The organism is Streptomyces sp. NPDC044003, from assembly GCF_056435185.1.
In genome coordinates this window covers 280790-337110 of the sequence record NZ_JBWKFA010000006.1, presented here as the reverse complement: position 1 = coordinate 337110, position 56321 = coordinate 280790, and the positions used below count along the sequence as shown (strand labels likewise).

Below are 56321 nucleotides of genomic sequence, written 5' to 3'. Positions count from 1 at the left end.
CGGCTGCGCCCGTGGCACCCTCACCGTCACCGGCTCGACGGCCTTCGCGCCCGCCCTGCGGGAGGCGGCGAAGCGGTACGAGGAGGACTGCGAGGGCTCCACGGTCACCGTCGACGTGCACGGCTCCACCGCCGGCATCCGGGAGCTGGCCGCGGCCGGACCGAAGAAGGCCGCCGTCATCGCCCTCTCCGACGGGCGCAAGCCCGGCGGCTTCCCCGAGCTGCGGGAGAACAGGGTCGCCGTCTCCCTCTTCACTCTCGTCGTGAACGACGGGACACCCGTCGACGACCTCACCCTCGACCAGATCCGGCGCGTCTACCGGGGCGAGATCCGCAACTGGGGCGAGCTCGTCCCCGGCCTCGACCGGCCCGTCCTCCTCGTCAGCCGCGACGCCAACTCCGGGACCCGGCAGGTCTTCCAGCGCCGGGTCCTCGAACGCAACGAGCCCGCCAACTCCTCCCAGGACTGCCAGACCTCCGACGACCCCGAGTCGAAGGTCATCCGCTGCGAACTCGACTCCACCGAGCAGGTCCTCACCACGGTCGCCAGACTCCCCGGCGCCCTCGGCTACGCCGAACTCCGCGCGACCGACGGGCAGAAGGGCCTGCACCGGGTGGCCGTCGACGGGCGACGGCCCGTCGTGGACGAGATCGGCGCGTCCCCCTACCCCTACCGGGAGATCGAGTACGCCTACACCTGGGGCGTTCCCGCGGCCGACTCCCTGACATCCAGCTTCCTCACCTACCTCCGGTCGGGGCGCGGCCAGGACGTCATCAGCGCGCACGGGCACCTGCCCTGCGCGACCCCGAAGGGGCTTCCGGTGTGCGGAGAGGGCTGATCGCCGATCTCCTCGTCTGGCATGCTCTGGCGACGTGGAGTCATTGAACGCGGAAGATCCGGTCAGCGTCGGCCCGTTCCGTCTGATCGGCCGCCTCGGGGTCGGCGGGATGGGCCGGGTGTTCCTGGCGCGCTCGGCCGGCGGGCGGACCGTCGCGGTCAAGGTGGTGCACGCGGAACTGGCCGCCCAGGACGAGTTCCGGCGCCGGTTCGCCCGCGAGGTCGCCGCCCTCGAACGGGTCGGCGGCACCGGCACCGCGCCCGTCCTCGGCTCCGACACCACCGCCGACTCCCCGTGGGTCGCCATCGGCTACGTACCGGGTCCCTCGCTGCGGACCGTCGTCGGCGACGAGTTCGGGCCGCTGCCGCCCGCGACCGTACGGGCCCTCGCCTCCGGGCTCGCCCGCGCCCTCGACCACATCCACGGCGCCGGGCTCGTCCACCGCGACCTCAAGCCGTCCAACGTGCTGCTGACCGTCGACGGGCCGCGGATCATCGACTTCGGCATCGCCCGCGCCGTCGACCACGTCTCCGACGGCGGCAACCTGACCACCACCGGGGCCGTCGTCGGCTCCCCCGGCTTCATGTCGCCCGAACAGGTCCGCGGCGACCAGGTCTCCCCCGCGTCGGACGTCTTCTGCCTCGGGTCCGTGCTCGCGTACGCGGCGACCGGCCGCGCCCCCTTCGGCACGGCGGACAGCGGCGTCCACGCCACGATGTTCCGCATCGCGCACGACGAGCCCGACCTGACGGACCTCCCGCCCGAGCTCTCCGGACTCATCCGCGCCTGCCTCGCCAAGGACCCGGCGGCCCGGCCCACGGCGACCGAGATCGTCGAGACGCTCCCGGTCGCCGACCCCTGGCTCCCGGCGGACGTCCTGGCCCGCCTCGGCCGGCACGCGGCGCAGCTCCTGGAGGCGGAGGGTGCGGCTCTCGCCGAGCACACTCCCCCGCCGCCCACCGGCGCGGCCCGGACCGCCGACACCGAGCCCGCCACACCCGCCGCGCCCAGGCGCCGGGGCCGTACCGCTCTGCTCGCCGCCGTCACGGCCCTCGTCGTCGCGGCGGCCGGCACCGTCGCGTACACCTACTGGCCCGGCGGCAGCAGTGCCACCGCGGGCGGCAACGGAAAGGGCACTAGCACCCGCCCCGCCGGGATCGTCCCCGCCGCCTTCCTCGGCGCCTGGGAGGGCGTCCTCCAGGGCTCGGCCGAGTCCCCCCGGGAGACCGCACGGATCGAGATCACCCAGGGCGCCGCGGGCTCCAAGAGCGGCATCTACGTCCAGGTCGCCGAGAACCGGCTGTGCATGGGCCGCTCCCGGCTGGTCTCGGCCGACGAGGACAAGGTCGTCTACGGCGACTCCGTCGTGACCACGAGCGTCCCCGCCCAGGGCTGCGCCCCCGCCGCCCGGCAGACCCTCACCCTGCGCTCCCCCGAGGTCCTGGAATGGACCTCGGGCACCCTGAAGGCCACCTTCCGCAAGGCCCGGAGCGGACCGGCGGTCGTCCCCGCCCGCTTCCTCGGCCACTGGTCGCGCATCCCCGCGCCGGAGATGTACGGCGCCGACGACAGCCGCTACACCTCGGAAGTGACGATCACCCAGGGCCCGGTCGGCGCACCCGTGATCAGCGTCATCGACGGCTACCCCCGCACCATCGACGGCGTGAACACCTCCGAGGACTGGTCCTGCGGCACCACGGCCGTCCTCGGCGGCGCCGGGGACCTGCTCGTCCTCGGCCCCAGCATGCGGGACACGACCGCCTGGGACCGCGAATGCCAGGAGGGCCTCTCCCGCTTCCTGGTCGTCGACAAGCTGAACGGCAAGGACCGGCTCCTCGCCTACCCGATGCTCGACGGCGAACCGAACGAGTACTACCGGTCCTGAGGCTCCTTGTGCCGCTCAGCCGCCGAGGAGCCCCAGGATCTGGTGGACCAGGGCGAGCGCGGCCGCGCCGGCCGGACCCACGGACTCCAGGATCCCGCCGACCCGCTCCAGGGCGCCCCGCCGCGCCTCCGGGCCCGCGGAGCCCTCGATCTCCGGCTCCGCGGCCTCCACGGTCCGCGCCGCGAGCGGACGCAGGCTGCCCCGCAGCTCCTGGAGCAGCGGCAGCAACTCCTGGACGGCCCGCTCCACTTCGGCGCCGGTGCCGCCGGTGACCGTCGTCCGCTTGTCGATGCCGACGCTGTTGTGGGTCTGGTGCATGTTCACGATGTCGCCGTAGTAGTTGTCCCCGGCCATCACTTCGCCACCCCCGTGTTGCCGCTGCCGCCGTACATGTTCACGGCGTCCCCGAAGAAGTAGTTGCCGTAGTTCGTGATCGCCAGCGACGCCACCGAGGCCTGGAACTCGGCGTCCGGCTTGTCGATCGCCTCGGCGATTTGGCGGACGAGCTGTTTCAGGTACGTGCGCTTCCCCGTCACCAGGGCCGTGGAACGTCCGTTCGTCTCGATGGCGAGGACGTCGTGGGACCCGGCGAAGACCACGGAGGCCATCTCGACGAAGAAGTAGATCAGCGTGCCCACGAGGAGGACCTGGACGATCCCGAAGAAGCCGTCGGCGTCGCTGCTGCTCGAACCGTACGAACCGTACGAACTCGACGACGAGTCCGAGATGAAGGACAGCAGCATGAGGAGGGCCAGCGTCGCCCCGCCCCGCTTGAGGAACCGCAGGAACGCCTCCCCGCGCCGGGGCCGGAGCACGAAGGTGTGGACGCGGACGATGTTCTCCAGTGGATAGGCGCCTCCGTGCACCCAGAGCAGCCGCTTGCTGATGACCAGACCCTGCTTGGGCGGCAGGGCGGCCGCGGCCGCCTCGGCGGCGAGCGCCCGCTCCGGCTCCTTCCACGGCCTCGGCGGCGACGCCGGATTCGGCGGCCGTGTCGGCTTCGGCGGCGGCGTTTCGTGAGTTCCCATGCGTTCCCCCGAGATGGATCCGCTGTGACGTGCCCCTCATTACGCAGCCGAACCACGCGCCCCACAAGGCGAGTTCAGGCCTCGCGCGGAACGATCTCGGAGGCCGCGCGGGCGTAGTCGTGGACCAGGGGGCGGTCGTCGGCCGCCCGCCAGGCGAGGGCGAAGCGGCTGGGGGTGACACCCCGGACCGGGCGGGTGACGACGCCGCCGCGGGTGAGGAGCGGTGCGTTCCCGGCGGCGACCAGGCAGATGCCGAGTCCGTCGACCAGCGCCTCGTACGTCTCGTCCGCGCTGGCGATCTCGGCGCCGACGACCGGCGGGCGGCCGTCCCGCGCCTCCACGGCCAGCCAGTGGTCGCGGAGTTCGGGCCCGGTGCCGGGGAGGGCGAGGAACGGCTCGTCGAGGAGTTCGGAGAAGTCGAGGCTCTCGCGGGCGGCCAGCGGATGGGCCTCGGGGAGGGCGACGAGCCGGGGCTCGGCGGCGACGACGACCCAGCGGAAACGCTCCGCGCCGGCCAGCGGCAGCCACACGAAGGCCACGTCGCTGGTGCCGTCCGCGAGCCCCGCCGTCGGGTCCTCCCAGCCCACCTGGCGCAGCCTGAGCCGGGCCTCCGGATGCGCCTCGGTGAACCGCGACCGGATCGCGGGCAGCAGCCCGCCACGGCCTGGGCTGGTGCTCATGCCGACGACCAGCGTGCCGTCGGCGGCCGCCCTGGCCCGCCGTACCGCCTCCCGGCCCTCCTCCCACGCGGCGAGCACGTCCCGCGCGTGCGGCAGCAGGGCCGTACCGACCGGTGTGAGGGCCACGCCCTGCCGGTCCCGGTCGAAGAGGGGCGCGCCGAGCTGCCGCTCCAGGGCGCGGATCTGCTTGCTGAGTGCGGGCTGCGAGACGTACAGCCGCTCGGCGGCCCGTGTGAAGTGGAGCTCCTCGGCGACCGCGAGGAAGTACCGAAGATCCCGCCCGTGCACATCCATGCCCTGTGGCTATCACGGCGGATCTTGGACGGACAACGTCCCGCTGTCCCAAGCTTGTTGGGACAGCGCGAGACAGAGACAGCAAACGCAGGGGGAACACGCACATGAGCAAGGTCTGGCTGATCACGGGAGCCAACAGCGGATTCGGGCGCGCCTTCGCCGAGGCCGCGATCGCCGCCGGCGACGTCGTCGTCGCCGCGGCCCGCCGCACCGAGACCCTGGACGACCTGGTCGCCGCCCACCCCGACCAGGTCGACCCGGTCGCCCTGGACGTCACCGACGGCGCGGCGATCGACCGGGTCGTCACCGCACTGGTCGAGCGCCACGGCCGCATCGACGTCCTCGTCAACAACGCGGGCCGCACCCATGTCGGCTCGGTCGAGGAGACCTCCGACGAAGAGCTCCGCTCCCTCTTCGACGTGCACGTCTTCGGCCCCGCCGCCCTCACCCGCGCCGTCCTGCCGCACATGCGGGCCCGCCGCTCCGGCGCGATCGTGCAGCTCAGCAGCGTCGGCGGCCAGATGTCGATGGCCGGCTTCGGGGCGTACAGCGCGACCAAGTTCGCCCTGGAGGGCCTGTCGGAGGCGCTCGCCGCCGAGGTCGGGCCACTCGGCATCAAGGTCCTCGTCGTCGAGCCCGGCGCCTTCCGCACCAGTCTCTTCGGCAACGGCAGCCTCAGCACGGACGGCATCGCCGACTACGCCGACACCGTCGGCGCCACGCGCGCGTACGTGGAGGGCGGCGACGGCGGGCAGGCCGGCGACCCGGCGAAGGCGGCGGCGGCCGTTCTCGCCGCGCTCAACGCCGACGAGACCCCGCTCCGCCTCGCCCTCGGCGACGACTCGATCGACACGATCCTGGCCCACCTGGACCAGGTCCGGGCGGACCTGAACGCCTGGGACAAGGTGGGCCGGGACACCAGGTACGACGCCTGAGCGGACACACGGAAGGGCCCGCACCCCGGTCGCAACCGGGGTGCGGGCCCTTTCGGCACGCCTGGAGGCCTACAGGCCCACACGCCTACACGCCTACACGCCTACAGGAAGGAGTTGATCTCGATCGTCTCCGTGCGGCCGGGGCCGACGCCGATCGCGGAGATCGGGGCGCCCGACATCTCCTCAAGCGCCTTCACGTACGCCTGCGCGTTCTTCGGCAGGTCCGCGAAGGTCTTCGCCTTCGTGATGTCCTCGGACCAGCCCGGCAGCATCTCGTAGATCGGCTTCGCGTGGTGGAAGTCGGTCTGCGAGTACGGCAGCTCCTCGACGCGCTTGCCGTCGATCTCGTACGCGACACAGACCGGGATCTGCTCCCAGCCCGTCAGCACGTCGAGCTTGGTGAGGAAGAAGTCCGTCAGGCCGTTGACCCGGGTCGCGTACCGCGCGATGACCGCGTCGAACCAGCCGCAGCGGCGGTCACGGCCGGTGGTGACACCGCGCTCGCCACCGATGCGGCGCAGCGCCTCGCCGTCCGCGTCGAACAGCTCCGTCGGGAACGGGCCGGCGCCGACGCGGGTCGTGTACGCCTTGAGGATGCCGATGACACGGGAGATCTTCGTCGGGCCCACGCCCGCACCCGTGCAGGCGCCGCCCGCGGTCGGGTTCGAGGAGGTGACGAAGGGGTACGTGCCGTGGTCGACGTCGAGCAGGGTTCCCTGGCCGCCCTCGAAGAGCACGACCTTGTCCTCGTCCAGCGCGTTGTTGAGGATCAGGGTGGTGTCCGCGACGAACGGCTTGATCTGCTCCGCGTACTGGAGCATCTCCTCGACGATCTGCGCGGCGTCGATCGCGCGGCGGTTGTACAGCTTGGCGAGGAGCTGGTTCTTGCCCTCCAGCGCCGCCTCGACCTTCTGCTCCAGGATCGACTCGTCGTACAGGTCCTGGACCCGGATGCCGACGCGGTTGATCTTGTCGGCGTAGGTCGGGCCGATGCCGCGGCCCGTGGTGCCGATCTTGCGCTTGCCGAGGAACCGTTCCGTCACCTTGTCGAGGGTGACGTTGTACGGGGTGATCAGGTGGGCGTTGCCGCTGATCAGGAGCTTCGACGTGTCGACGCCGCGCTCGTTCAGCCCGCTCAGCTCGGAGAGCAGGACCGCCGGGTCGACGACGACACCGTTTCCGATCACCGGGGTGCACCCCGGGGAGAGGATTCCGGAAGGGAGGAGGTGCAGCGCGTACTTCTGGTCGCCGACGACGACCGTGTGGCCGGCATTGTTGCCGCCCTGGTAACGCACCACGTAGTCCACGGATCCACCGAGCAGGTCGGTGGCCTTTCCCTTGCCCTCGTCACCCCACTGAGCACCGAGCAGCACAAGTGCGGGCACAGGCGTACACCCCTTCCGGGTGGGGCATGTCCAAGGTCAGGGGGCGTACGCCGCCTCACCGGTGTGCCCCGGAATAGACGAAGCCCCTGGCGCAATAGCGCAAGGGGCTCTTGCACAAAGATGCTACCCGAGGAAGGACCGAGGTGTCGGATCACGACCAGCTGCTGGTCATCGTCGACCCGGTCGCCCGCCGAAGTGACGGCGAGTCCGTACGGATCGCGAAAGATGTCCTGTCCGCGGGCGCAGAGGCGAAGATCTGCCTGCCGGACAGTCCCGAGGAATTCTCCCGGGCCCTGGCCCGGCGCGGCTCCCGGCGCCCCGTCGTGCTCGGCGACGACCGCGCGCTGCTCCGCACGGTCGCCCTGCTGCACCGCGAGCGGGAGCTCGCCGAGGGGGCCCTCTCGCTCGTCCCGATCGGCCCCCCGGACGCCCTGGAAGTGGCCCACGCGCTCGGCGTGCCGCGCTCCACGCCCGCGGCGGCCCGGGTGGCCCTGCACGGGGCCGTACGCCGCCTCGACCTGCTCGTCGACGACAGCGACGGCGTCGTCCTCGGCGACCTGATGGTCCCGGGCGTGCCCGTCGCCGTCGCCGCGGCGCCGTCCGTCTGGGGCACCTGCCGCTCCCTCGTCCGCACGCTGGTCCGGCCGGCGCCCGCGCCCGTGGCCCGGCTGCGGGTGGAGGCGGACGGGGTGCTGCTCGCCGACGTCGACGCGCCGCTGGAGGGCCTGACGGTCCGGCCCGTCGGCGGCACGGCCGAAGTGACCGTCCACCCGGCCTCGGCGCCCACGCGGCGCGCGACCGCCGGTACGGTCACGGTCTCGGGCCCGGACTTCCGCTACCGCGCGGACGGGCGGCTGACGGGGCCGGTGCGGCGTCGGACGTGGACGGTCCGGGCGGGGGCGTGGGGGCTGACATTGCCGGTGGAGGCCGCATAACGTCTCGGGCGGGGACAAGTACTCATGGGTGGGGACGTGCGATGACGTGTGCGCTTGATGTCGAGGAGACGGCGCGGGCGATGGAGCGGTACCGGCGAAGAGCCGGCCGGCTGGTCGTCATGGGGGTGGTGACGCTCGTCCTCGCCGGCGGCGTCGGGGTGGCGGTCGCGGACACGTGGGCCTCCGACGCGGCCTCCTGGCTGCTCGCGCCCGGGATCCTGATGCTGGGCTTCGGGATCGGCTCGAATGTCAACGCGCGGCGGATGCGGCGGACCCTCGGCGCGGGTGTCTGGTCGGCGCACCCCGCCGTTTCGGCCGCCCGGAGCCTGCACGCGACGACCCTCGTGCTGCGCGCCGCGGACGGCGGCGAGGCGTGGCCGATGACCGTGATCGCGACCCGGCAGCGGTACGAGCTGGTGCGGCCGGGCCGGGACGGCGTGCTGTGGTGGTGCGGCGACCCGCGCGTGGGCGGGGTCGTCGCGCCGCCCGGAGGCGGGGAACTGGTCTGGGTGAAGCCGCTGCGGGGCAGCCGGGTACGCCGACAGATCGTCGCCGGCGCCGAGGCGGAGGGCCTGCTGCGCCGGACGGCCCCGAGCCAGCCGCAGGAGCCGGTGCCCGTTCCGGTCACGGTGGACGGCGATCCCGTACGGCTCGACAAGGCGCTGCCGGCGTCCGGGCCGACGTACGCGGTGCTCGCCGAGCACGCCCAGCGGCAGGCCACGCCCCTGGGGCTGCGGGGCCGGACGCCCCGCCCGGAGGCGGACGTGCGCGAGGTGGCCTGGTGGCGGGTGCGGAGCCTGCGGCGGGCCGCCGGGGTGCACCGGGTGCTGGTCGCGCTCGCGTTCTGCGCGGCCGTCGGTGCGGTCGCGCTGACCGGGCCGCCGAAGGAGGACGCGGTGAAGCTGTACGCCGTGGGCGCGCTGGTCCTGGGCGCCCTCGTGTACTCCGGCTACCGGCTGCTGACCTCCGGCAGGCCCTACGCGCGGCTACTGGCCCGGGCCGCGACCGGCCCCATACACATCAAGCGGCGGTACGTGCTGCTGTACGACCCCCAGGGCGGCACGCCCGTCCTGGTGCTCTTCCCGATGTACGGCAGCGGGGACGCCGTGCCCGAAGGGGTCCTCCCGCTGATTCCGCCCGGTCCGCCGAAGGAACCGCGCCGCGGGCTGCCGACCCTGCCCGTCGGCACCACCGGGCTGCACGGCTGGCGGGAAGTCGCCGCGGACGGGCGCATGCCGTTCGTCGTGCCCTGGATCGGGGACCGCCCGGTGTGGCCGGCGGGGCCGTACTGGGAGGCGGACGAGCGGCCGGAGTTCAGCGCGCTCCTGGGCCGGCTCGCTCCGCCGCTGGAGACTCAGGCCCCCTGAGGGGCCTCGGCCGCCTGCGCGTCCTTGTGGGCGCGCCAGCGGTCCATGATCCCGGCCATCTCGCCGTGCAGGAAGGCGAAGAACTCGGCCGTCTCCGCGATGCGGCGGCCCGCCACGGTGTCCGTCCCGAGGGTCGCGGCGCCCTCGTCGAGGACCTTCTCCCAGCGGGTGAGGGTCTGGTCGCGGCGGGTGAAGGTCTCGTACCAGAGCTCGTTGTGGAGGACGTACCGCTCACGGCGGGTGCCGGGGTCGCGCTCGCGGCTGACCATGCTGACCTGGGAGAGGTAGCGGATCGCGCCGGAGACGGCGGCCGGGCTGATCCGCAGCTGTTCGGCCAGCTCGGCCGAGGTCATGGAGGCCGTCTCGGAGGCGAGGAGCGCGGCGAAGACGCGGCTCGCCATGCGCTGCATGCCCGCGGCGGTCATCTCGGCGGCGAAGCGCTCGACGAAGCGGGAGACCGCCTCTTCCCCGGTCGTGTCCTTGGGCGTCGTCATGTTCCCCACTCTAAGCGCGGATTCATGCTCTTCCTTAACTTCACAAGTTTGTGAAATGAGCGTACGTTCTGAAGCATGACGAAGGCAATCAGCGTCGTCGGACTCCACAAGTCCTTCGGGCGCACCCACGCGCTCGACGGCCTCGACCTCACGGTCGAGTCCGGCGAGGTCCACGGATTCCTCGGCCCCAACGGCGCCGGGAAGTCCACCACCATCCGGGTCCTCCTGGGCCTCCTCCGCGCCGACTCCGGCGCCACGCAGCTCCTCGGCCGCGACCCCTGGCGGGACGCCGTCGAGCTGCACCGCCGCATCGCGTACGTCCCCGGCGACGTGACCCTCTGGCGCAACCTCTCGGGCGGCGAGGTCATCGACCTGTACGGACGACTGCGCGGCGGCGGCCTCGACAAGGCCCGGCGCGCCGAGCTCATCGACCGCTTCGAGCTCGACCCCACCAAGAAGGGCCGCACCTACTCCAAGGGCAACCGGCAGAAGGTCGCCCTGGTCGCCGCCTTCGCCGCCGACGTCGACCTGCTCGTCCTCGACGAACCGACCAGCGGCCTCGACCCGCTGATGGAGGAGGTGTTCCAGGACTGTGTGGAGGAGGCCCGCCGGCAGGGCCGGACGGTGCTCCTCTCCTCGCACATCCTCAGCGAGGTCGAGGCGCTCTGCGACCGGATCAGCATCGTCCGCAAGGGCCGGACCGTCGAGTCGGGTTCGCTCGCGGAGCTGCGGCACCTGACCCGTACCAGCGTCACCGCCGAACTCGCCGGACCGCCCAACGGCCTCGCCCACCTCCCCGGCGTCCACGGCTTCGACCTGCGGGGCGACCGCGTGTCGTTCCAGGTCGACACCGACAAGATCGACGCCGTCCTCCGCTCCCTGACCGCCTCGGGCGTACGGAGCCTGACCTCCACCCCGCCCACCCTGGAGGAGCTCTTCCTCCGGCACTACACGGACGAGGTGCCCTCATGAGCCTCGTCGGCACGGGACCACTCCCCCGGACCGGCGGCTTCACCGGCACCCGCGCCCTCACCCGGCTCGCACTGCGCCACGACCGGCTGATGCTCCCCGTCTGGGCGCTCGTCACCGGCGGCATGGTCGCGAGCGGCGCCGGCTCCCTGGAGGGCCTGTACGGCACGGCCGCCGAGCGCGCCGAGGTGGCCGCCTCGATGACCGCCAACTCGTCGATGCGCGCGATGTACGGGCCGGTCTTCGGCGACTCCCTCGGCGGACTCGTCGCCTGGCGCTTCGGAACCTTCGGCGCGGTCCTCGCCGCCGTCGCCAGCCTGATCGTGGTCGTCCGGCACACCCGCGAGGAGGAGGAGACGGGCCGTCAGGAGATGCTGTCCGCCGGGGCGGTGGGGCGCCGGGCCCCGCTGACGGCGGCGCTCCTCGCCGCGCTCGTGATGAATGCCGCCATCGCCCTCGTCATCACCGCCGGCCTCGCAGGACAGGGCGCGGCCGGGGCGCTCGCGCTCGGCCTGGCGGTCGGCGGCACCGGCATGCTCTTCGCGACGACGGCCGCGCTCGCCGCCCAGTTCACGGAGAGCGCCCGGCTCGCGAAGGGCCTGTCGGCCGCCGTCCTGGGTCTTGCGTTCGTCCTGCGGGCCGCGGGGGACGCCGGGAGCGCCGACGGCGGCTCCGTCCTCACCTGGATCTCGCCGATCGGCTGGGCCGAACACGTCCGCGCCTTCGCCGGTGAGCGCTGGTGGGTGCTGCTCCTGATCGCGGGCGCGGTCGTCGTGCAGACGTTGCTCGCCTACGGCCTCACCGCCCGCCGGGACGTCGGCGCGAGCTTCCTCGCGACCCGCCCGGGCCCGGCGGAGGGGCGGCTCGCGTCGGCGGGGGCGCTCGCGTGGCGGCTCCAGCGCGGCACGCTCCTCGGCTGGTCGCTCGGCTTCCTGCTCGGCGGGCTCGTCTTCGGCGGGATGGTCGAGGGCGCGGCCGGCATCGTCGGCGACAACGAACGGGCCCGGGAGATCTTCGAGCGGATGGGCGGCCAGAGCGCGCTGACCGACGCGTTCCTCGCCACCATGGTCTCCCTCTTCGGGATGCTCGCGGCGCTGTACGCGGTCGGGTCCGTGCTGCGACCGGGCGGCGAAGAGACCTCGGGCCGGGCCGAACCGCTCCTCGCCGGAGCCCTCGGACGCCTCCGCTGGGCCGCCGGACACCTGATGATCGCCTTCGCCGGCTCCGCCCTGATCCTGGCCCTCGCCGGACTCGGCCTCGCCCTCTCGTACGGGCACGACCTCGGCCCGATCCTGGGCGCCGCGCTCGTCCAGCTCCCGGCCGTCTGGACGCTCGCCGGGCTCGCGGTCCTGCTCTGGGGCGCCGCCCCGAAGGCCGCGACCGCCGCGTGGGGCGTGGCCGGACTCTGCCTGGCCCTCGGCTGGATCGGCCCGGCACTCGGCCTGCCGCAGGCCGTCCTCGACCTCTCCCCCTTCGGCCACCTGCCGAAGCTGCCGGGACCGGAGATGGCCTGGGCCCCGGCCCTGACCCTCACAGCCCTGGCCGCGGCCCTGACGGCGGCGGGGCTCGCGGGGCTGCGGCGGCGGGACGTGGCGACGGGCTGAGGCTCCTTTACGCCGACCGCCTCACGCCCGTCGGCTCGTCAGGAGCGGGCCGGTGAGGCCGGCATGAGCGTGCGAGCCAGTACCTCCAGCGCCTGGGTGACCTCACTCAGGCGCTGCGGGTCGTCGGACCCCAGCGCCGCGGCGAGCGCGCCTTCGATCCGGGTGGCCCGCACCTCCGCCACGCGCTCGGACGCCTCGGCGGCCGGGCGCACGAGCACACGGCGCCGGTCGGCGGGGTCCGGCACGGCGCGCACCGATCCGGCCTCCTTCAGCCGGGCCACGGCGGTGGACACCTGGCTCTGCGGCAGACCGGTCCGGGCGGCGATCTCACCGACGGCGCTGTCGGGGTGGGCGGCGATGTCGCCGGCGACGATCAGCACCAGCCGGGCGCTGCCGGCGTACCGGCCCTCGCCACCGGGAGGTTCGGGCAGCGCGTCCTCGCCGATCTTCATCAGGAGGCGGCCCAGGAGGAACAGTTCGGCTCCATTCACCCCGTCAACATACATCGAACTGGATTCATCCCCCCTGATGCATCGTGATTGATACATCGGGGTTGATGTATCGAGTTGGATGGAATAACGTTGGTGAGGAGGACGGAGGGCGAGAGGCCCGCCGCACACGAGGGGGAGAATCATGACCGCGATCACGACCGAGGCCACGATCACGACCGTCGGCACGCTGGACGTCCCGGGGGCGGTCCTGCACTACCAGGTCCGGGGCACCGGCCCGACGCTGCTGATCTCGCAGAGCGGGGAGGGCGACGCCGACCGCAGCACCGACCTCGTCGCCCGGCTCACCGACTCCTACCGTGTGATCACCTACGACCGCCGCGGCCTCTCCCGCAGCCGGCTCGACGCCCCGGAGCGGGGGGCCACGCTGACGGACCACGCCGACGACGTCCACCACCTCCTCGCCGCCCTCGCCGACGGGCCCGCCGCCATGCTCGGCTGCAGCCTGGGCGCGGTCATCGGACTGCACGCGGCCGTGCGCCACCCCGGGCTCATCCACACACTCGTCGCCCACGAGCCCGTCGCCCCGCGCCTGCTGCCCGACGGGGAGCGCACCCACCACGAGCGGGAGCTCACCGCCCTCCAGGAGCTGTACGGCCAGGGAGGTCTCGGCGCCGTGCTGCCGGAGATCGCCCGGACCCTGGGCATCGACCCCGCCAACGCCGATGCCGAGCCGGACCTGACGCCCCAGCCGATGAACGCTCAGCGCATCGCCAACTTCGACCACTTCATCCGCCACGACTTCAGCGCGATCGTCCACGACACGCTCGACACCACCGCGCTGACGGACACCGGCACCCGCATAGTCCCCGCCGCCGGCCGCACCACCCCGCGCACCGTCTTCGACTACCAGTGCGCGACCTCCCTGGCCGAGCTCGTCGGCCATGAACTCGTCGAGTTCCCCGGCGGCCACAACGGCAACACCAGCCACCCGGAGGCCTACGCGGCCCGCCTCCGCCAGGTCCTGGCGGAGGCATGCTGAGCCGAAGGGCCGGGTCACAGCTCCACGAGCAGCTCCTCGAAGCCCCGGATGACGTAACCGGGTTTCCACACGGGCTCCGCGGCGAGCCTCATGCCCGGCGCCTGTCGCAGCAACTCTCCGAAGACGGCGGTCAGTTCGAGGCGGGCGAGCGGGGCGCCGAGGCAGTAGTGGATGCCGGCGCCGAAGGTGATGTGCGGGTTGTCGGCCCGTTCGAGGTCGAGGACGTCGGCGGCGGGGCCGAAGCGGGCGGGGTCGCGGTTGGCGGAGCCGAAGAGGAGGGCGACCTCGGAGCCGCGCGGGATGGTGACGCCACCGAGTTCGATGTCGTCGAGGACCCACCGCTCGAACATCTGGAGCGGGGTGTCGTAGCGCAGAAGTTCTTCCACAGCTGTGGACAACTTTTCGGGATCGAGACGTACGCCCTGCCTGAGGAGCGTCCACCAGCCGTTGACCGTGGTGTTCACGGTGGCCTCGTGGCCCGCGTTGAGGAGAAGGACGCAGGTGGAGATCATCTCCTGTTCCGTCAGCTCCTCCACCGCGATCAGGGACGAGATCAGGTCCTCCCCCGGACTCTTCCGCCGCCGCGCGATCAGCTCCCGCAGGTAGTCCGAGAACTCGACGGAGGCCTGGACCGCGCGCCGGGCCGTCTCCTCCGAGGGGTTCAGCTCGAACATCCCGCAGATCGCCGCCGACCAGGGCCGCAGCCGCGCCCGTTCCTCGTCCTCCGCCGGGACGCCGAGCATCTCGGCGATCACCGCGACGGGCAGCGGCTCGGCGACCGTCGACAGCAGATCGCCGCCGCCGTTCGCCACCAGGTCCCCCACAAGACCGGCGGCGAGGCTCCGCACGGTCGGCGCCAGGTTCTCCACCGTCCTCGGCGTGAACGCCTTGGAGACCAGCCGCCGGATCCGGGAGTGGTCGGCCGCCTCCAGATCGAGCAGCCCGTGGTCGTTGAGCGTGTGGAACGGCTCGTACGCGGCGTCCGGCGCCGCCCGCCCGAACTCCTCGTGCGTGAAGCGATGGGTGTACGTCCGGCCGAGCCGCCGGTCCCGCAGCAGCGCGGACACGTCCTCGTAGTGCGGGATGAGCCACTGGCGGGTGGGACCGTGCCAGTGGGCACGGCCGGCGGCGCGGAGTTGGGCGTAGGCGGGATAGGGGTCGGCGACGAACTCGGCCGACCAGGGGTCGTACACAGCGTCAACAGCGTCCATGCCCGGACGCTACCCCCCGCGCCCGACCGCGGCCCGGCTCAGCCGCCGACGCGTACGGGCCCCGCTGCGGAAGGGGCTCAGCCGCCGACGCGGACCGGCCCCGCCACGAACGGGGCTCAGCCGCCGCCACGAACCCGCCCCGCCACGAACGAGGCCCAGCCTCCGCCTCGGACCGGCCCCGCCACGAACGGGGCTCAACCGCCGCCTCGGACCGGCCCCGCCACGAACGGGGCTCAGCCGCCGACGCGGACCAGGCCGGCCTCGTACGCGAAGACCGCCGCCTGGGTGCGGTCGCGGAGGCCCAGTTTCACCAGGATGCGGCTGACGTGGGTCTTGATCGTCGACTCGGCGACGACGAGGTGGTCGGCGATCTCGGCGTTCGACAGGCCCTGGGCGATGAGGACCAGGACCTCCGTCTCCCGCTCGGTCAGCTCCCCGATCCGCGCCATCGCCGGCGGGCGCGGAGAGCTCCCCGGGGCCTTCGCGAACTCGGTGATCAGCCGCTTCGTGACCGTCGGCGCGAGCAGCGCCTCGCCGGCCGCGACGACCCGCACGCCCTCCGCCAGCTGCCGGGCCGAGGCGTCCTTGAGGAGGAAGCCCGAGGCCCCGGCGCGCAGTGCCTGGTACACGTACTCGTCGAGGTCGAAGGTCGTCAGGACCAGCACCTTCGCGTCCGCGTCGGCGGCGACGATCTCCCGGGTGGCCTCGATGCCGTTCAGCTCGGGCATCCGGATGTCCATGAGGACCACGTCGGGGTGGAGGGCGGCGACCTGCGCGATCGCCTCCCGGCCGTTCACCGCCTCGCCGACGACCTCGATGTCCGGCATCGCCCCGAGCAGCACCGAGAAACCCTCGCGGACCATCATCTGGTCGTCGACGATCAGTACGCGGATCACGCCTGCTGCTCCTCACGGCTCACGGGGACGAAGGCGGTCACCTCGTAGCCACCGTCCTCGGTCGCCTCCGCCGTCATCTCCCCGCCCAGCATCGTCACACGCTCCCGCATGCCGGTGATGCCGTGGCCGGCGCCCGGCGAGGGCTTGACGAGGCCGCGGGCCGGGCCGTTGGCGACGCGCAGGCCGAGGCCGCCGAGGACGTAGCTGACCTCGACCTTCGCGGCGGCGCCCGGGGCGTGCCGCAGGACGTTCGACAGGGCTTCCTGGACGATGCGGTACGCGGAGAGCTCGACGCCCTGCGGCAGCTCGCGCACCGCGCCGGTCACGGTCTTCTCGACGTCGAGCCCGGCCTCGCGGACGTTGGCGACGAGCGCGTCGAGGTCGTCGAGGGTCGGCTGCGGGGCGTCGGGGGCCTCGTAGTCCTCGGCCCGGACGACCCCGAGGATGCGGCGCAGTTCGGTCAGCGCGGCGACGGCGTTCTCCCGGATGGTGCGGAAGGCCTGCTCCAGCTCCGGCGGCGGGTTCTCCACCCGGTACGGCGCGGCCTCCGCCTGGATGGCGACCACCGACATGTGGTGGGCGACGACGTCGTGCAGCTCCCGGGCGATGGTCGTCCGCTCCTCCAGGACCGTCCGCTTGGAGATCTCCTGGAGGGTGACGGTCTCCTGCGCGGTGACATCGCGGCGCGCCTGGCGGCGGACCTGGACGACGGTGACGGCGAGCAGGGCGAGGGCCGCGACGAACAGCATCGGCACCGAGTCGGAACCGCGCCCCACGCCGAGGAACATCTCGGCGAAGAAGGCGTAGCCCGCCGTCCCGACCCACATCCACCCGGCGGTACGGGGCCCGGTGCGGGCGGCGACGACGACGAGGACCACCAGGTGGGCCGCGAAGGCGTTCTCCGTCCAGGGCCAGCCGCCCCAGTAGCCGCCGAGGAACGCCAGGAAGGGCGTCGAGGCGAGGGAGGCCCAGAAGGCGAAGACCGGCCGGATCAGCGTGGCCAGCACGATCGCGGGCGACACCCAGGCGAACACGAACGCCGCAGGTCCGAAGCTGTCGTTGACGCGGTCGTACCCGATCATGAAGACGACGAAGGCGCAGAAGGCGACGATCGCGTGCGGAAGGAGGCCCGCGTAGACGCGTATCCGCTTCGGCAGGCGGCGCGCGGGCCCGCTGTTCACGTCCATGCGCGGCAGCGGCCGGTAGGCGAAGGCGTTGTGGAAGAGTTCCTGGCGCAGGCCGCCGAGCGCCACCTGCACCAGGCGGAACTCGGGGCTGCGGCTCGTCTCGGGGATCTGCGTCTCGGTCACGCGAACCACCGTACGGGCGGCGGGGGACCCGGTCGTCCCGCTGGATGCGGATCCTTCCGGGTCCCCCTTGAGGACTAGCGCTCCCCTACAGGACGCTGTTGAACTTCGAGCCCTCGCCCGCGTACAGCGACGTCGTCTGGCGGCTGAAGGGGGCGGTGACGGAGCCCGTCGAGCGGTAGACGTAGGTGCCGCCCGCCCCGTACGCGATCAGGTCCGGGCGACCGTCGTTGTCGAGGTCACCCGCGCCGACGAGCTGGGAGAACGCACCCCAGCCGGCGCCGATCTTCACGCGGGGAGCGAAGCCGCCCGCGCCGTTGCCCTGGTACAGCCACAGGACACCGGAGGTGTCGCGGGCGACCATGTCCCCCGCCGCCGAACCGGCGATGTTGCCGACGGCGGTGAGGTGGTTGTAGACCTGCCAGCCGCCGCCGACCTTCACCCGGGCCGCGAACGGCTTCGTGTAGCTGCCCGTGCCCTTGTAGAACCACAGGACGCCGGCGCTGTCCGTGGCCACCAGGTCGGCACGGCCGTCGCCGTCGAGGTCCGAACCGCCGGTGATCTTGTTGTAGATCTGCCAGCCCGTGCCGACCTTCACCCGGGTGGCGAACGTGCCGTCGCCCTTGCCGAGGTAGAGCCACTGGTCGCCCGCGGCGTCGACCGCGACGAGGTCGCCGACGGCGCCGCCGCCGACGTTGCCGACGGCCTCGATCTGCTTGTAGATCCCCCAGCCGGCGCCGATCTTCGTCCGCATCGCCGTGGTCACCTGGCCGTTCACCGGCCGGTCCACCAGGTCGTCGCGCCACAGCACGCCGGAGGCGTCCCGGGCGAGGACGTCGGTGGAGCCGTTGTTGGTGTAGTCGTGCGGGTTGGCGGCGCGGACGACGTTCATGAGCCAGCCCTGGTAGACGGACCAGCCAGAACCCTCGGGCAGCGTCGCCTCGGCCTCGATGGCGTACGTGCCGTTCGGCGCGTCCACCCCGTCGATGGTGCCGTCCCAGTCGAAGGAGAACAGGGTGCCGCTCGTGGGCGCGCTCAGGTGCGTCTTGAACTCCTTGCCAGTGGCCGTGTTCGAGACCGTGACGTCCATATAGGCGTCGGCCCGCGACAGCGTCCAGCCGAGGGTCACCTTGCCGCCGGACTTGTCGAGGTCCACCGTGTCGGGGACGTGGACCTCCTGGATCGCCAGCGCCGGCTCGGTCACCGGGGGCTCGGTCACCGGCGTGCCCGTCTCCGCCACCTTGGTGACCGTGAGGGTGCCGTCGGCCGCGGGCGCGACACGGAACAGCCCGTCACCGTCGGCGGCCCGGCTGCCGCGCAGGATGGCGCTGCCGTCGGCCGAGGACGCGTCGGACGCCGTGACGCCGAGGGCGAGGGTCTCGCCGCCGGTCAGGGAGACGGCCTGGGCGGGCTTCGAGGGGTTGCCGTACACCAACCGGTCGCCGACGAGCTCGTAGTACCACTCACCGTCGCGGACGCCCAGGACGGTCTTCTTCCTGTCGCCCGTCTTGCGGTCGACGGAGGTGATGTACAGCCCGCTGGTGCTGTCGTAGTCGAGCCAGGCCACGTGGGAACCGGAGAACATCAGGCTCGCGAAGTCGTACCCGGACTCGGCGGAGGCGTAGGTCTCGGTCACCGTCCCGGCCGCGATGTCGACCAGGGCCCGGCCGCCGGTCCGCGCGTTCTCCGGACCCGTCGAGTACCCCACGAGGACGGAACCGTCGTGAGCCGTCGACCCGACGAACTCGGCGGCGTCCGCCGGCAGACCCGCGATCTTGCGGGTGGTCGTCGTGGTGCCGTCCTTGGTCACGACGTGCAGTTCCGTCGTGCCGTCCGCCTTCGTGATCTGCGCGAGCACGCTCGTCGGGCTCAGCGTGGTCACGTAGGTGCCGTCCAGCGCACCGAGGTCGATGGACACGGCCGGGGCGGACGGGTCGGCCATGTTCCGCAGGGTGAGGGAACGCATCTCGAGGTTCCAGCTCGCGTCGCCGATGACCACGACGTCGCTGCCGGCCATGAAGACGCCGCCGCCCTCGGGCTCCTGGATCTTGGTCGGGGCCCCACCGTCGTACGGCGTCCAGAGCAGGATCCTCGTGTAGGACGCGTCGTAGGAGGAGCTGAGGAAACCTGTGGTGCCGACGCCCGCGAAGTCGGAGCCCTCGGGGAAGACAGGAAGGGCCTCGGCGGCCTGCTCGGCCGAGGCCGTAGTGGCCGGGGTCGCCGCGAAGGCGGTCGGCGCCGTGGCCAGGGTGCCCGCGCCCAGCGCCGTGACGGCGAGGACGGCCGTGACGGCCGAGGCGAGGCGGGTGCCGGTGGTGCGGAACTGCAAGGTGAACCCCCACGAAGAAGATCGGACACGGGAGTGCCGTGCCCGATGAGACTCGTGATCGGCTCGAAGGGTTGTACGGGTGACCCGGGAATTCCGGTTCACCAGGCCAGCTGGGCGATCTCCTCCGCCACCACCGCGCAGGCGTCCGCCGCCGGGTCGATCAGCGGGAAGTGGCCGATGCCCTCCAGGAGCGTCAGGCCGACCTCCTCGCCCGCCTTCGCCGCCGCCTCCGCGTACGCCTCGGCCACGGCGTACGGGACGACGATGTCCTCGCGGCCCTGGACGAGGGTCGTGGCGATGCCGGTCGGGAGGAGGACGGACGGGTCCGTGGCCGCCGCGCGCTCCTCGTACCGCGCCTCGCTGCCGAGCAGTTCCGTGACCGCGCCGCCGCACACCCCGAGCTCCACCGCCCGCCCGAAGTGGGCGATCGGGGCCAGGGCGACGACCCCGCGCAGCTCCGGCGGAGACGGCAGGCGCCAGGGCGCGTCCGCGGGCAGGACGTGCCGGGCGGCGGCCCACAGGGCGAGGTGGCCGCCCGCCGAGTGGCCGGTGAGGACGGTCCGCCGCGGGTCGGCCTGCGGCAGGTGCGCCGCGGCCAGCTCCGGCAGGGCGTCGAGCGCCGCCGCCACGTCGTCGAAGGTCTCCGGCCAGCGCCCCGCCACCGGGGCCGTGCCGCCCTGGTGGGGGAGGCCGGGGCCGCGCCGGTACTCGACGCTCGCCACGGCGAAGCCCCGGCGGGCCAGGAAGTCCACGAACGGGGTCAGATGCTGCCGGTCGTACGGTGCCCGCCAGGCGCCGCCGTGCAGGGCGACGACGAGCGGGGCCCGGGTGCGCCCGTCACGCGGGGCGTAGAAGTCGACCACCTGGTCCGGGTGGTCGCCGTACGCGGCGGTGGCGTCCGGGGCGACGGCCGGGTGCGAGAAGGCCGACGCCTCTTCGGCGGCATCGCGTGCGGCGGGGTCCGGCATGCTGTTCCAACCTCTCGGGTACGCGGCCGAATTGGCCTGACCTGCGGGGACGGTACCAGCACCGGAACCCCCGCAGATCAGGCGATCATCCGACGATGATCAGGCCTACCGAAGGACCTCCCCGAGGATCCGGGCCGCCCGCTCCGCGTCCGCGAAGCCCACGTACAGCGGCGTGAAGCCGAACCGCAGGATGTCCGGACGGCGCAGATCCCCGACGACCCCGCGCTTGATCAGCTCGGTCATGACGGCCGGCGCGTCCGCGCAGCGCAGCGCCACCTGGCTGCCGCGCTCGGCGCCCGCCCCGGGGGTCACGGAGGTGACGCGGCCCTCGGGGACGTACGCCTCGACGCACTCCAGGAAGAAGTCCGTCAGGGCGAGGGACTTGGCCCGGACGTCCTCGATCGCGACCTCGTCCCAGACGTCGAGCGCCGCTTCGAGGGCCAGCATGGAGAGGATGTCGGGCGTGCCGACCCGGCCCCGGAGCGCGCCGTCCGCCGCCTCGTAGCCGGGGGTCATGCCGAACGGGTCCGCGTGCGAGTTCCAGCCGGGCAGCGGCGAGTCGAAGCCGGCCTGGTGGCGCTCGGCGACGTACAGGTACGCGGGCGAACCGGGGCCGCCGTTCAGGTACTTGTAGGTGCAGCCGACGGCCAGGTCGACGCCGTGCGCGTCCAGGCCGACGGGCAGCGCGCCCGCGCTGTGGCACAGGTCCCAGACGGCGAGCGCGCCCGCCGCGTGCAGCGCGGCGGTGATGCCGGGCAGGTCCTGGAGCCGGCCCGTGCGGTAGTCGACGTGGTTGACGAGCGCGAGGGCCGTGCGGTCGCCCGCCGCGGCCGCCATGTCGGCCGGGTCGCAGGGCACGATCGCGTGACCCGTCATCCGCGCCGCGGACTGCGCGATGTACCCGTCCGTGGGAAAGGTCGTCGCGTCGACGAGGATCTCGTTCCGGTCGTCACCGTTCATCCGGGCCGCGGCGACGACCGCCTTGAAGACGTTCACGCTCGTCGAGTCGCCGACGACGATCTGCCCCGGGGCGGCGCCGACGATCGGGGCGATCCGGTCGCCGATCCGCTCGGGCGCGGTCCACCAGCCGGACTCGTCCCAGGAGCGGATGCGCAGCTCGCCCCACTCGCGGGTGATGACGTCGGCCATGCGGGCCGGGACGTGCGCGGGCAGCGCGCCCAGCGAGTTGCCGTCGAGGTAGACGGTCCCCTCGTCGAGGGCGAACTTCGCGCGGTGCCCGGCCAGTGCGTCGGCCGCGTCGAGCTCCAGGGCCCGCTTGCGGAGGCCGTCGGCCGCGTCGGGTCGCGCGGCCCTCTCCTCGTACGTCTCAGACATGGCTGCGGGCCGTCCAGAGCTCGGGGAACACGTTCTTCTGGGCCCGCTTCTCCAGCCAGGCCACGCCCGCGGAGCCACCGGTGCCGGTCTTCGCGCCCATCGCGCGCCGGGTCGCCACCAGGTGGTCGTTGCGCCAGCGCCAGACCAGTTCGGCGACGTCGCTCAGGGCCTCGCCGAGCCGGACGAGCTCGGTGTTCTGGTCGGCGTCCGCGTAGATCCCGGCCCAGATCGCCTCGACCTCGGGCGAGGGCTCGTACCGCTGCGCCAGGTCGCGGCCGAGGACCGACGCCGGCACGGGCAGGCCGCGGCGGGCGAGGAGCCCGAGGACCTCGTCGTACAGGCTCGGCTCCTGGAGCGCCTTCTCCAGCTCGGCGTGGACGCGGGGCGCGCCCCGGTGCGGGACGAGCATGGACGCGGACTTCTCGCCGAGCAGGAACTCCATCCGCCGGTACATCGCCGACTGGAAGCCGGAGCCCTCGCCGAGCGCCGCCCGGTAGGCGTTGAACTGGCCGGGGGTGAGCTGGGCGAGCGGACGCCAGGAGTGGTTGAGGGCCTCCAGCTCGCGCACGGAGCGCTTGAGCGCGTCCATCGCGACGGGGACGCGGTCCTCGCGCAGGGCGCGGCTCGCGGTCTCCCACTCGTGGACGATCACCGTGAACCACAGCTCCATGACCTGGGTGGTGACCAGGAAGACCATCTCGCCGGGGTCGTCCGAGCGGAGGTGCTGGAGGTGAGTGAGGACGTCCGCCTGGACGTAGTCCTCGTACGGCGTCGTGCCCGCGAAGTCGAGGTTCGGGTCGTCGACGACCGAGCCGGCTCCGGAGGCATCGGGGAAGGTGGACATTTCTGTCTCCTCGATACGGGCTACCGGGTAGCGGTCCGCTCCACCGTGGTCGATCCGCGCGCCACGGGAGCTCCGGTCCCCTCGGGAGGCGCGCTCCTTCGCGCACGTCCCAAGCGCATCATGACACGATCGGGCCCGTGATGTAGCTCCCGTCTTCGTCATACGGAAAAGCGTTCGATCGGCAGCCGTCGAGGCCTTTGATCTGCTGCATCATCGCGGGTGCGAGCCTGCCCGGACCCGGGCAGCCCATGTGGGTGCGGATGCCGATCTCGTGCCCGACCTCGTGGTTGATGATCAGGTGCCGGTACTCCGTGGCCGGGCCGGTGAAGGTCGGCGAGCCGAGCATCCACCGCTTGAGGTTCACGACGACGCCGTCGGCGGTCTCGCAGTTCAGCTCGCCGTGGGTGCGGAGCCCCTGCCGCAGGCAGAGCGCGTCGGCGGTGTCCGGGGTGGCGATCCGGATGACGAAGTCGGCGTTCTCCGAGACCAGCTGGAAGCGGCCCCGGCCGTGCGCGGCCCAGCTGCGCGGATGCCCCAGGATCTGCTGGATCTCGGCGGCCGTCTCGCGTGCCGACAGGTCGATTCCGTCCTCGACCTGGACGCGGTAGCGGCGCAGCGTGCCGGTGTGGCCGACGGGCGTCCCGGAGGCCCGCGCGGTGGTGAAGGTCCCGGCACCGGACTGCGGGACGGTGGTCTTCTTCCTGGTGGGCGTGGGGGTCGGCTTCGGCGTCTTCTTGGGCGTCGGCTTCGGTTTCGGCGTCGGCTTCGCCGTCGTGGCCCGTGGGCTCGGCGTGACCGTCGTCGGTTCCACCGCCCTGGGGGCCGCCGCCGCCCCGTTTCCGGCCTTGCCCTGGTAGTGCGCGAGGGCGGCGCCGGCACCGAGCGAGACCGTCATCAGGACCAGGGTCGGCAGGACGAAGCCGGACCGGGACCTGGACCTGCGCTGTTTCCTCTTTCCCCGCCTTCCGGCGGGTAAGGCACGTTTCCCCACGACAGAGTTCCCCCCTCAAGTCCTGCGGTTCCGGGGATCGTACCCGCTCGACTCGAACGCCCTTTCTCCCGTGGGGGAGAAAGGGCGTTCGCGTGAGGTGTGCCGTGAGGGCGTTCACAGAAGCCGGGAACGTCAGCCGAGCGTCTCCGCCGCGGTCTCCGAGGAGTCCCGCAGGAAGGTCGTGCAGCGCTCGTACTCGTCCTTCTCGCCGATCTCGCCGGCCGCCCGGGCCAGGGCGTGCAGCGCGCGCAGGAAGCCGCGGTTCGGCTCGTGCTCCCACGGCACCGGGCCGTGGCCCTTCCAGCCGTTGCGGCGCAGCGCGTCCAGGCCGCGGTGGTAGCCGGTACGGGCGTAGGCGTACGACTCGACGACCGCGCCGCGCTCGTAGGCGTCGTCGGCGAGCCGGGCCCAGGCGAGCGAGGAGGTCGGGTACTTCGCGGCGACGTCCGCCGGCGCCGCACCGCTCGCGAGCAGCTCGCGCGGCCCCGGCTCGTCGGGCAGGTGGGTGGGGGCCGGTCCCCCCAGCAGGTTCTCGTGGATGGCCATGGGCCCCAGTCTGCCTCAGGAGCCCGGACCAGGGGCCGCGTCCCGCTGCCCCGGGTCGAGTGGCGGGGCCTGCACCCCGCAGTGGACCTTGCACTCCGGGTGGCAGCCCGGCGCCGGGGCCGGGGTCTTCATGGTCGTCCAGGCGAGGGCCGCGCCCACCACCAGGATCCCCGCGCACATCGGCATCGCCCGCCGGAACGTGTCCCCGAACTCCTCCGCCGAGCGGTACGCCTCCGGGCCCATCCCGGCGAGCAGCGGCAGCGCGGCCACCGCGATCAGCCCGGCGGCGCGGGCGGCCGCGTTGTTGATGCCGCTCGCGAGGCCCGCCCGGGACACGTCCACCGAGGCGAGGACGGTCGCGGTCAGCGGGGCGACCAGGGTCGTCATGCCGAGACCGAGGACGACCATCGCCGGCAGCACATCCGTCAGGTACGAGGCGTCCTCCCCGACCCGCAGCATCAGCAGCATCCCCGCCGCGCACAGCAGCGGCCCCACCGTGAGCGGGATCCGCGGCCCGATCTTCTCCCCCAGCTCCCCCGACTTCGCCGACAGCAGCAGCATGAGCACGGTGGCGGGCAGCAGGGCCATGCCGGCACCGAGCGCTGAGTAGCCGGAGACCACCTGGAGCTGGAGGGCCGCCAGGAAGAAGAAACCGCCGAACGCCGCGTACACGCACAGCGTCACCAGGTTGACCGCGACGAACAGCCGCGAGCGGAAGATCGACGGCGGCACCATCGCCCGCTCCCCGCGCCGCCGCTCCACCAGCACGAACCCGGCCCCGACCAGCGCCCCGGCCACCCCGGCCCACCAGGCCGCGCCGATCAGCGCGTACGTGACGAGCGCGAGCCCCGCCGCGCCCAGGACCGCGCCGAGCACGTCGAAGCGGCCGTGCGCGGTCTCGTCCCGCGACTCCGGCACGTGCCGCAGGGCGACCGGTACGCAGATCGCGGCGAGCGGCACGTTCAGCAGGAACACCCACCGCCAGCCGGGACCGTCCACCAGCCAGCCGCCCACGAACGGCCCGATCGCCGCGCCGACACCGCCGAAGCCCGACCAGAGCCCGACGGCCCGCGCCCGGTCGTCCGGGTGGAAGCTCGCCTGGATCAGGGCGAGGGAGCCGGGGGTGAGCAGCGCCCCGCCGACGCCCTGGAGGGCGCGGGCCGCGATCAGCACCCCGGCGTTCGGCGCGAGCCCGCACAGCAGGGAGGCGAGGGCGAACCAGACCACGCCGAGGACGAAGACCTTCCGCCGCCCGTACCGGTCGCCGAGCGAGCCGCCGAGCAGGATCAGCCCGGCCAGGGTCAGCATGTAGGCGTTGACCGTCCACTGGAGGACGGCGAGGTCGGCCCCCAGGTCCTCGCCGATGTGCGGCAGGGCGACATTGACGACGGTCGAGTCGAGCAGCGCCATCCCGGATCCGAGGACCGTGGTGAACACGATCCACCGGCCGGAAGCCGAGGCCATCCGCACGTCCCGCACGCCCGCACCCGCACCCGCACCCATGCCTGCATGGTCCCGCGAAGCGGGGGCCCTCGCGCGCCGGGATCAGGCCGTACGCAGCCGGTTCGCCGCCCTGACCAGCGCGTCCACGCCCCGCTCGGCCTTGCTCCGGGGGCAGCCGACGTTCAGCCGGACGAAGCCGGGCGTGCCGTAGACCCCGCCCGGCATGATCGCGACCTTCTCCACCGAGACCAGCTCCTCCTGGAGCCGGGTCTCGTCGACCCCGAGCGGCCGCAGGTCGATCCAGGCCAGATAGCCGGCCTGCGGGGGCGCCCAGCCGACCTCCGGAAGGCCCTCCGCGAGGCGCTTGCGGAGCATGTCCATCGTCCCGGCCACGTACCCGCGCAGCTCGTCCAGCCAGGGAGCGCCCTGCCGGTACGCGGCGACGTGGGCGGTCAGGGAGAGCACCGCGGGCGAGGCGAGACCCTCGCCGGTCTCCATGCGGCGGACGAAGGCCACGCGCTCGTCAGGGTCGCCGACCATGCCGTACGAACCGGAGAGCGCCGGGAAGTTGAAGGCCTTCGTGCCGGAGGTGACCAGGGCCCAGCGGCGGCCCCGGCCCGGCTCGGCGATCCGGGTCCAGGGGATGTGCCGGTGGCCGTCGGTCGTCAGGTCGGCGTGGATCTCGTCGCTGACGACGGCCGCGCCGTGCCGCTCGGCCAGCTCGGCGAAGCCCCTGAGCTCCTCCTCCGTCCACACCCGGCCGGTCGGGTTGTGCGGGGAGCAGAGCAGCAGCATCCGGCTGTCCGGCCGGGCGAGCTCCCGCTCCAGGGCCTCCGGGTCGCCGACGGGGACGCCCCGCAGCTCGCGCCCGAGCCCGGTGACGGCCTTGCGGAAGCCGTCGTACGTGGGGGTGTGGACGACCACGCCGTCCCCGGGGGCGGTCCACATCTGGAGGAGCTGGGAGAGCTGGGAGAGCACCGAGGGCGCGTACACCAGCGTCTCCGGGTCGATCTCGGCGCCGTACCGGCTCGCGTACCAGTGGCGGATCGCCTCCCGGAACTCCCCGAGCCGCCAGTCCGTGTAGCCGAAGACGCCGTGGTCGACGCGCTCGCGCAGGGCCCCGAGGACCTCCGGCGGGGAGGCGAAGTCCATGTCGGAGATGGTGAAGGGCAGCAGATCGGAGACGCCGAAGCGATCCGCGATGCCGTCCCACTGGACCGACGAGGTCCCGCGCCGGTCTATCTCCCGGTCGAAGTCGTACGCCACGGTCATCCTCCAGACATGACGAGGGCCCGGCACCCGAGGAGGTGGCCGGGCCCGTCGCTCACAGGCTTACTTCAGCTTCGTGCCGGTCGAGCGCAGCGCGGCACACGCCTCGGTCACGCGGACGGCCATGCCGGCCTCGGCCAGCTTGCCCCAGGTGCGCGGGTCGTAGGTGGACTTCTTGCCGACCTCGCCGTCGACCTTCAGGACACCGTCGTAGTTGCGGAACATGTGGTCCACGACCGGGCGGGTGAAGGCGTACTGGGTGTCGGTGTCGAGGTTCATCTTCACGACGCCGTTCTCGAGCGCGGTGGCGATCTCCTCGGCCGTCGAGCCCGAACCGCCGTGGAAGACGAAGTCGAACGGGTCGGCCTTGCCGAACTTGGCGGCGACGCCCGCCTGGAGGTCCTTGAGGAGCTCGGGGCGGAGCACGACGTTGCCCGGCTTGTAGACGCCGTGCACGTTGCCGAAGGACGCGGCGAGCAGGTAGCGGCCCTTCTCGCCCAGGCCGAGGGCCTCGGCGGTGCGGATGGCGTCGTCGACGGTGGTGTACAGCTCGTCGTTGATCTCGTGGCTGACGCCGTCCTCCTCGCCACCGGTCGGGGTGATCTCGACCTCGAGGATGATCTTGGCGGCGGCGGCCTTCGCGAGCAGCTCCTGGCCGATGGCCAGGTTGTCGGCGAGGGTCTCGGCGGAGCCGTCCCACATGTGCGACTGGAACAGCGGGTTCTGACCGGCCTTGACGCGCTCGGCGGAGATGTCGAGCAGCGGACGGACGTAGCCGTCCAGCTTGTCCTTCGGGCAGTGGTCGGTGTGGAGGGCGACCGTGATGTCGTACTTCGCGGCGACGATGTGCGCGAACTCGGCCAGGGCAACGGCGCCCGTGACCATGTCCTTGTTGTACTGACCGCCCAGGAACTCGGCACCGCCGGTCGAGATCTGGATGATGCCGTCGCTCTCGGCCTCCGCGAAGCCGCGCAGCGCAGCGTGCAGGGTCTGGGACGAGGTCACGTTGATGGCCGGGTAGGCGAACTTGCCTGCCTTCGCCCGGTCGAGCATCTCGTTGTAGACCTCGGGGGTTGCGATGGGCATTCGTCCGCTCCTTGTGATGTGCGGGGTGTGTGCGTTGCTGTCCCTGACCTAGGGGCGACGTCATCGTCGCGGCCCATCTTTCCAGACTCTTGTGCGGGCTCCCACGGGCGCGGCATGCCGAAGGGCGGGGTGTTTCACGTGAAACACCCCGCCCTCAGGTAAAAACGCAGGTCAGGACCGTTCTGGCGGGGGTCCGGGACCTAAGTCACGACTTCGCGGCGGTTACGCCGGGCCTTACGCCAGGCCGAGCTCGTCCAGCGCGTAGGCGTAGAGGTACGGAACGCCCGCCGTGCCGCTGATCTTCTCGCCGGCTCCGGTGGCCCGGTCCACGATCGTGGCGACGGCGACGACCTCGGCGCCGGCCGCGCGCGCCGCCTCGACGGCGGTCAGCGGCGAGCCACCGGTGGTGGAGGTGTCCTCGACGATCAGGACGCGACGGCCCTTGATGTCCGGACCCTCGACCTGGCGCTGCATCCCGTGGGCCTTGGCGGCCTTGCGGACGACGAAGGCGTCGAGGCGCTCGCCCCGCGCGGCGGCGGCGTGCAGCATCGACGTCGCGACCGGGTCGGCGCCCAGCGTCAGGCCGCCGACCGCGTCGAAGTCGAGGTCCTTGGTCAGTTCGACCATGACCTGGCCGACCAGCGGCGAAGCCGCGCCGTCCAGCGTGATCCGGCGCAGGTCCACGTAGTAGTCGGCTTCCAGACCCGAGGAGAGGGTCACCTTGCCGTGCACCACGGCCTTGTCCTTGATCTGCTGGAGCAGCTCAGCGCGTACGTCAGTCATGCCCACGAGCTTAAAGCCGCCGCCAGCTCCAGGTGCTCTCGACCTCCAGGGGGTCGATCGGGGTGACCAGGCGCGGATGGGTGTTGAGGCCGTTCGGCGGGCCGGACTGCGGCTCGACGCAGACCGCCTCGGCGGGCTCGTCGTAGATCACGACCCACTCGGCGCGGCTCGCGACCTTGAGCTCCAGCTCCTCCGGCCAGGTGAGGGTGACGTCGACACCGGCGGGCATGCCGAAGCAGTCGTCCCAGGGGCCCGGGAGGGGGTCGATGCGGTGGCCGGTGGGGAGGTGGTTCTCCCCGCGCTCCTCCTGCCAGGCGGGCGTGAAGTCGATCCGTACGTCCTGACCGCCCTGCCCGAGGTTGCGCAGGAACCACGGGTGCCAGCCGGCCTGCGCCGGGAACGAGTCGTCGTAGGTCTCGATGCCGAAGCGGAGGGTGAGGGAGTCTTCGGACAGCTCGAAGACCTGGGTGACCCTGCCCTTGTACGGCCAGGGGTCGCCGAGCTCGCAGGTGAAGACGGCCTCGGTCGCGGAGGTCCGGGCGGTCTTCCACGGGATGTCCCGCACGGTGCCGTGGATGGCGTGCGGGGCGGCGTTGACCGGGAGCTGGTGCGTGGTGGCGCCGTTGCGGAAGCGGCCGTTCTCGGTCCGCCCGCACCAGGGCACCATCGGGAAGCTTCCGTACCGCTCGCCCTGCCGCAGCACCTCGGTGCCGGCGATGCGCAGGCTCTCGATCCGGCAGCCGTGGTCGGGGTTGATGGTCAACTCGGCGTCGCCCGCCGTCAGTCGCGTCTGCATGCTCACGCCCCGACCATAGGGCCTGTCTGGCCATTCGCGTCGGATCAGGCCGGGTCGTCCGGTGCGTGCGATCGGCGTGCGGCCGAGGCGCCCTCGTAGCGGAGCTACTTGGGTGGTTCGGCCGTGCGGCGAGCGTGCGTGCCGGACGACCCGGACCCGACGGGAATGGCCAGACAGGCCCTAGTGCCGATGGGGCCGGTTCAGCGGCGGCGGCGCAGGGCCCGGCCGACGACGACGGCCGAGGCGAGGGCGAGGGCGGCGGCCGGGGCGATCCAGCGCAGGGTGGCGCCGGCGCTCGTCGCCTCGGGGGCGGGGACGGGGGCGTAACGGCCGCGCGGCGGGGCGTGGTCGACCTCCTCGGCGCTCCGCCCGATCATGGTCCGGCGGGCGTGGGCGGCCTCGGCGGCGGGCTGCGGGGCGGGGAACTCGATCGGGGTGTCGGCGAAGTCCTCGTCGAGGAGCGGGTCGAGGGAGGCGGGCGGCACGGGCGCGTCGAGGACCGCGCTCCGGGCGGACGGCTCCTCCACCCCGTCGTCGACCCCGTCGTCGTCCGTGGCCTCTTCGGGAGCCGCGGGCTCCTCCGAGAGCACGGCCAGGGCTTCCACGAACTTGTCGAGGAGTCGGACGCCCGCCGTGGCGCGTGCCTCGTCCGTCGCGTCGGCGAGCCGGCCGACCGCCGTGAGGGCGCCGGTGAAGCTCAGGCTGGTCCCCTCGGCCACCGGGGTGAGGACGACGGTGAGGGAGAGCTCGGCCGAGCCCTTGCCCCGGGCCTCGGTGGCCTCGCCCTCGTAGGTGATGGCACCGTCCCGCTCGACGACCCGCAGGGTGCCCCGGTACGTGATGGTGTTGCCGCCGACCCGCACCTTCAGCCGGCCCGTGAGGGGCCCGGCCTCCGCGTCGGCGTCCCGCTGGAGGCCGGGCACGCAGCGCACCACGCGGGCCGGGTCCGTGAGCGTCGCGCGCAGGGCCTCGGCCGGGACCGGAACGAACACCTCATGCTCCATGGAAGCCGAGCCTACTCAGGGCGGGGCGCGACGTCGCCTCTTTGCGCCCGGCAGACGGGTCGGCCGGGCAGACGGGTCGGCCCGGCAGACGGGTCAGGCTCCGTACCGGGGGTGCACCAGGGTCGAGGGCGGCGGTGCGGCGCCCCGGGTCCGTTCGGCGCGGCGCGCCGCGCTCTCCAGCGTCCCGGCGCCGAGCGAGCGCAGCCGGGGCGCGTCGGGGGCGAGGCGGAGGGCGGGCGGCCGCTCGCCCCGTACGGCCAGGAGGAAGCCCCAGTCCCTCGGCCCCCGCTCCGTGCCGCTGGTGCGGTCGGCGCGGTCGGGTCCGGCGGCGAAGCCGGGGGTGCGGCCGCTCGCGCTGTACGGCCGGGTCGCGAATCCGGCGGCGCGCAGGGTGGCGTCGACGGTCCAGTAGGTGCGGGGCCGGTCGGTGACCGATCCGGCGTGCACGGCGAACCGTCCGGACTCGGTGAGCACCCGGGCCACCAGGCCGTAGAACTCCTCCGAGTAGAGCTTGGTGCTGGGGGTGATCCCCGGGTCGGGGAGGTCGGAGATCACCACGTCGTACCGTTCCTGCAGACGATCGGCGGCGCCCCTCAGCCAGCGGAACGCGTCCGCGTAGGCCACACGGACGCGGGGGTCGCGGAAGGCCTGGGCGTTGAGCGTGGCGAGCGCCGGGTCCGTACGGGCGAGGCGGACGACCCCCGGGTCGAGCTCGACGACGGTGACGGAGCGGACCCCGGCGTAGCGCAGGACCTCGCGGGCGGCCATGCCGTCGCCGCCGCCGACGATCAGGACGCGCGCGTGGGCGCCGTTCATCGCGGGGTGGACGAGCGCCTCGTGGTAGCGGTACTCGTCCCGGCCGGCCACCCGGAGGCGTCCGTCGAGGAAGAGGTCGGGCGGCTCCTCCCGGCCCCCGGTCACGACGACCTCCTGGAGCTCGGTGTGGACGGCGACCCGCACCCGGTCCCCGTAGACGGCCCGGCGGGCGGCCTGTTCGAAGTCGTCGACGAGGACGGTCGCGGTGGCGAGGACGGTCAGGACGCACAGGTTCACGGCGAGGAGCAGGGCCCGGGACCGGTTGGTGAGGTCGCGGCGGAACACCCAGAGCACGAGGCCGCCGCCCGCGACGGCGTTGACCGCGCCGGTGACGAGCGCGCCGGTGAGCTGGCCGAGCCAGGGCAGCAGCAGGAAGGGAAAGGCGAGGCCGCCGACGAGCGCACCGACGTAGTCGGCGGCGAAGAGGTCGGCGACCGTCCCCGCGGCGTCGTCCCGCTCCCCGAGCGAGCCCTGTCGCCCGGCCCGCCCGGAGCCGGCGGTGCGCGCGGCCCGATCGGGCCGCGCCGCCTGTCCCCGCTGTATCAGCGACATCAGGAGCGGGATCTCGGCGCCGATGAGCACGCCGATCGCGAGCGAGAACGCCACGAGCACGTACCGCGATTCGCCGAGCCAGGCGAAGGAGGCGTACAGCACCATCGCCGAGCAGCCGCCGACCAGCGCGAGTCCGGCCTCGAGCAGGCCGAAGCCGACGGCTGCGCGGCCGTGCAGCCGCTTGGCGAGGAGCGAGCCGACCCCCATCGCGAAGACCATCACGGAGAGCACGACGGAGGCCTGGGTGACCGAGTCGCCGATCAAGTACGAGGCGAGGGCGACCAGTTCCAGCTCGTAGACCAGGCCGCAGGCGGCGCAGACGAAGACGACCGCGAGGACCGGGAACCGCACCGCCTCGCGCGGTGGCCGCACGGACCGCCGCGGGGGCGGCCGGCGCACCCGCTTGGGCGGCATGGTCACGGTCGGCTCGATCATGTCCGTAACGCTACGTCACGACTGTCACACCCCTTGTCACCCACACGAGTGCACATGGCGCTCCGGGAGGGCGCATCAGAGCGTTGCAGGCATACGTACGCCGATGCGGGTCCTGGTCACCACCAACTGCCCTTCCTGCGGGTAGGCGTGCCAGGTGCGCCACCGCAGCTGCCCCTCGTGACGGTGCGCCAGCATCGCGGTGAAGGCGTGCGGGGAACCGGGGAAGGTCCCCGCGAGCCCGTTGGGATGGTCGGCGACGAGCGCGAGGAGCTCCTGCGCACGGCCCGCGAAGGAGCCCTGCGAGAGCGTCTCGACGCGCGCCGCGAATTCGTACTCCCATTCGCCGACGCGCTTGGAGACGCCGAGCGGGAGCGGGGTGCTGCTGCCGGGCATGCAGGCCACGGTCTCCGAGCAGTGGCGCCCCTCCTCCTCCAGGAGGACCTGGTGGGAGGCGCCGAGCAGCCTCAACTGGAGCTTGGCTCCGGAGAGTTCGAGATCGAGCACGGCGAGCGCGGGCAGCGGCTCGCGCCCGAGGGCCCAGGCCAGATCGGCCGCGCGCGTATCGGTGTAGGAGGTCTTCAGGGTGGTGAGCATGGGTCGGCTCCGCAAACACGGTTTGACGGGTGGGCCGGGGGCGCCCCGGAGAAGGGTTCTACGGGAGTGGGGAATCGCCGGCTCGGGTCCACACACGGTCCGAGGGCTGTCTCTGTCAGGAGCGAGAGAACCACGGACGCCGGGCGACTCGCAGCGTTTTTACCCAACTTGCTGTGTTTTCCAACCCCTTCGGGGACCCAACAGTTCACTTGTTCAGTCAGCTGCCGCCACCACAGCCACCCCCGCCGCAGCCGGACCCGCAGGAGCCGCCCGATCCGCAGGAGCTGCTGCAGCCGCCGTTCCCGCCGCCGCCGCCGTCGGCCCAGCCTCCGCCCTTGCGCCCACCGCGCCGCTTCCCCTTGCCCTTCCGGCTGCCGGAGAACAGTCCGATCACCACCAGCGCGAAGACGATGAAGATCACGAATTCCATCTGCACTACCCCCGTTCTTCTGTGCGAGGGGGATGCCCGGTCCGACACCCCGTCAAAGCCGACTTGAGCGAGTCCAGAGCTTCAGCTGCACGAGGAGCTGGAGCAGGAGGAACTGGAGCACGAGGAGCTCGAACACGAGGAGCTCGAACACGAGGAGCTGGAGCAGGAGAACGACGGGGACGAGGAGCAGGAGGTGGAGGACGAGGAAGAGGAGGAGGACGAGGAGGACGATCCCGCCCACCAGCTGTCGCCCCCACCGCTCCCGCGCCTCGTCCCGCCCGTCCCCCTCATCCCGCTCGCGATGAGCCACACCCCGAACGCGAGTACGGCCGCGATCCCGAGGATGAAGAATGCGATGTCCATGCCAGGGCGATCCCCGCTCCGGTCACCCGTCAAAGCGCACTTGAGCAAGTCCAGAGCTTGGCCCCAGGATGGCGGTCATGACACGACCGCTGCTCAATCGCCGCCTCGCCGAGTTCGGGACGACGATCTTCGCCGAGATGTCCGCGCTCGCCGCCAGGACCGGGTCGATCAACCTCGGCCAGGGCTTCCCCGACACCGACGGCCCGGAGGAGATCCGGGAGGCGGCGGTCCGCGCGCTGCGGGACGGCCTCGGCAACCAGTACCCGCCCGGCCCCGGCATCCCCGAGCTGCGGACGGCGATCGCCGACCACCAGCGGGAGCGGTACGGCCTCGCGTACGACCCCGACACCGAGGTCCTCGTCACGGCGGGCGCCACCGAGGCGATCGCGGCGGCCCTGCTCGCCCTGGTCGAACCGGGCGACGAGGTGATCGCCCTGGAGCCGTACTACGACTCGTACGCCGCCTGCATCGCGATGGCCGGCGGCACCCGCGTCCCCGTCACCCTCCGCCCCCACGAAGGCAGCTACGTCCTCGACCTCGACGAGCTGCGGGCCGCCGTCACCGACCGGACCCGGCTGATCCTGCTCAACACCCCGCACAACCCCACCGGCACGGTCCTCACCCGCGCCGAACTGACCGCCGTCGCCGAGCTCGCGATCGAGCGGGACCTGCTGGTCGTCACGGACGAGGTGTACGAGCACCTGGTCTTCGACGACGCCGCACACCTGCCGATCGCGAGCCTCCCCGGCATGCGGGAGCGCACGGTCACCATCGGCTCGGCCGGCAAGACGTTCTCCTTCACCGGCTGGAAGGTCGGCTGGATCACCGCGAGCCCCGGGCTGACCTCCGCCGTCCGCTCGGCCAAGCAGTTCCTCACGTACGTCTCCTCGGGCCCCTTCCAGTACGCGGTCGCCGAGGCCCTGCGCCTCCCCGCCGCCTACTTCGACGGCCTCCGCGCCGAGCTGAGCGCCAAGCGGGACCTGCTGAGCGAGGGCCTCGCGCAGGCGGGCTTCGAGGTCTACCGCCCGGCCGGCACCTACTTCGTCACCACCGACATCCGCCCCCTCGGCGCCACCGACGGCTTCGCCTTCTGCCGCTCCCTCCCGGAGCGCGCCGGCGTCGTCGCCATTCCCAACGCCGTCTTCTACGACCACCGCGAGGCCGGCGCCCCCTTCGTCCGCTTCGCCTTCTGCAAGCGGACCGAGGTCCTGGAGGAGGCCGTCTCGCGCCTCAAGGCCCTCAGCGCTTGAGCCGCCCCGCCCCGCCCCGGCCGTTCGGCCGGGTGGGGGTGTGGCGCGCGCGCCCTCCGGGTGCCGGGACGATCGTCGGGTAGACCGATCTACCGGTAATGATCGGTCCGCCCTCCCGCCCGAGCGGGACCTCCCGCGCCCGGAGGTGCACCCTGTCCGCCGAGACCCTCGACCGCCCGGCGCCCCCGGCCGCGGTCCGGAACGGCCCCCTCGACCGTCGGCCGCCCCGGAGCGCGCTGCGCCGGGCGGCCCCCGCGCTCGGGCTCTTCGCCGCCGCCCGGCTCACCGGTCTGCTCGTCCTCACCCTGTGGGCCCACCACTCCGGCCGCTCGCCGCGGGCGCTCCTCGCGACCTCCTGGGACTCCGAGTGGTACGCCGGGATCGCCGCGCACGGCTACGGGCGCGTCCTGCCCGGCGCCCACGGCATGGTCCTGAACGACCTGGCCTTCTTCCCGCTCTACCCGGCGCTCGTCCGGGCCGTGACCACCGTGCTGCCCGTCGCCGGGGGCACCGCCGGGCTGCTGCTGTCCTGGCTCGCCGCCGGGGCCGCCGCCGGGGGCGTCTACCTGGTCGGGGAGCGGCTGTCCGGCCGCAGGACCGCCACCGTGCTCGTCCTGCTGTGGGGTCTGCTGCCGCACTCGATCGTGCTGACCATGGCGTACACGGAGCCGGTGATGACCGCGTTCGCCGCCTGGGCGCTGTACGCCCTGCTCACCCGCCGGTGGCTGTCGGCGGCCGCCCTCGCGTGCCTCGCCGGGCTCACCCGGCCGAACGGGGTCGCGGTCGCCGCCGCCGTCCTGGCCGCCGTCGGCTGCGCGCTGTGGCGGACCCGGGGCCGGTCCGGGCCGCGGGTGTGGGCGGCGGGCCTGCTCGCACCGGCGGGCTGGCTCTCGTACGTGCTCTGGGTCGGGGTCCGCAGCGGCGATCCGCTCGGCGGCTACTTCGCCGTGCAGAAGGGCTGGACGTCCCGCTTCGACTTCGGGAAGGGCGCGCTCGTCTTCGTACGGGACATGCTGGGCGGCCCGACGCAGTTCGGGTTCGCGATGGCGCTGCTCATCACCGGCGCCGGGGTGCTGCTCTTCGCGCTCCTCGTGTGCGGGGAGCGGCCGCCGCCGCCCGTCCTCGCCTACACGGCGGTGCTGGTGGTCATCGCCGTCGGCGGCTCGGGCTTCTTCGAGTCGAAACCGCGCTTCCTGCTGCCGGCCTTCCCGCTGCTGCTCCCGCTCGCGGCGGCACTGACGAAAGCCCGGCCGAGGGCCGCGATCCTGGTGGTCGCGGCCCTGGCCGGGCTCTCGTGCTGCTACGGGGCCTACGCCCTGACGCTCGCGCGCATGGCGATCTGAGCCGCCGGGGGCGCGGGAAGGGGCTTACGCCTCCTCGTCGTCGCCCGCGGCCTTCTCCTCGGGGGACTCCAGGCCGAACTGCTCGACGATCCACTTGTCGAACTCGATGGAGGCGCGGACCCAGCTGACCGTGGAGGACACGAAGTGCTCCAGGGCGACGCCGGTGCCGATCAGCATCTGCGCCTCGCCGATGAGGCGGAGGGTGGCGGAGCCGTCCTCCTCCTCGTGCAGGTGCGTGTAGACCTTGGGCCACAGGGTGCGGCGGTTCCAGTCGTCGATCGCGTCGAGGATCTTCGTGCGGTCCTCGGAGTCGTGCGGGCGGTCGTAGAACGTCCGCACCGAGAAGACCTGCTGCTCGCCCTCGCCGCGGAACATGAAGTACGTGCGGAACTCCTCCCACGGCGCCGCGAGGTCACCCTCGTCGTCGACGACGTACTTGAGTTCCATCTGCTCGAGGAGCTGCTTGACGAGGTCCTGGTCGGGGACGACGGGGCCCGCCGGTCCTGCGGCCTGAGGCTGGGGCTGGCCCCCGAAATTCGGAATCGAGGACGGGTCGATGCTCACCGTTATTTCCCTTCGTACGGATGCTCGCCATCCTCCCCCATGCCGGGCGGTACGTGGCAAGCCCCGCCGGTCCGGAAGCGGCAAGATCCGCTGCCAGCTGACATGATCTCGTGCCCGTGGGGGACGCGAAGAAGAAATCCCGGTGGTGGATCTGGCTCCTGGTGGCGCTCGTCGCGCTCTGCGGTCTGCCGGTCACGCTGCTGGCCTGGGGTGCCTACTCCATCAGTGAGGGCAGCAGGCAGCAGCCGATGGACTGCGCCGACGCGATGGAGTTCGCCCGCGGCCGGCTTCCGGCGGACGCCGAGGACGCCCGGTGCACCGGGATGCACTGGCAGGACTCGTACATCACCGCGGACTTCCGCATGCCGCGCGCCGGGGTGGCCGACTGGCTGAAAGCCACCTATCCCGGTGGCGAGCCGCCGGTCTCCTGCGACGCGGACCTGTGCCTGGACATGGATTACGACCAGGCGCTCTACGTCCACGTGAAGGTGGTGTACGAGGACGGCGGCACCGCCCTCGTACACCTCAGCTCGTTCAACGTGTAGCCGCGCCCACGATCAGCCCGTCCTCGAAGCGGTCCACCCGGACCGTGTCGCCGTCCACGACCTCGCCCGCGAGGATCTCCTTCGCGAGCCGGTCGCCGATCGCCGTCTGGATCAGGCGGCGCAGCGGCCTGGCGCCGTACGCCGGGTCGTTGCCCTCCTCGGCGAGCCACTCCAGCGCCGCCGGGGTGACGTCCAGGGTGAGGCGCCGCTCGGCGAGCCGCTTCGCGAGCCGGTCGATCTGGAGCTGCGCGATCCGGCCCAGCTCGGTCCGGTCGAGGGCCGAGAAGACGACCAGGTCGTCGAGCCGGTTGAGGAACTCGGGCTTGAAGCTCGCCCGCACGACCTCCAGGACCTGCTGCTTCTTCACGTCCTCGCTGGTCAGCGGCTCCACCAGGAACTGGCTGCCCAGGTTGGAGGTCAGGATCAGGATGGTGTTGCGGAAGTCCACCGTCCGGCCCTGTCCGTCGGTCAGGCGTCCGTCGTCCAGGACCTGGAGCAGGACGTCGAAGACCTCCGGGTGCGCCTTCTCCACCTCGTCGAGCAGGACCACGCTGTACGGGCGGCGGCGGACCGCCTCCGTGAGCTGGCCGCCCTCCTCGTAGCCGACGTAGCCGGGAGGGGCGCCGACGAGCCGGGCGACGGAGTGCTTCTCGCCGTACTCCGACATGTCGATGCGGATCATGGCCCGCTCGTCGTCGAAGAGGAAGTCCGCGAGCGCCTTCGCCAGCTCGGTCTTGCCGACGCCGGTCGGGCCGAGGAAGAGGAAGGAGCCGGTGGGCCGGTCGGGGTCGGCGATCCCGGCGCGCGTGCGGCGCACGGCGTCCGAGACGGCCTGGACGGCCTCGGACTGGCCGATCAGCCGCCGGCCGAGCTCGTCCTCCATCCGCAGCAGCTTCTGCGTCTCGCCCTCCAGGAGGCGTCCTGCGGGGATGCCGGTCCAGGAGCCGACCACGTCCGCGATGTCGTCGGGGCCGACCTCCTCCTTGACCATGGTGTCCTTCGAGGCCTCCTGCTGGGCCTCCGCCTCGGTGGCCTCCTCCAGCTCCCGCTCCAGGCCCGGGATCTCCCCGTACAGCAGCTTGGAGGCGGTGTCGAAGTCGCCGTCGCGCTGGGCGCGCTCGGCGCGGCCGCGGGTCTCGTCGAGGCGCTCCTTCAGCTCGCCGACCCGGTTGAGGGACTGCTTCTCCTTCTCCCAGCGGGCGGTCAGGCCGCGCAGCTCCTCCTCGCGGTCGGCGAGGTCGCGCCGCAGCTTGTCCAGGCGCTGCTTGCTCGCCGCGTCCGTCTCGTTCTTCAGGGCCAGCTCCTCCATGCGGAGCCGGTCCACGGAGCGCTGGAGCTCGTCGATCTCGACGGGCGAGGAGTCGATCTCCATGCGGAGCCGGGAGGCGGCCTCGTCGACGAGGTCGATGGCCTTGTCGGGGAGGAAGCGGGAGGTGATGTACCGGTCGGAGAGGGTCGCGGCGGCCACCAGCGCGGAGTCGTTGATCTGCACCTTGTGGTGGGCCTCGTACCGGCCCTTGAGGCCGCGGAGGATCGCGATGGTGTCCTCGACGGTCGGCTCGGCGACCAGGACCTGCTGGAAGCGGCGCTCCAGGGCGGGGTCCTTCTCGATCCGCTCGCGGTACTCGTCGAGGGTGGTCGCGCCGACCATCCGCAGCTCGCCGCGGGCCAGCATCGGCTTCAGCATGTTGCCGGCGTCCATGGCGGAGTCGCCGCCGGCGCCCGCGCCGACGACCGTGTGCAGCTCGTCGATGAAGGTGATGATCTGGCCGTCGCTCTCCTTGATCTCGGAGAGGACGGTCTTCAGGCGCTCCTCGAACTCGCCGCGGTACTTCGCGCCGGCGACCATCGCGCCGAGGTCGAGCGAGACCAGCCGCTTGTTCTTCAGGGACTCGGGGACGTCGCCCTTCACGATCCGCTGGGCGAGGCCCTCGACGACGGCGGTCTTGCCGACGCCGGGCTCGCCGATGAGGACCGGGTTGTTCTTGGTGCGGCGGGACAGCACCTGGACCACGCGCCGGATCTCGTGGTCGCGGCCGATGACCGGGTCCAGCCTGCCCTCGCGCGCGGCGGCGGTGAAGTCCGTGCCGAACTTCTCCAGCGCCTTGTACTGCCCCTCCGGGTCGGGTGTGGTCACCCGGCGTCCTCCCCTGCTCTTCTCGAACGCGTCGAGCAGCTTCTTCGCGCTCGCGCCCTGCGCGTCGAGGATCTCACCGGCCTGGCCGCCCTTGGCGGCGATCGCGATCAGGAGGTGCTCGGTCGACAGGAAGTCGTCGCCGAGCTCCTTGGCGCGCTTGTCGGCGTCGGCGATGACCGCGAGGAACTCGCGGTTGGGCTGCGGGGGCGCGACCGTGGACCCGGTGACGCTCGGCAGGGCGGCGAGCAGCCGCTCCGCGCCGCCGCGGACGACGGCCTGGTCGGCGCCGACGGCGGCCAGCAGGTCGGTGATGTTCTCGTTGTCCTGACCGGCCAGGAGGGCCAGCAACAGATGGGCGGGGGTCAGGTCGGCATGCCCATCGGACACGGCGCGGCTGCTCGCCGCGTTGATCGCGTCCCGGCTCCTGTTGGTCAGTTCGGCGTCCACGTGCGGTGCTCCTTCTGGGTTCTCGTGGGTCCTCTCCTTCTATGACCTCTCCAGAGTACACAAAGTTGAGTCGAAGCGGCTCAAGGTATCGGAGGGAGCTCGGCCCCGGGTAGTTTCCGGGCATGGCCACAGACCCCAGGAACCCTGCCGACTCGTACCTGAGCTTCTGGCGCGAGTACCACATGTGCACCCTGACCACCCCGCGCCCGGACGGCACGCCGCACGTCGTGGCGGTCGGCGTCACGTACGACCCCGAGGGCGGGTACGCGCGCGTGATCACCAACAAGAACAGCCGGAAGGTCGCCAACGTCCTGGCCGCGGGCGCGGACGGCGCGCGGGTCGCGGTCTGCCAGGTCGACAAGGGGCGCTGGGCCACCCTGGAGGGCGTCGCCCGCATCCGTACGGAGGAGGAGGTCGTCGCGGACGCCGTCGCCCGCTACGCCGAGCGGTACGGCCGCACGCCGGCCCCGAACCCGGACCGGGTCGTCATCGAGATCGCCCTCACCCGGGCGATGGGCCGCGCCTGACCACCGACACGCAGACGCACAGCGGCGCCATCGCGTTTCAGGTCCGCGATGGCGCCGCTGTGTGGGGGAAGTGCCGGAGCGATCTACAACGACGGGGGAATCGCTCAGGCACTGCGGGGGGTGGCGGTGATGGCCTCTGGTTCGATCAGCTGGTGGTCCCGCTGATCGAGATTGACGAAGATCATGCCGTACCGGATGGCACAGCGGATGGGCTGCGGCGCGCCGCGGGGACGACGCAGACAGCGGTACGCACGGACGTCCTCGTCCTGTTCGCGGGCGACGACGATCGGCTCTCCGAAGAGCGTGACCTTCAGCGAGTCACCACGGTGGGGGATGGCCGTGGCGAGATCGACGAAGTGCCAGCCGGAGCGATAGGCCGAGGCCATCTCCCGACGGAACCTGGGGTCGTCCTGCGGGAGGCTCACGCGTCCGCGCCCGTGGGAGCGAACTCCCAGGAGGGCTCGTAGGGACTCGCGAGAACGACATCCGCGGGAGTGCTCTCCCACGAGGGTTCGCCCGGTTCCGCCACGATGTGCGTCGGGGGCGTCTCCCATGAGGGTTCGCCGTTCGCGGCGACTGCGCCGAGAGCAGCCGCCGCAACGGCTATGGCGCTAAGTGCACGAACCATCCTGGTCATGGCCGATCTCCACCTCTTTTGATCACTGCCTCCCCCCCGCGAGTAAGACGATGGCTCACGCACGTCCCTTTTCACCAGCCAACCCGGGCATCATGTTCCTGTAATTCATGACCCTGAGGGGGGTGCAAATGAGGCAAAAATGCGACGAGTCCGGTCATAAGCACAGTCACGGTGAACTATGCGACGTAGGTAAGGAGCTCTACGCGAGCGCACTTCGCACCGGCCGAATAGCCCGCTCCGACGCCGAAGCCGCCCCCTGTCTGAAGGAACTGGCCCTCCTCCACCCGGACCCGGACGACAGCCAGTGGCTGCACCCCGTGCCGCCGTCGATCGCTCTCAACCAGCTCGTCCACCCCATCGAGCAGGAGATACAGACCCGCCGGCAGCACGCCATCGCCCTGGCCGACGCTTTCGAGCCCTTCATGGCCATCCACACGCAGGACCCCTCCGGCACCCAGGCGATCACGGTCCTCGAAGGCCTCAGCGTCATCAACGCCGCGCTGGACCGCGCCATCAACGAGTGCACCGAGGAACTCCTCACGATCCAGCCGGGCAGCGGGCGGCGCCCCGAGACGCTCGAAGCCGCCCTGCGCCGCATGGAGTCACTGCTCGACCGCGGTGTCCGGATGCGCACGCTCTACCAGCACACGGCCCGGCACCACCCCGCCACCCTCGCCTACGTCGAGCGGGTCGCCTCCTACGGGCTCGAACTGCGCACCCTCGAAGAGATCATCGACCGGCTGATCATCGTCGACCGCAAGGTCGCCTTCGTGCCCGCACGCAGCGACCGCCAGGTCGCCCTCGAACTGCGCCACGAGGGCCTCGTCCAGTACCTCGTCGGCGTCTTCGACCAGTTCTGGCTCCACGGCGTGCCCTGGGAGGAGGAGACCCCCTACAGCCCCTCCGTGGACGGCATCGGCGGCGTCCAGCGCTCCATCGCCAAGCTCCTCGTCGAGGGACACGTCGACGAGGCCATCGCCCGCCGGCTCGGGATGAACGTGCGGACCTGCCGGGCGCACATCGCCAAGCTCGCCGCCGCCCTCGGCAGCGGGAGCCGGGCGCAGCTCGGCTATCTGATCGCCCAGTCCGGGATCCTCGAACGGGACAGCTGAACGGCCCGGGACACGGCGGAGGCCCCCTCCACCATCGGTGAAGGGGGCCTCCGTGCTGGGTACGGGGAGCTACTCGCCGCGCTTCGGCCGCCACACCACGAGAGCGCTCGCCTGCTGCACGTCGGTGTACGGCACCAGGTCCCGGCGGTACGAGGCGTGCACCTGGGCCTCGCGCTGGCGCAGCGTCGCCGCCGCGCCCTCGACCGCCGCCGACAGCTCGGACACACGTGCCTGGAGCGCCGCGACCTGGTTCTCCAGTTCGATGATCCGCTTGATTCCGGCCAGGTTGATGCCCTCGTCCTGCGACAGCTGCTGGACGGTGCGCAGCAGCTCGATGTCACGGGCCGAGTAGCGGCGGCCTCGCCCGGCCGTGCGGTCCGGGGAGACCAGGCCGAGACGGTCGTACTGCCGGAGGGTCTGCGGGTGCAGACCGGAGAGCTGGGCCGCCACCGAGATGACGTACACCGGCGACTCGTCGGTCAGTTCGTACGGATTGCGTCGGCGCCCTTCCACCGGGTCACGCTCCCTTCGCGGCCTGGAACAGCTCGGCCCGCGGGTCCTCCGAGGCGGTCGCCTCGCGGAAGGTCTCCAGGGCCTCGCGTGCCTTGTCGTCCAGCTCCTTCGGCACCGCCACCTCGACCGTCACGAGGAGGTCGCCGCGCGTGCCGTCCTTGCGGACCGCGCCCTTGCCCCTGGCGCGCATGGTCCGGCCGTTCGGGGTGCCCGCGGGCAGCTTGAGCGTGACCGCGGGGCCGCCGAGGGTCGGCACCTTGATCTCGCCGCCGAGCGCCGCCTCCGAGAAGGAGATCGGCACCGTGACGGTGAGGTTGTCGTCCTTGCGGCCGAAGACGGGGTGGTCGTCGACGTGCACGACGACATACAGGTCGCCGTTCTGCCCGCCGCGCTCGCCCGGCGCCCCCTTGCCGCGGAGACGGATCTTCTGGTTGTCGCTGACGCCCGCGGGGATGCGGACCTGCATGGTGCGGGAGGACTTGGCCCGGCCGCTGCCCTTGCAGACCTCGCAGGGGTTCTCGGCGATGAGGCCGCGGCCCTTGCAGTCCACGCACGGGTCGGTCAGCGAGAAGGAGCCGCTGCCGCCGCGCGAGACCTGCCCGGTGCCGACGCAGGTCGGGCACACCCGGGGCGTGCCGTTCTTGTCGCCGGTGCCCGAGCACGCCGTGCACGGCTGCTGGCTGGACATCCGCAGCGGTACGGTCGCGCCCTCGATGGCCTCGGTGAAGCTGAGCGTCACCTCGGACTCGATGTCCTGGCCGCGCCGCGGCTGGGTGCGCGTGGCGCCCCCGCCGCGGTTGAACAGGCCGCCGAAGACGTCCCCGATGCCGCCGCCGCCGAAGCCGCCGCCCGCCCCGCCCTGGGCGCCTCCGAAGAGGTCGCCCAGGTCGAAGTTGAACGAGCCACCGCCTCCGGGGCCGCCGGCCCTGAAACCGCCGTTCCCGAAGAGGGCGCGGGCGTCGTCGTACTCCTTGCGCTTCTTGGGGTCGCCGATGACGTCGTTCGCCTCGGAGATCTCCTTGAAGCGCGCCTCGGCGCTCGCGTCACCCTTGTTGGCGTCCGGATGGTTCTCGCGGGCGAGCTTCCGGTACGCCTTCTTGATCTCGGCCTCGGTGGCGTCCTTGGGGACGCCGAGAACCTTGTAGTAGTCCTTCTCGACGAAGTCCTTCGTATTCATCGACGTCCCTCCTCCCGCTTCCGGGTACGGCTGTTACTCGCTGTCCTTCTCGGACTTGTCGGGGTCTTCCGACTCCTCGGCCTTCGCCTGCGCCCCCGGCTGGGGCTCGGCGACGGCCACGCGCGCGGGCCGGATGGTCCGCTCGCCGATCCGGTACCCCGGCTGCAGGATCGCCACGCAGGTCGTCTCGGTGACGTCCGGCGCGTACGAGTGCATCAGGGCCTCGTGGATCGTCGGGTCGAAGGGCTCGCCCTCCTTGCCGAACTGCTGCAGACCCATCTTGGCGACGACGGTCTCCAGCGATTCGGCCACCGACTTGAACCCGCCCACGAGCTCGCCGTGGTCCCGGGCCCGGCCGACGTCGTCGAGGACGGGCAGGAGCTCGGACAGGAGGCTCGCGACGGCGATCTCCTTGACCGTGACCCGGTCCCGCTCCACGCGGCGGCGGTAGTTCTGGTACTCGGCCTGGAGCCGCTGGAGGTCGCCCGTGCGCTCGGTGAGCGCGGTACGGGCCTGGTCCAGCTGCGCCAGCAGGGCTACGTCCGTAGCGTCCCCGGCCGGGGCCGTCGAGTCCTCCTCGGACTCGACGGCCTCGGCGGCGTCGTCAGCGGTGGCGCCGGAGGGGACGTCGGGCTTCTCCTCGAAGCCCGGGGTCTCCTCGGTCACGCCTGGCCGCCCTTCTGGGGCTCGTCGTCGATGATCTCGGCGTCGACGACGTCGTCGTCGGCCTTCGGGGCCTCGGCGCCCGCGGCACCCTGGGCGGCCTGGGCGTCGGCGTACAGCGCCTGACCGAGCTTCTGCGAGACGGCCGCGACCTTCTCGGTGGCGGTGCGGATCTCGGCGGTGTCCTCGCCCTTGAGCTTCTCCTTCAGCTCGACGAGCGCGGCCTCGACCTCGGCCTTGACGTCACCGGGGAGCTTGTCCTCGTTGTCCTTGATGAACTTCTCCGTCTGGTAGACGAGCTGCTCACCCTGGTTGCGGGACTCGGCGGCCTCGCGGCGGCGGTGGTCCTCGTCCGCGTACTGCTCGGCCTCCTGGCGCATCCGGTCGACCTCGTCCTTCGGCAGCGAGGAGCCGCCGGTGACGGTCATCTTCTGCTCCTTGCCCGTGCCCAGGTCCTTCGCGGTCACGTGCATGATGCCGTTGGCGTCGATGTCGAAGGCGACCTCGATCTGCGGGACGCCACGCGGGGCCGGCGGCAGACCGGTCAGCTCGAACATGCCGAGCTTCTTGTTGTACGCCGCGATCTCACGCTCGCCCTGGTAGACCTGGATCTGCACGGACGGCTGGTTGTCCTCGGCCGTCGTGAAGATCTCGGACCGCTTGGTCGGGATCGTGGTGTTGCGCTCGATGAGCTTGGTCATGATGCCGCCCTTGGTCTCGATACCGAGGGACAGCGGGGTCACGTCGAGGAGCAGGACGTCCTTGACCTCACCCTTGAGAACACCGGCCTGGAGCGCGGCGCCGATGGCGACGACCTCGTCCGGGTTGACGCCCTTGTTGGCCTCCTGGCCACCGGTCAGCTCCTTGACGAGCTCGGCGACGGCCGGCATACGGGTCGAACCACCGACGAGAACGACGTGGTCGATCTCGGAGAGGTTGATGCCCGCGTCCTTGATGACGTTGTGGAACGGCACCTTGCAGCGGTCGAGCAGGTCGGAGGTCAGCTGCTGGAACTGGGCGCGCGTGAGCTTCTCGTCCAGGTGCAGCGGGCCCTCGGCGGAGGCCGTGATGTAGGGCAGGTTGATGGAGGTCTCGGTCGAGGACGAGAGCTCGATCTTCGCCTTCTCCGCGGCCTCGCGGAGACGCTGGAGAGCCATCTTGTCCTTGGCCAGGTCCACGCCGTGACCGTTCTGGAACTGCGTCACCAGGTAGTCGACGACGCGCTGGTCCCAGTCGTCACCACCGAGGTGGTTGTCACCGTTGGTGGCCTTCACCTCGACGACGCCGTCGCCGATCTCCAGGAGGGACACGTCGAAGGTGCCGCCACCGAGGTCGAAGACGAGGATCGTCTGGTCGTCCTTGTCGAGGCCGTAGGCCAGGGCGGCCGCGGTCGGCTCGTTGACGATGCGCAGGACGTTGAGGCCCGCGATCTCACCGGCCTCCTTGGTGGCCTGACGCTCGGAGTCGTTGAAGTACGCCGGGACGGTGATGACCGCGTCGACGACCTTCTCGCCCAGGTACGCCTCGGCGTCGCGCTTGAGCTTCTGCAGGATGAAGGCGCTCATCTGCTGCGGGTTGAACTTCTTGCCGTCGATCTCGATGTGCCAGTCGGTGCCCATGTGGCGCTTGACCGACCGGATGGTCCTGTCGACGTTGGTCACGGCCTGACGCTTGGCCACCTCGCCGACGAGCACCTCGCCGTTCTTCGCGAAGGCGACGACGGACGGCGTGGTCCTGGCGCCCTCGGCGTTGGTGATGACGGTGGGCTCGCCGCCTTCCAGAACGCTGACGACGGAGTTAGTCGTGCCCAGGTCGATGCCGACCGCACGTGCCATTTCGATTCCTCCAGCTGACTGACTTGAGTGGAACTGACTCAAGGATGCACGAGGAGGTCGCCTGCGTCAACAGACCTGAGTGGAGGCGACTCAACTCTTCATCGACTGCCCCACTCAAAGGGCGCGCCGTTCCCCCGTTTGACCAGGTTCGCATGAGAGGGTCCGGACATAGTCAGGACATGTCCGGGGATTCCCGATCCCAGGATTCCCGCCGAAGGGTGTGAGCGCATGACGGCGAAGCGCGCGTTCGACGTGGCCGGCGGGCTCGTCCTGCTCCTCGCGCTCTCGCCCCTGATCGCCTGGACCGCCCTGTCCGTCACCCTCGGCGGCAGCGGCACGGTCCTGCGCCGCCGGACGGTGGCCGGCCTGGAGGGGCGGCCCTTCACGATGCTGACCTTCCGCTCGAAGAGCCCGCTGGCCGCCCTGCCGCTGCTGCTGCACGTGATCGCGGGCCGGATGTCGCTCGTCGGACCGTGCCCGCTGACCCCGGCCCACCGCGAGTGCGCGGGCGAGGGCCGCCGCCGGCTCTCCGTACGCCCGGGAGTGACCGGACCGTGGCAGATCAGCGGTCGCTCGGACCTGCCGTGGGAGGAGCGCGAGCTGCTCGATCTCCACTATGTGGACCACCACTGGCTGGGGATGGATCTGCTGATCCTTGCGCGTACGCTTCCAGCTGTACGCAGGCGTCGCGCGGCAAGGTTTGCCTGAGCGACACATATCACCGCGAGCGCCGCTACAGCGCGGCGCCGTGACCGGGTAATCTCAGCAGGAACTCAATAAGTTACCGCTTAGTAGGCCCGCCCGAGGAGCCCGTCATGCAACTCGCCGCGATCATCGTGTCGATCGCCATCACGGTGGTGGCCGTCGCGCTGTTCGGCCGCGCCACCGTGCAGATCTACCGCTTCGTGCGGCTCGGTCAGCCCGTCCCCGCCGGCACACGCACCGGTGACCCCAAGCAGCGCACCATCACGCTGGTCAAGGAATTCCTCGGCCACACGCGCATGAACCGCTGGGGCATCGTCGGCTTCGCACACTGGTTCGTCGCGGTGGGCTTCTTCTCGCTGCTCCTCACCATCGTGAACGCCTTCGGCCAGCTCTTCCAGGCCGACTGGCTGATCCCGATCATCGGTGACTGGCTGCCGTACGAGATCTTCACCGAGTTCCTCGGCCTGATGACGGTCCTCGGCATCGTGACCCTCATCGTCATCCGCCAGCTGAGCAAGCCGACCAAGGCGGGCCGCAAGTCCCGTTTCGCCGGCTCCAAGACCGGCCAGGCGTACTTCGTCGAGGCCGTCATCCTGATCGTCGGCGTCTGCATCATGACGCTCCGCGCCCTCGAAGGCGTCCAGCACCACGTGACGAGCTGGGAGCCGGGCTTCTTCGCCTCGTACCCGCTGATCGCGCTCCTGGACGGCCTGGACCTCAGCACGATCCAGTACCTCACGTACTTCTTCGCGTGCCTCAAGATCGTCACGTCCTTCATCTGGATGATCACGGTCTCGCTCAACACCAACATGGGCGTCGCCTGGCACCGCTTCCTCGGCTTCCCGAACATCTGGTTCAAGCGCAACGCCGACGGCTCCACCGCCCTGGGCGCGCTCCAGCCGATGACCACGGGCGGCAAGGAGATCGACTGGGAGGACCCGGCCGAGGACGCCGTCTTCGGTGTCTCCCAGGTCGAGCAGTTCTCCTGGAAGGGCATCCTCGACTTCTCCACCTGCACCGAGTGCGGCCGCTGCCAGTCGCAGTGCCCCGCCTGGAACACCGGCAAGCCGCTCTCCCCGAAGCTCCTCATCATGTCGCTGCGCGACCACGCGCACGCCAAGGCGCCGTACCTGCTCGCGGGCGGCGGCAAGGACATGGAGGGCAACGAGAAGGCCACCGAGGAGCAGCTCAAGGACGTCCCGGCGTCCGCCCTCGCCGAGGCCGAGCGCCCGCTGATCGGCACCGCCGAGGAGAACGGCGTCATCGACCCGGACGTCCTGTGGTCCTGCACCACCTGCGGCGCCTGCGTCGAGCAGTGCCCGGTCGACATCGAGCACATCGACCACATCGTCGACATGCGCCGCTACCAGGTGATGATCGAGTCCGCGTTCCCGTCCGAGGCGGGCACGATGCTCAAGAACCTGGAGAAGAAGGGCAACCCCTGGGGCCTGGCCAAGAAGCAGCGCGTCGAGTGGACCAAGGAGGTCGACTTCGAGGTCCCGATCATCGGGAAGGACGCGGAGGACCTCTCCGAGTTCGACTACCTCTACTGGGTCGGCTGCGCCGGCGCCCTGGAGGACCGGGCCAAGAAGACCACCAAGGCCTTCGCGGAGCTGCTCCACATCGCGGGCGTCAAGTTCGCGATCATGGGCGGCGACGAGAAGTGCACCGGTGACTCCCCCCGCCGCCTCGGCAACGAGCCGCTCTTCCAGCAGCTCGCCCAGGAGAACGTCGCCATGCTGAACATGGCGTTCGGCGAGGACGACGAGGACGAGACGACCAAGAAGCCGAAGTCGGCCAAGAAGATCGTCTCGACCTGCCCGCACTGCTTCAACACCATCGCCAACGAGTACCCGCAGCTCGGCGGCGAGTACGAGGTCATCCACCACACCCAGCTGCTCCAGCACCTCATCGACGAGGGCAAGCTGGTCCCGGTGACCCCGGTCGAGGGCCTCATCACCTACCACGACCCCTGCTACCTGGGCCGCCACAACAAGGTCTACACGCCGCCGCGCGAGATCATGTCCGCCGTCCCGGGCCTGCGCCAGCAGGAGATGCACCGCCACAAGGAGCGCGGCTTCTGCTGCGGCGCCGGTGGTGCCCGGATGTGGATGGAGGAGCGGATCGGCAAGCGCATCAACAACGAGCGCGTCGACGAGGCCCTGTCCCTCAACCCGGACATCGTCTCCACCGCCTGCCCGTTCTGCCTCGTCATGCTCACGGACTCCGTGAACGGCAAGAAGAACGAGGGCAAGGCCAAGGAGTCCGTCACGGTCGTGGACGTGGCGCAGCTGCTCCTGGACTCGGTGAAGGCCCCGGTCGACCCGGAGCCGGAGGCCGCGGCGGAGGAGCCGGAGCCGGCCGTCTGATCCCGGACACGTGAAAGGGCCGCCCCGCGCGAGAAGCGCGGGGCGGCCCTTTTCGGCTTTCTCAGCGCACCTGGCTCACGAGGGTGCCGTGGAAGTTGTAGGTCCAGCTCTTGCCGCCGGGGACGGAGAGCTTGACGTAGGGCCGCCCGTCCTTGCCGGCGAAGAAGGTGGCGGTGTGCCCGTCGGGCAGCTTGACGACCTTGGTGGTGTTGCGGGGGGCCTGCTTCTTGGGCGCGGGCTTGTGGGCGGGCTTCGTCTTCGGGGCGGGCTTGGGGGCGGGGGCCTTGTCCAGCCAGGAGGAGACGGTGCCGTCGGGCCGGAGGACGACGTGGAGCCCGTTGTTCTCCCCGTACGCGGGCTTGCCGTCGCTGCTGACGAGGGTGTCGATCAGGGAGCCGCCGCCGTAGATGTCGGCGGAGAAACGGCCGGGGCCGTCCTGGTAGACCTTGGCGAGAGAGCCGTCGGCGAGGTCGACGTTCCGCCAGAAGACCGACTGGTCACTCACGGCCTGGTCACCGGCGCTCTGACCACTCACGGCCTGGTCGCTCGCAGCCTGGTCACCGGCGCCCCGGTCACTCGCGGCCTGGTCGCTCGCGGTCGGCGCGGGGGAATCGGCGGCGAAGGCGGCCCCGGCGGCCGGCAGGAGGAGGGCGGCGGCGGCCCCGGTGGCGACGGCGGCGGTACGGACGGAACGACGGGTGACACGCATCGGAAGAGCTCCTTGCTCGGGTCGCTGACATCTCCGAAGCTACGAGTACGACATTGAGGCGATACGTCGGATTTGTAACAGCTGCCCCGCGCCTCCCCCACGACCAGGTCACGCCCCCGGGGCCCCGGAACGCCCCCTAGGGGATGTCACAGCTCAGTGGCAAGGAACGGGCGGAGGAGCGAACACACAGCGGAAGCGGGTACGTTCGACGACGTGGCTGGATTCAGGAACGGACGCGGCCGGGACAACCGCCCCCCGCAACAACAACCGCAGCAGGCGCCGTACGGGTACAACGCGGCCCCGCCGCCCTACCCGCAGCAGCAGTGGCAGCAGCCGCCGCAGGGGCAGTCGTACGGGCAGCAGGGGCAGCACGGGCAGCAGCCCTACGGGGAGCCGGAGTACTTCGGCGAGCCGTACGGCGGGCAGCACCAGCAGCACGCGGCGGCGGCGAACAACCCGGGCCACACCCAGATGTTCAGCGTCGACGACCCGTACGGGCAGGCAGGGCCGGCGCCCGCCCCCGTACCGACGGGCCCCCGGCTCCCGTGGAAGGCGCTCCTGAGCGGCATCGTGCTCCGCCCGGCGGACACGTTCCTGCGGATGCGGGACCACGCCGTGTGGGGACCGGCGCTGATCGTCACGTTCCTCTACGGGCTGCTCGCGATCTTCGGCTTCGACAAGGCCCGCGAAGAGGCGATCAACGCGACGCTGTCGACGGCGATCCCGTACGTCCTGATGACCGCTTGCGGCTTCGTGCTCGGCGGTCTGATCCTGGGCGCGGTCACGCACACCCTCGCGCGCCAGCTGGGCGGCGACGGTGCCTGGCAGCCCACGGTCGGCCTCTCCATGCTCATCATGTCGATCACGGACGCGCCGCGCCTGGTCTTCGCGCTCTTCCTGGGCGGCGAGAACGGCCTGGTGCAGGTCCTCGGCTGGGCGACCTGGCTGGCGGCGGGCGCACTGTTCACGGTGATGGTGAGCCGCTCGCACGACCTGCCGTGGCCGAAGGCGCTGGGAGCGTCGGCGATCCAGCTGGTGGCGCTGCTGAGCCTGATCAAGCTGGGCATGCTGTAACGACCGACGTCCATGGAGAAGGCCCCCACCGCGTGCGGTGGGGGCCTTCTCCCGTACTCGGGGGCTCAGGCGTCGAGAACCTGACCCTCGCGCTTCACGACGGGCGGTTCGACCGACCAGGGGAAGTTGATCCACTCGTCGGTCTTCTTCCACACGTACTCGCACTTCACGAGGGAGTGGGACTTCTCGTAGATGACGGCGGAGCGGACCTCGGCGACGTGGTCGACGCAGAAGTCGTGGACGAGCTTGAGCGTCTTGCCGGTGTCGGCGACGTCGTCGGTGATCAGGACCTTCTTGTCGGAGAAGTCGATCGCGTCGGGCACGGGCGCCAGCATGACCGGCATCTCCAGGGTGGTCCCGACCCCGGTGTAGAACTCCACGTTCACGAGGTGGATGTTCTTGCAGTCGAGGGCGTAGGCAAGACCGCCGGCGACGAAGACGCCGCCGCGGGCGATGGAGAGCACGATGTCGGGCTCGTAACCGTCGTCGGCGATGGTCTGCGCCAGCTCGCGGACGGCGGTGCCGAAGCCCTCGTACGTCAGGTTCTCGCGTACTTCACTCATGCCTGCGACCGCCTCACACCTGGGTCCGATGGAAGTTCATGTACGAGCGGGAGGCCGTCGGGCCCCGCTGGCCCTGGTACCGCGAGCCGTACCGCTCGCTCCCGTACGGGAACTCGGCGGGCGAGCTCAGCCGGAACATGCACAGCTGGCCGATCTTCATGCCGGGCCAGAGCTTGATCGGCAGGGTGGCGAGGTTCGACAGCTCCAGGGTCACGTGCCCGGAGAAACCGGGGTCGATGAACCCGGCGGTCGAGTGGGTGACCAGCCCGAGCCGCCCCAGGGAACTCTTCCCCTCCAGCCGCGAAGCGATGTCGTCCGGCAGGGTGATGACCTCGTAGGTCGAGGCGAGCACGAACTCGCCCGGGTGCAGGATGAACGCCTCGTCGCCCTCCGGCTCGACCTCGCGCGTCAGGTCGAGCTGCTCGACGGCGGGGTCGATGTGCGGGTAGCGGTGGTTCTCGAACACCCGGAAGAAGCGGTCAAGCCTCACGTCGATGCTCGAGGGCTGCACCATGGATTCGTCGTACGGGTCGATGCGCACCCGTCCGGCATCGATCTCGGCCCGGATGTCCTTGTCTGAGAGAAGCACGCCCCCACGATACGCACGATACGCAGAAGGCGCGGACCTGCCCCGATCGGCAGGCACCCGCGCCCCGGCACCGCACGGCTCAGCGCCGCCCGACCTCCACCGGCACCGCGTGCCGCAACCGCGCGCAGCGCGGACAGCGGATCAGCCGCCCGGGCCCGATCCGCCCGGGACCGAGCTGCTGAAGCGGGAACGAGGCGGTACTGAACACATGCCCTTCGGCACAACGGACGACGGTGCGCTCCATCGAAGCCATCAAGTCCCTTCCCCTACACATGTGGTGGACGATCAGCCACATTAGGGGATGAAGGGGGCGCCCTCCACGCGGCACTCCGCACGGACGAAGCCGTGAGCTTCGCCTCAAGTGGCGCATGGGGTACAGTGTGCAACGATGCGGCACGGATCACCCGGCCGCTGTGCGGATGTAGTTTAATGGTAGAACATGAGCTTCCCAAGCTTATAGCGCGGGTTCGATTCCCGTCATCCGCTCTTCCACGAAGCCCCAGGTCAGCGACCTGGGGCTTCGTCGTTGCCTCGACCGTCGGCACGACCGGAATCCGGTCAGAACTCCAGCACCTCGCGGTCGAGCGGATACCGCGCACGGTGAGGGCCCTCGTACGGCGAGGGCGAGATCGGCAAGACGCCCGTCGGCTGCAGGCCCAGGTTGTCGTCCCAGAGGCGCGGTTCGACCTGTCCGACGACGCGGAACTCCCGGAAGGTGAACGGCGGGCTGTCGGTCGGGAAGAAGTCGGGCGTGGTCATCACGTGGAAGTGCAGGTGCGGCGTGGTGGAGTAGCCGCTGTTGCCGATCAGCCCGAGGACTTGGCCGGGTTCGACGTGGTCGCCTTCCCGGACCTTGAGGGAGCCTGGCTTCAGGTGGCCGTAGAGCAGAAAGCGGCCCGGCGCGACCTCCAGCGTGACGTGATTGCCGACGGTCTTGTCGATCGGCGGGACCGGCGGTGTGACGGGCGGCGTGTTGTCCGGGATTCCGTCCTGAACCTCCACCACTCTGCCGCCGGCCGCGGCGACGACCGGCTGCTGGTAGCTGAGGTAGCTGGTGAGCCGCGCGGGGTCGCCTTCCCAGGTCTGTCCCTGCTCGCCGACCCGGTACCAGTCGATCCCGAAGCGCTGCGGCACGTAGAAGCGACCGTTGATCGGGCCGAGGCCGCGCCGGTGGTGGGTGTTGCCGCAGCACGACTCGCTGGAGTACCAGGTGCCGGGGCGGACCGGCGCGTCCAGGTTCAGCGGCGTGGTGCGATCGGTCGGGGTGACCTGGACCGTCTCCTCGAACGCGGAGGAACCGGAGGGTGTCAGGACGGCACCCGAGAGACGGTGTTCGAGGACCTTGGGCACCCACTGGCCGCGGTCCAGGGCCAGGTCGATCCAGACGACCCACTGCTGGGAACCCGGGATGACGGTCGGCGTCGGCCCCGGGGGCGCCGGGGTGTACCCGTCCGCACCCGGCAGGGGATCACCCACAGGATTGGCGGCATCGGCCAGCGCCTGCCCGCTCAGCGAGCCCACCACCCGGTGCGTGCGGGCGTCCCGGACCTCGACACGGTCGAGGCGCACCTGCGTGCTGCTGGGCAGCGCGTTCGTGGTGAGGAGTTCGTACGAGAGGTGCGTCTTGCCGTCCGTGGCTCTGAACGGCGCCGGTTCGGTCATTACCGCCGCCGTCAACGGGGTGAACTGCGGTCCGGGCGCCGGCGGGGTCGTGCCGGTTCCGAACCCGGGTGCCGCCGCAGCCGTCAGCATGCCGACCGCGAGGGCGGCGGTGATGAGCCCGCGACGTAGCGGGCTGCGGCCGGTGCGGTTGCGAGGGTCGCGCTCTGCCATGGTGCTCTTCCAGTCGTCGGGTCCCGGGCCTTGAAGGGCACCGGCACGCCCCGCGCAGAGGCGCATGCCCTTGTGTAGCCCGGCGACGCGCCGCTCCGAGCCGAGGGCACCGGAGCCACGTCCGAACTGCACCCGTCCAGCCGCATCGACCGGCGAGCACGGGTCACAGGGTGAGCTGTCCAGAACGAATCAGAACGACCGCTTCGGGCTGGCAGGACGCCTCCGGGGGATGCCAACGCATTATTCGCCGCCCTCAGCCTGAGAGCGTCGGCCCCTGTGGACGCACCCGGAAGGCGCGCGACAGCCTTGGCGCCTTGCGCAGGCGCGTGCCACAACGTGCCAGTAGGACCGGTGAACAGCGGTCAACAGGGGGTCCGGCCAGGCATCGGGGTCGCCTCCCCATTACGGCCATTCGCGCAGGTCAGATGACGTTTCCACGTTCGAGTACCGGGTGATTCCCAAGCTTATAGCGCGGGTTCGATTCCCGTCATCCGCTCTTGTAACGAAGCCCCAGGTCAAAGACCTGGGGCTTCGTTGTTGTCCAGACCTGTCGGGGGCCGCGTGCCATTCGCGTGCGATGAGGAACGTCAGCGGAACCACTTCGACGTTTCCCGTCTCAGTTGGTGCGCACTACGGGTTGCAGCTGGTCCCCGAGGTGGGGTTGGTGCACGTGTCGGATCCCGAGCCGCCGTCGTTCGTGTTCGTTCCCGGGCCGCCGTCGAGGCTGTCGCGACCGGCGTTGCCGAACAGGGAGTCGTTGTCGGCGCCGCCGGCGAGCGTGTCGTTGCCGCTGTCGCCCGACAGGATGTCGCTACCGCCCCCGCCGTCCACCTGGTCGTTTCCGCTGCCGGCGGTCACGGTGTCGTCGCCGGAACCGCCGCAGACGAGGTCGTCTCCGCTACGGCTGTCGACGATGTCGTTGCCGGCGCCGGCGATGATGACATCGCGCCGTGAGGTGCCCTGGATGGTGTCGTTCCCGGACGTCCCCACGATCGTGGCGGGCTGACCGAGGCACGTCTGGGTGACGGTGGTGCCCTCTGTGTCGGTGTTGTTCCCCGTGTTCGGGTCCGGCACGGAGCCGGTCACGGATGCGGTGTCGTTGAAGGTACCCACGGCGGTGGCCGTCGCGGTGATGTGCACCGTCGTGCCCGTCCCGGACGCGAGCGTGCCGATCTCGCAGGTGACCACTTGGGGGCTGGTCTCGGTGCAGTCGACGGAGTCCGCCGAAGTGAAGTCGAGCTGTGCGGGAAGCGTGTCGGTGAGCACGACGTCCTCGGCCTGGTCCGGGCCGTTGTTGGTGACGTTGAGGGTGTACGTCATGGTGTCGTTGATCGTGGTCGGGTCGCTGCCGGTGTCGGACTTCGTGACCGCCAGGTCGGCTTGCGGTACGACGACACCGGTCTCGATCTTCCCGATCCGGTTGCCCTGGTTCTCCGCGAACCACATGTTGGCGTCGGGCCCGGCGGCGATACCGCGTGGCGAGCTGTTGGCGGTGGGCGGGTCGTACTCGTCGATGACCCCGGCCGTGGTGATCCGGCCGACCCGGTTGCCGTCGGCCTCGGTGAACCACAGGTTCCCGTCGGGCCCGGCGGCGATCCCCTGCGGGAAGGAGTTCGCCTGGGGCAGGGCGTACTCGGTGATGGCCCCGGCCGTGCTGATCTTCCCGATCCGGTTGCCCTCGGTCTCGGTGTACCAGAGGTTCCCGTCCGGCCCGGCGGCGATGGCGAACGGGTTGCTGCCCGCGTTGGGCACGGGGTACTCCGTGATGGCCCCGGCCGTGGTGATCTTCCCGATCCGCTGACCCAGTTGCTCGGTGAACCACAGGT

General features: G+C 71.6%; 53 protein-coding genes and 1 tRNA gene (2 of these 54 running past the window's edge). 17 read left to right on the top strand and 37 right to left on the bottom strand.

The features are described from left to right. Positions 1-838, top strand: partial view of a substrate-binding domain-containing protein gene (locus AC07AW_RS24985; RefSeq protein WP_478817666.1) — the 3' portion only. Its footprint begins 689 nt before the window's first position; the window shows 838 of its 1527 coding nt (coding positions 690-1527); the start codon falls outside the window, past its left edge; it ends in the stop codon at positions 836-838. Positions 839-872: 34 nt separating this feature from the next. After that, positions 873-2723, top strand: coding sequence for a serine/threonine-protein kinase (locus AC07AW_RS24980; protein WP_478817665.1), 1851 nt, complete (start codon positions 873-875; stop codon positions 2721-2723). A gap of 15 nt (positions 2724-2738) precedes the next feature. Here AC07AW_RS24980 and AC07AW_RS24975 read toward each other — a convergent pair whose 3' ends face one another. The 3 genes from AC07AW_RS24975 to AC07AW_RS24965 all read right to left on the bottom strand — a co-directional run bounded on the left by AC07AW_RS24975 (position 2739) and on the right by AC07AW_RS24965 (position 4725). Then, the gene (locus tag AC07AW_RS24975) at positions 2739-3077 is read right to left on the bottom strand and encodes a hypothetical protein (protein WP_478817664.1); all 339 of its coding nucleotides are present in this window, start codon (positions 3075-3077) and stop codon (positions 2739-2741) included. After that, complete coding sequence (locus tag AC07AW_RS24970) at positions 3077-3751, bottom strand: DUF6232 family protein (protein ID WP_478817663.1); 675 nt, start codon at positions 3749-3751, stop codon at positions 3077-3079. The genes AC07AW_RS24975 and AC07AW_RS24970 overlap by 1 nt, the downstream gene beginning before the upstream one ends. A 74-nt stretch (positions 3752-3825) precedes the next feature. Next, positions 3826-4725, bottom strand: coding sequence for a LysR family transcriptional regulator (locus tag AC07AW_RS24965; RefSeq protein ID WP_478817662.1), 900 nt, complete (start codon positions 4723-4725; stop codon positions 3826-3828). Between the two features lie 104 nt (positions 4726-4829). Here AC07AW_RS24965 and AC07AW_RS24960 point away from each other — a divergent pair, with 104 nt between their 5' ends. Next, positions 4830-5660 carry an oxidoreductase gene (locus AC07AW_RS24960; RefSeq protein ID WP_478817661.1) on the top strand — a complete coding sequence of 277 codons (831 nt, stop codon included), beginning with the start codon at positions 4830-4832 and terminating at the stop codon, positions 5658-5660. Positions 5661-5761: 101 nt separating this feature from the next. On the opposite strand, the gene AC07AW_RS24955 is transcribed toward AC07AW_RS24960, so the two are convergent. Then, a complete protein-coding gene (locus AC07AW_RS24955) occupies positions 5762-7045 on the bottom strand; it encodes an adenylosuccinate synthase (protein ID WP_478817660.1) in 1284 nt (427 codons plus the stop codon). A 110-nt stretch (positions 7046-7155) separates the two neighbouring features. Between AC07AW_RS24955 and AC07AW_RS24950 the strand changes: the two genes are divergently transcribed. Next, positions 7156-7980 (top strand): diacylglycerol kinase, encoded by an 825-nt coding sequence (locus AC07AW_RS24950; protein ID WP_478817659.1) that lies wholly within the window; start codon positions 7156-7158, stop codon positions 7978-7980. Positions 7981-8021: 41 nt separating this feature from the next. Continuing rightward, positions 8022-9347: a hypothetical protein gene (locus AC07AW_RS24945; RefSeq protein WP_478817658.1), complete on the top strand. Its 1326-nt coding sequence runs from the start codon at positions 8022-8024 to the stop codon at positions 9345-9347. On the opposite strand, the gene AC07AW_RS24940 is transcribed toward AC07AW_RS24945, so the two are convergent. Beyond that, positions 9335-9841 (bottom strand): GbsR/MarR family transcriptional regulator, encoded by a 507-nt coding sequence (locus AC07AW_RS24940; protein ID WP_478817657.1) that lies wholly within the window; start codon positions 9839-9841, stop codon positions 9335-9337. The genes AC07AW_RS24945 and AC07AW_RS24940 overlap by 13 nt on opposite strands. A 75-nt stretch (positions 9842-9916) precedes the next feature. On the opposite strand from AC07AW_RS24940, the gene AC07AW_RS24935 reads away from it, so the two are divergent. Both AC07AW_RS24935 and AC07AW_RS24930 read left to right on the top strand, forming a co-directional pair. Continuing rightward, positions 9917-10813, top strand: coding sequence for an ABC transporter ATP-binding protein (locus AC07AW_RS24935; protein WP_478817656.1), 897 nt, complete (start codon positions 9917-9919; stop codon positions 10811-10813). After that, positions 10810-12414, top strand: coding sequence for an ABC transporter permease (locus tag AC07AW_RS24930; RefSeq protein ID WP_478817655.1), 1605 nt, complete (start codon positions 10810-10812; stop codon positions 12412-12414). Before AC07AW_RS24935 ends, AC07AW_RS24930 begins: the two co-directional genes overlap by 4 nt. Positions 12415-12452: 38 nt before the next feature. Here the strand turns inward: AC07AW_RS24930 and AC07AW_RS24925 are convergent, their stop codons facing one another. Further along, positions 12453-12905 (bottom strand): MarR family winged helix-turn-helix transcriptional regulator, encoded by a 453-nt coding sequence (locus tag AC07AW_RS24925; RefSeq protein WP_478817654.1) that lies wholly within the window; start codon positions 12903-12905, stop codon positions 12453-12455. Positions 12906-13047: 142 nt separating this feature from the next. On the opposite strand from AC07AW_RS24925, the gene AC07AW_RS24920 reads away from it, so the two are divergent. After that, positions 13048-13905: an alpha/beta fold hydrolase gene (locus AC07AW_RS24920; protein WP_478817653.1), complete on the top strand. Its 858-nt coding sequence runs from the start codon at positions 13048-13050 to the stop codon at positions 13903-13905. 14 nt (positions 13906-13919) lie between these two features. Here the strand turns inward: AC07AW_RS24920 and AC07AW_RS24915 are convergent, their stop codons facing one another. The 19 genes from AC07AW_RS24915 to AC07AW_RS24825 all read right to left on the bottom strand — a co-directional run bounded on the left by AC07AW_RS24915 (position 13920) and on the right by AC07AW_RS24825 (position 33850). After that, entirely contained in the window at positions 13920-15116 is a 1197-nt protein-coding gene (locus tag AC07AW_RS24915) for a cytochrome P450 (protein WP_478817652.1), read from the bottom strand. A gap of 233 nt (positions 15117-15349) precedes the next feature. Beyond that, on the bottom strand, positions 15350-16012 hold the full coding sequence (locus AC07AW_RS24910) for a response regulator (RefSeq protein WP_478817651.1): 663 nt from the start codon (positions 16010-16012) through the stop codon (positions 15350-15352). Then, a complete protein-coding gene (locus AC07AW_RS24905) occupies positions 16009-17331 on the bottom strand; it encodes a sensor histidine kinase (RefSeq protein WP_478817650.1) in 1323 nt (440 codons plus the stop codon). The genes AC07AW_RS24910 and AC07AW_RS24905 overlap by 4 nt, the downstream gene beginning before the upstream one ends. Positions 17332-17407: 76 nt before the next feature. Continuing rightward, entirely contained in the window at positions 17408-19648 is a 2241-nt protein-coding gene (locus AC07AW_RS24900) for an FG-GAP-like repeat-containing protein (RefSeq protein ID WP_478817649.1), read from the bottom strand. Positions 19649-19746: 98 nt separating this feature from the next. Beyond that, positions 19747-20616 carry an alpha/beta hydrolase gene (locus AC07AW_RS24895; RefSeq protein WP_478817648.1) on the bottom strand — a complete coding sequence of 290 codons (870 nt, stop codon included), beginning with the start codon at positions 20614-20616 and terminating at the stop codon, positions 19747-19749. A gap of 105 nt (positions 20617-20721) precedes the next feature. Then, positions 20722-21951, bottom strand: a complete 1230-nt coding sequence (kynU, locus tag AC07AW_RS24890; RefSeq protein WP_478817647.1) for a kynureninase — start codon at positions 21949-21951, stop codon at positions 20722-20724. Further along, positions 21944-22795 carry a tryptophan 2,3-dioxygenase family protein gene (locus AC07AW_RS24885; protein ID WP_478817646.1) on the bottom strand — a complete coding sequence of 284 codons (852 nt, stop codon included), beginning with the start codon at positions 22793-22795 and terminating at the stop codon, positions 21944-21946. The genes kynU and AC07AW_RS24885 overlap by 8 nt, the downstream gene beginning before the upstream one ends. A gap of 118 nt (positions 22796-22913) precedes the next feature. Continuing rightward, positions 22914-23690 carry a DUF3152 domain-containing protein gene (locus AC07AW_RS24880; RefSeq protein ID WP_478817645.1) on the bottom strand — a complete coding sequence of 259 codons (777 nt, stop codon included), beginning with the start codon at positions 23688-23690 and terminating at the stop codon, positions 22914-22916. Between the two features lie 228 nt (positions 23691-23918). Then, positions 23919-24332, bottom strand: a complete 414-nt coding sequence (locus AC07AW_RS24875) for a DUF3151 domain-containing protein (RefSeq protein ID WP_392159410.1) — start codon at positions 24330-24332, stop codon at positions 23919-23921. A gap of 15 nt (positions 24333-24347) precedes the next feature. Then, on the bottom strand, positions 24348-25835 hold the full coding sequence (locus AC07AW_RS24870) for an MFS transporter (protein WP_478817644.1): 1488 nt from the start codon (positions 25833-25835) through the stop codon (positions 24348-24350). A gap of 42 nt (positions 25836-25877) precedes the next feature. Then, positions 25878-27047, bottom strand: a complete 1170-nt coding sequence (locus AC07AW_RS24865) for a MalY/PatB family protein (RefSeq protein ID WP_478817643.1) — start codon at positions 27045-27047, stop codon at positions 25878-25880. Between the two features lie 60 nt (positions 27048-27107). Next, positions 27108-28130, bottom strand: a complete 1023-nt coding sequence (gene fbaA, locus AC07AW_RS24860) for a class II fructose-bisphosphate aldolase (protein WP_478817642.1) — start codon at positions 28128-28130, stop codon at positions 27108-27110. 234 nt (positions 28131-28364) lie between these two features. Then, positions 28365-28913, bottom strand: a complete 549-nt coding sequence (gene pyrE / locus AC07AW_RS24855) for an orotate phosphoribosyltransferase (protein ID WP_478817641.1) — start codon at positions 28911-28913, stop codon at positions 28365-28367. A 10-nt stretch (positions 28914-28923) separates the two neighbouring features. Next, the gene (locus tag AC07AW_RS24850) at positions 28924-29709 is read right to left on the bottom strand and encodes an aldose epimerase family protein (protein ID WP_478817861.1); all 786 of its coding nucleotides are present in this window, start codon (positions 29707-29709) and stop codon (positions 28924-28926) included. A 200-nt stretch (positions 29710-29909) separates the two neighbouring features. Beyond that, positions 29910-30713, bottom strand: coding sequence for an SRPBCC family protein (locus AC07AW_RS24845; RefSeq protein ID WP_478817640.1), 804 nt, complete (start codon positions 30711-30713; stop codon positions 29910-29912). A gap of 93 nt (positions 30714-30806) precedes the next feature. Continuing rightward, on the bottom strand, positions 30807-32516 hold the full coding sequence (locus tag AC07AW_RS24840) for a polyamine aminopropyltransferase (protein WP_478817639.1): 1710 nt from the start codon (positions 32514-32516) through the stop codon (positions 30807-30809). A gap of 75 nt (positions 32517-32591) precedes the next feature. After that, positions 32592-33110, bottom strand: coding sequence for a DUF2617 family protein (locus AC07AW_RS24835; RefSeq protein ID WP_478817638.1), 519 nt, complete (start codon positions 33108-33110; stop codon positions 32592-32594). A 217-nt stretch (positions 33111-33327) separates the two neighbouring features. After that, complete coding sequence (locus AC07AW_RS24830; protein ID WP_478817637.1) at positions 33328-33540, bottom strand: hypothetical protein; 213 nt, start codon at positions 33538-33540, stop codon at positions 33328-33330. Positions 33541-33592: 52 nt separating this feature from the next. Beyond that, positions 33593-33850, bottom strand: a complete 258-nt coding sequence (locus AC07AW_RS24825; RefSeq protein ID WP_478817636.1) for a hypothetical protein — start codon at positions 33848-33850, stop codon at positions 33593-33595. Between the two features lie 121 nt (positions 33851-33971). Between AC07AW_RS24825 and AC07AW_RS24820 the strand changes: the two genes are divergently transcribed. Both AC07AW_RS24820 and AC07AW_RS24815 read left to right on the top strand, forming a co-directional pair. Further along, complete coding sequence (locus AC07AW_RS24820; RefSeq protein WP_478817635.1) at positions 33972-35153, top strand: pyridoxal phosphate-dependent aminotransferase; 1182 nt, start codon at positions 33972-33974, stop codon at positions 35151-35153. A 98-nt stretch (positions 35154-35251) separates the two neighbouring features. Beyond that, entirely contained in the window at positions 35252-36496 is a 1245-nt protein-coding gene (locus AC07AW_RS24815; RefSeq protein WP_478817634.1) for a hypothetical protein, read from the top strand. Between the two features lie 24 nt (positions 36497-36520). Here the strand turns inward: AC07AW_RS24815 and AC07AW_RS24810 are convergent, their stop codons facing one another. Beyond that, a complete protein-coding gene (locus AC07AW_RS24810; protein WP_478817633.1) occupies positions 36521-37060 on the bottom strand; it encodes a YbjN domain-containing protein in 540 nt (179 codons plus the stop codon). Between the two features lie 110 nt (positions 37061-37170). On the opposite strand from AC07AW_RS24810, the gene AC07AW_RS24805 reads away from it, so the two are divergent. Beyond that, positions 37171-37605, top strand: coding sequence for a hypothetical protein (locus AC07AW_RS24805; protein ID WP_478817632.1), 435 nt, complete (start codon positions 37171-37173; stop codon positions 37603-37605). On the opposite strand, the gene clpB is transcribed toward AC07AW_RS24805, so the two are convergent. Beyond that, on the bottom strand, positions 37595-40189 hold the full coding sequence (gene clpB / locus AC07AW_RS24800; RefSeq protein ID WP_478817631.1) for an ATP-dependent chaperone ClpB: 2595 nt from the start codon (positions 40187-40189) through the stop codon (positions 37595-37597). The genes AC07AW_RS24805 and clpB overlap by 11 nt on opposite strands. 122 nt (positions 40190-40311) lie before the next feature. Here clpB and AC07AW_RS24795 point away from each other — a divergent pair, with 122 nt between their 5' ends. Beyond that, positions 40312-40716: a pyridoxamine 5'-phosphate oxidase family protein gene (locus tag AC07AW_RS24795; protein WP_478817630.1), complete on the top strand. Its 405-nt coding sequence runs from the start codon at positions 40312-40314 to the stop codon at positions 40714-40716. Between the two features lie 104 nt (positions 40717-40820). Here AC07AW_RS24795 and AC07AW_RS24790 read toward each other — a convergent pair whose 3' ends face one another. Beyond that, positions 40821-41141, bottom strand: a complete 321-nt coding sequence (locus tag AC07AW_RS24790) for a (2Fe-2S)-binding protein (protein WP_478817629.1) — start codon at positions 41139-41141, stop codon at positions 40821-40823. A 340-nt stretch (positions 41142-41481) separates the two neighbouring features. Between AC07AW_RS24790 and AC07AW_RS24785 the strand changes: the two genes are divergently transcribed. Next, the gene (locus AC07AW_RS24785) at positions 41482-42465 is read left to right on the top strand and encodes a helix-turn-helix transcriptional regulator (RefSeq protein ID WP_478817628.1); all 984 of its coding nucleotides are present in this window, start codon (positions 41482-41484) and stop codon (positions 42463-42465) included. A 69-nt stretch (positions 42466-42534) separates the two neighbouring features. On the opposite strand, the gene AC07AW_RS24780 is transcribed toward AC07AW_RS24785, so the two are convergent. From AC07AW_RS24780 to dnaK, 4 genes are read right to left on the bottom strand one after another with little or no spacing between them, the layout of a single operon-like run. After that, positions 42535-42978, bottom strand: coding sequence for a heat shock protein transcriptional repressor HspR (locus AC07AW_RS24780; protein ID WP_392159428.1), 444 nt, complete (start codon positions 42976-42978; stop codon positions 42535-42537). A 4-nt stretch (positions 42979-42982) separates the two neighbouring features. Then, the gene (dnaJ, locus tag AC07AW_RS24775; protein ID WP_478817627.1) at positions 42983-44155 is read right to left on the bottom strand and encodes a molecular chaperone DnaJ; all 1173 of its coding nucleotides are present in this window, start codon (positions 44153-44155) and stop codon (positions 42983-42985) included. Positions 44156-44188: 33 nt separating this feature from the next. Then, positions 44189-44821, bottom strand: a complete 633-nt coding sequence (gene grpE, locus AC07AW_RS24770; protein WP_478817626.1) for a nucleotide exchange factor GrpE — start codon at positions 44819-44821, stop codon at positions 44189-44191. Then, entirely contained in the window at positions 44818-46653 is a 1836-nt protein-coding gene (gene dnaK / locus AC07AW_RS24765; protein ID WP_478817625.1) for a molecular chaperone DnaK, read from the bottom strand. The genes grpE and dnaK overlap by 4 nt, the downstream gene beginning before the upstream one ends. Before the next feature lie 228 nt (positions 46654-46881). Here dnaK and AC07AW_RS24760 point away from each other — a divergent pair, with 228 nt between their 5' ends. Further along, a complete protein-coding gene (locus tag AC07AW_RS24760) occupies positions 46882-47361 on the top strand; it encodes a sugar transferase (RefSeq protein ID WP_478817624.1) in 480 nt (159 codons plus the stop codon). A gap of 107 nt (positions 47362-47468) precedes the next feature. Next, positions 47469-49727, top strand: coding sequence for a (Fe-S)-binding protein (locus tag AC07AW_RS24755; RefSeq protein ID WP_478817623.1), 2259 nt, complete (start codon positions 47469-47471; stop codon positions 49725-49727). Positions 49728-49788: 61 nt separating this feature from the next. Here AC07AW_RS24755 and AC07AW_RS24750 read toward each other — a convergent pair whose 3' ends face one another. After that, positions 49789-50436, bottom strand: coding sequence for a hypothetical protein (locus tag AC07AW_RS24750; protein ID WP_478817622.1), 648 nt, complete (start codon positions 50434-50436; stop codon positions 49789-49791). A gap of 213 nt (positions 50437-50649) precedes the next feature. Here AC07AW_RS24750 and AC07AW_RS24745 point away from each other — a divergent pair, with 213 nt between their 5' ends. Continuing rightward, a complete protein-coding gene (locus AC07AW_RS24745; protein WP_478817621.1) occupies positions 50650-51510 on the top strand; it encodes a Yip1 family protein in 861 nt (286 codons plus the stop codon). Positions 51511-51575: 65 nt separating this feature from the next. Here the strand turns inward: AC07AW_RS24745 and AC07AW_RS24740 are convergent, their stop codons facing one another. Beyond that, on the bottom strand, positions 51576-52073 hold the full coding sequence (locus AC07AW_RS24740) for a phosphoribosyltransferase (RefSeq protein ID WP_024755952.1): 498 nt from the start codon (positions 52071-52073) through the stop codon (positions 51576-51578). A 13-nt stretch (positions 52074-52086) separates the two neighbouring features. Then, positions 52087-52662, bottom strand: coding sequence for a dCTP deaminase (gene dcd / locus AC07AW_RS24735; RefSeq protein ID WP_030690788.1), 576 nt, complete (start codon positions 52660-52662; stop codon positions 52087-52089). A 415-nt stretch (positions 52663-53077) separates the two neighbouring features. Here dcd and AC07AW_RS24730 point away from each other — a divergent pair. After that, positions 53078-53148: transfer RNA gene (locus tag AC07AW_RS24730), tRNA-Gly, on the top strand. Positions 53149-53220: 72 nt separating this feature from the next. Here AC07AW_RS24730 and AC07AW_RS24725 read toward each other — a convergent pair. Next, positions 53221-54495: a M23 family metallopeptidase gene (locus AC07AW_RS24725; RefSeq protein ID WP_478817620.1), complete on the bottom strand. Its 1275-nt coding sequence runs from the start codon at positions 54493-54495 to the stop codon at positions 53221-53223. Positions 54496-55125: 630 nt separating this feature from the next. Beyond that, a protein-coding gene (locus tag AC07AW_RS24720) for a virginiamycin B lyase family protein (RefSeq protein WP_478817619.1) crosses the window boundary here: on the bottom strand, positions 55126-56321 show its 3' portion. Its footprint extends 598 nt past the window's final position; only the last 1196 of its 1794 coding nucleotides appear in the window; its start codon lies beyond the right edge, outside the window — the gene reads right to left on this strand; its stop codon occupies positions 55126-55128.

Bases quoted from the DNA above. Each gene is read 5' to 3' on its own strand.
- AC07AW_RS24815 (WP_478817634.1), top strand. From the start codon at position 35,252: ATGATCGGTCCGCCCTCCCGCCCGAGCGGGACCTCCCGCGCCCGGAGG.
- pyrE (WP_478817641.1), bottom strand. From the start codon at position 28,913: ATGACTGACGTACGCGCTGAGCTGCTCCAGCAGATCAAGGACAAGGCC.
- AC07AW_RS24740 (WP_024755952.1), bottom strand. From the start codon at position 52,073: ATGAGTGAAGTACGCGAGAACCTGACGTACGAGGGCTTCGGCACCGCC.
- AC07AW_RS24930 (WP_478817655.1), top strand. From the start codon at position 10,810: ATGAGCCTCGTCGGCACGGGACCACTCCCCCGGACCGGCGGCTTCACC.
- AC07AW_RS24945 (WP_478817658.1), top strand. From the start codon at position 8,022: ATGACGTGTGCGCTTGATGTCGAGGAGACGGCGCGGGCGATGGAGCGG.
- AC07AW_RS24920 (WP_478817653.1), top strand. From the start codon at position 13,048: ATGACCGCGATCACGACCGAGGCCACGATCACGACCGTCGGCACGCTG.
- AC07AW_RS24895 (WP_478817648.1), bottom strand. From the start codon at position 20,616: ATGCCGGACCCCGCCGCACGCGATGCCGCCGAAGAGGCGTCGGCCTTC.
- AC07AW_RS24845 (WP_478817640.1), bottom strand. From the start codon at position 30,713: ATGGAGCATGAGGTGTTCGTTCCGGTCCCGGCCGAGGCCCTGCGCGCG.
- AC07AW_RS24960 (WP_478817661.1), top strand. From the start codon at position 4,830: ATGAGCAAGGTCTGGCTGATCACGGGAGCCAACAGCGGATTCGGGCGC.
- AC07AW_RS24885 (WP_478817646.1), bottom strand. From the start codon at position 22,795: ATGTCCACCTTCCCCGATGCCTCCGGAGCCGGCTCGGTCGTCGACGAC.
- AC07AW_RS24970 (WP_478817663.1), bottom strand. From the start codon at position 3,751: ATGGGAACTCACGAAACGCCGCCGCCGAAGCCGACACGGCCGCCGAAT.
- AC07AW_RS24840 (WP_478817639.1), bottom strand. From the start codon at position 32,516: ATGATCGAGCCGACCGTGACCATGCCGCCCAAGCGGGTGCGCCGGCCG.
- AC07AW_RS24880 (WP_478817645.1), bottom strand. From the start codon at position 23,690: ATGACGGTCTCGCTCGGTGCCGGCGCCGCCCTCGCGCACTACCAGGGC.
- AC07AW_RS24820 (WP_478817635.1), top strand. From the start codon at position 33,972: ATGGCGGTCATGACACGACCGCTGCTCAATCGCCGCCTCGCCGAGTTC.
- AC07AW_RS24830 (WP_478817637.1), bottom strand. From the start codon at position 33,540: ATGGAATTCGTGATCTTCATCGTCTTCGCGCTGGTGGTGATCGGACTG.
- fbaA (WP_478817642.1), bottom strand. From the start codon at position 28,130: ATGCCCATCGCAACCCCCGAGGTCTACAACGAGATGCTCGACCGGGCG.
- kynU (WP_478817647.1), bottom strand. From the start codon at position 21,951: ATGTCTGAGACGTACGAGGAGAGGGCCGCGCGACCCGACGCGGCCGAC.
- AC07AW_RS24935 (WP_478817656.1), top strand. From the start codon at position 9,917: ATGACGAAGGCAATCAGCGTCGTCGGACTCCACAAGTCCTTCGGGCGC.
- AC07AW_RS24785 (WP_478817628.1), top strand. From the start codon at position 41,482: ATGAGGCAAAAATGCGACGAGTCCGGTCATAAGCACAGTCACGGTGAA.
- AC07AW_RS24750 (WP_478817622.1), bottom strand. From the start codon at position 50,436: ATGCGTGTCACCCGTCGTTCCGTCCGTACCGCCGCCGTCGCCACCGGG.
- AC07AW_RS24965 (WP_478817662.1), bottom strand. From the start codon at position 4,725: ATGGATGTGCACGGGCGGGATCTTCGGTACTTCCTCGCGGTCGCCGAG.
- AC07AW_RS24870 (WP_478817644.1), bottom strand. From the start codon at position 25,835: ATGGGTGCGGGTGCGGGTGCGGGCGTGCGGGACGTGCGGATGGCCTCG.
- dnaJ (WP_478817627.1), bottom strand. From the start codon at position 44,155: ATGAATACGAAGGACTTCGTCGAGAAGGACTACTACAAGGTTCTCGGC.
- AC07AW_RS24875 (WP_392159410.1), bottom strand. From the start codon at position 24,332: ATGGCCATCCACGAGAACCTGCTGGGGGGACCGGCCCCCACCCACCTG.
- AC07AW_RS24975 (WP_478817664.1), bottom strand. From the start codon at position 3,077: ATGGCCGGGGACAACTACTACGGCGACATCGTGAACATGCACCAGACC.
- AC07AW_RS24940 (WP_478817657.1), bottom strand. From the start codon at position 9,841: ATGACGACGCCCAAGGACACGACCGGGGAAGAGGCGGTCTCCCGCTTC.
- AC07AW_RS24915 (WP_478817652.1), bottom strand. From the start codon at position 15,116: ATGGACGCTGTTGACGCTGTGTACGACCCCTGGTCGGCCGAGTTCGTC.
- AC07AW_RS24865 (WP_478817643.1), bottom strand. From the start codon at position 27,047: ATGACCGTGGCGTACGACTTCGACCGGGAGATAGACCGGCGCGGGACC.
- AC07AW_RS24795 (WP_478817630.1), top strand. From the start codon at position 40,312: ATGGCCACAGACCCCAGGAACCCTGCCGACTCGTACCTGAGCTTCTGG.
- AC07AW_RS24755 (WP_478817623.1), top strand. From the start codon at position 47,469: ATGCAACTCGCCGCGATCATCGTGTCGATCGCCATCACGGTGGTGGCC.
- AC07AW_RS24760 (WP_478817624.1), top strand. From the start codon at position 46,882: ATGACGGCGAAGCGCGCGTTCGACGTGGCCGGCGGGCTCGTCCTGCTC.
- AC07AW_RS24835 (WP_478817638.1), bottom strand. From the start codon at position 33,110: ATGCTCACCACCCTGAAGACCTCCTACACCGATACGCGCGCGGCCGAT.
- dnaK (WP_478817625.1), bottom strand. From the start codon at position 46,653: ATGGCACGTGCGGTCGGCATCGACCTGGGCACGACTAACTCCGTCGTC.
- AC07AW_RS24725 (WP_478817620.1), bottom strand. From the start codon at position 54,495: ATGGCAGAGCGCGACCCTCGCAACCGCACCGGCCGCAGCCCGCTACGT.
- AC07AW_RS24850 (WP_478817861.1), bottom strand. From the start codon at position 29,709: ATGCAGACGCGACTGACGGCGGGCGACGCCGAGTTGACCATCAACCCC.